At 64.3% G+C, this 55,041-nt stretch carries 55 protein-coding genes and 5 pseudogenes (1 of these 60 only partly in view); 24 read left to right on the top strand and 36 right to left on the bottom strand.

What is annotated here, in order from left to right:
- A protein-coding gene (locus H1B27_RS29410) for a Crp/Fnr family transcriptional regulator (protein WP_194389787.1) crosses the window boundary here: on the bottom strand, positions 1-380 show its 5' portion. 331 nt of this gene lie to the left of the window's left edge; the window shows 380 of its 711 coding nt (coding positions 1-380); it begins with the start codon at positions 378-380; its stop codon lies beyond the left edge, outside the window.
- 130 nt (positions 381-510) lie between these two features.
- On the opposite strand from H1B27_RS29410, the gene H1B27_RS29405 reads away from it, so the two are divergent.
- Positions 511-1,722, top strand: coding sequence for an NnrS family protein (locus tag H1B27_RS29405; protein WP_197968473.1), 1,212 nt, complete (start codon positions 511-513; stop codon positions 1,720-1,722).
- A 2-nt stretch (positions 1,723-1,724) separates the two neighbouring features.
- Here the strand turns inward: H1B27_RS29405 and H1B27_RS29400 are convergent, their stop codons facing one another.
- The gene (locus H1B27_RS29400) at positions 1,725-2,753 is read right to left on the bottom strand and encodes an AraC family transcriptional regulator (protein ID WP_197968472.1); all 1,029 of its coding nucleotides are present in this window, start codon (positions 2,751-2,753) and stop codon (positions 1,725-1,727) included.
- A gap of 203 nt (positions 2,754-2,956) precedes the next feature.
- Here H1B27_RS29400 and H1B27_RS29395 point away from each other — a divergent pair, with 203 nt between their 5' ends.
- Both H1B27_RS29395 and H1B27_RS29390 read left to right on the top strand, forming a co-directional pair.
- Complete coding sequence (locus H1B27_RS29395; RefSeq protein ID WP_197968471.1) at positions 2,957-3,577, top strand: response regulator transcription factor; 621 nt, start codon at positions 2,957-2,959, stop codon at positions 3,575-3,577.
- 173 nt (positions 3,578-3,750) lie between these two features.
- Positions 3,751-5,427, top strand: coding sequence for a mucoidy inhibitor MuiA family protein (locus tag H1B27_RS29390; protein WP_197968470.1), 1,677 nt, complete (start codon positions 3,751-3,753; stop codon positions 5,425-5,427).
- Between the two features lie 237 nt (positions 5,428-5,664).
- Here the strand turns inward: H1B27_RS29390 and H1B27_RS29385 are convergent.
- From H1B27_RS29385 to H1B27_RS40370, 4 genes and pseudogenes are all read right to left on the bottom strand, one after another.
- Positions 5,665-6,367 (bottom strand): annotated as a pseudogene (locus H1B27_RS29385) (ATP-binding cassette domain-containing protein).
- Positions 6,364-7,350 carry a FecCD family ABC transporter permease gene (locus tag H1B27_RS29380; RefSeq protein WP_376709006.1) on the bottom strand — a complete coding sequence of 329 codons (987 nt, stop codon included), beginning with the start codon at positions 7,348-7,350 and terminating at the stop codon, positions 6,364-6,366. The pseudogene H1B27_RS29385 and the gene H1B27_RS29380 overlap by 4 nt, the downstream one beginning before the upstream one ends.
- A gap of 95 nt (positions 7,351-7,445) precedes the next feature.
- On the bottom strand, positions 7,446-8,396 hold the full coding sequence (locus H1B27_RS29375; RefSeq protein ID WP_197968468.1) for a heme/hemin ABC transporter substrate-binding protein: 951 nt from the start codon (positions 8,394-8,396) through the stop codon (positions 7,446-7,448).
- 6 nt (positions 8,397-8,402) lie between these two features.
- The gene (locus tag H1B27_RS40370; protein WP_246515790.1) at positions 8,403-8,609 is read right to left on the bottom strand and encodes a hemin uptake protein HemP; all 207 of its coding nucleotides are present in this window, start codon (positions 8,607-8,609) and stop codon (positions 8,403-8,405) included.
- A 261-nt stretch (positions 8,610-8,870) separates the two neighbouring features.
- On the opposite strand from H1B27_RS40370, the gene H1B27_RS29365 reads away from it, so the two are divergent.
- From H1B27_RS29365 to H1B27_RS29340, 6 genes are all read left to right on the top strand, one after another.
- Complete coding sequence (locus H1B27_RS29365) at positions 8,871-11,219, top strand: TonB-dependent hemoglobin/transferrin/lactoferrin family receptor (protein ID WP_197968467.1); 2,349 nt, start codon at positions 8,871-8,873, stop codon at positions 11,217-11,219.
- Between the two features lie 98 nt (positions 11,220-11,317).
- Complete coding sequence (gene hmuQ / locus H1B27_RS29360; protein WP_028182336.1) at positions 11,318-11,653, top strand: heme-degrading protein HmuQ; 336 nt, start codon at positions 11,318-11,320, stop codon at positions 11,651-11,653.
- Between the two features lie 30 nt (positions 11,654-11,683).
- A complete protein-coding gene (hutX, locus tag H1B27_RS29355) occupies positions 11,684-12,190 on the top strand; it encodes a heme utilization cystosolic carrier protein HutX (RefSeq protein ID WP_197968466.1) in 507 nt (168 codons plus the stop codon).
- Between the two features lie 27 nt (positions 12,191-12,217).
- Positions 12,218-12,994 (top strand): tonB-system energizer ExbB, encoded by a 777-nt coding sequence (gene exbB, locus H1B27_RS29350; RefSeq protein ID WP_197968465.1) that lies wholly within the window; start codon positions 12,218-12,220, stop codon positions 12,992-12,994.
- A gap of 2 nt (positions 12,995-12,996) precedes the next feature.
- Positions 12,997-13,443 carry a TonB system transport protein ExbD gene (gene exbD / locus H1B27_RS29345; RefSeq protein ID WP_197968464.1) on the top strand — a complete coding sequence of 149 codons (447 nt, stop codon included), beginning with the start codon at positions 12,997-12,999 and terminating at the stop codon, positions 13,441-13,443.
- Entirely contained in the window at positions 13,443-14,273 is an 831-nt protein-coding gene (locus H1B27_RS29340) for a TonB family protein (RefSeq protein WP_197968463.1), read from the top strand. Before exbD ends, H1B27_RS29340 begins: the two co-directional genes overlap by 1 nt.
- A 191-nt stretch (positions 14,274-14,464) precedes the next feature.
- Here the strand turns inward: H1B27_RS29340 and H1B27_RS29335 are convergent, their stop codons facing one another.
- Complete coding sequence (locus H1B27_RS29335) at positions 14,465-15,820, bottom strand: esterase-like activity of phytase family protein (RefSeq protein WP_197968462.1); 1,356 nt, start codon at positions 15,818-15,820, stop codon at positions 14,465-14,467.
- A 150-nt stretch (positions 15,821-15,970) separates the two neighbouring features.
- Positions 15,971-16,978, bottom strand: coding sequence for an alpha/beta fold hydrolase (locus H1B27_RS29330; protein ID WP_197968461.1), 1,008 nt, complete (start codon positions 16,976-16,978; stop codon positions 15,971-15,973).
- 133 nt (positions 16,979-17,111) lie between these two features.
- Between H1B27_RS29330 and H1B27_RS29325 the strand changes: the two genes are divergently transcribed.
- Positions 17,112-18,005: a LysR family transcriptional regulator gene (locus H1B27_RS29325; protein WP_061880791.1), complete on the top strand. Its 894-nt coding sequence runs from the start codon at positions 17,112-17,114 to the stop codon at positions 18,003-18,005.
- A 13-nt stretch (positions 18,006-18,018) separates the two neighbouring features.
- Here the strand turns inward: H1B27_RS29325 and H1B27_RS29320 are convergent.
- From H1B27_RS29320 to H1B27_RS29290, 7 genes and pseudogenes are all read right to left on the bottom strand, one after another.
- Positions 18,019-18,144, bottom strand: a pseudogene (locus tag H1B27_RS29320) (carbohydrate ABC transporter permease); the annotation flags it as partial.
- Positions 18,136-18,345, bottom strand: a pseudogene (locus H1B27_RS29315) (esterase-like activity of phytase family protein); the annotation flags it as partial. The pseudogenes H1B27_RS29320 and H1B27_RS29315, both read right to left, overlap by 9 nt.
- Before the next feature lie 79 nt (positions 18,346-18,424).
- Positions 18,425-19,393 (bottom strand): MBL fold metallo-hydrolase, encoded by a 969-nt coding sequence (locus H1B27_RS29310; protein WP_197968460.1) that lies wholly within the window; start codon positions 19,391-19,393, stop codon positions 18,425-18,427.
- 126 nt (positions 19,394-19,519) lie between these two features.
- Positions 19,520-20,416: a carbohydrate ABC transporter permease gene (locus tag H1B27_RS29305; protein ID WP_061880788.1), complete on the bottom strand. Its 897-nt coding sequence runs from the start codon at positions 20,414-20,416 to the stop codon at positions 19,520-19,522.
- Positions 20,409-21,365, bottom strand: a complete 957-nt coding sequence (locus H1B27_RS29300) for a carbohydrate ABC transporter permease (RefSeq protein WP_061880787.1) — start codon at positions 21,363-21,365, stop codon at positions 20,409-20,411. The genes H1B27_RS29305 and H1B27_RS29300 overlap by 8 nt, the downstream gene beginning before the upstream one ends.
- A gap of 173 nt (positions 21,366-21,538) precedes the next feature.
- Positions 21,539-22,885, bottom strand: coding sequence for an ABC transporter substrate-binding protein (locus H1B27_RS29295; RefSeq protein ID WP_061880786.1), 1,347 nt, complete (start codon positions 22,883-22,885; stop codon positions 21,539-21,541).
- Between the two features lie 86 nt (positions 22,886-22,971).
- Positions 22,972-24,015 carry a C-terminal binding protein gene (locus tag H1B27_RS29290; RefSeq protein ID WP_197968459.1) on the bottom strand — a complete coding sequence of 348 codons (1,044 nt, stop codon included), beginning with the start codon at positions 24,013-24,015 and terminating at the stop codon, positions 22,972-22,974.
- 252 nt (positions 24,016-24,267) lie between these two features.
- Between H1B27_RS29290 and H1B27_RS29285 the strand changes: the two genes are divergently transcribed.
- The gene (locus H1B27_RS29285) at positions 24,268-25,953 is read left to right on the top strand and encodes a methyl-accepting chemotaxis protein (RefSeq protein ID WP_061880784.1); all 1,686 of its coding nucleotides are present in this window, start codon (positions 24,268-24,270) and stop codon (positions 25,951-25,953) included.
- A gap of 151 nt (positions 25,954-26,104) precedes the next feature.
- On the opposite strand, the gene H1B27_RS29280 is transcribed toward H1B27_RS29285, so the two are convergent.
- Together H1B27_RS29280 and H1B27_RS29275 are read right to left on the bottom strand one after the other, a co-directional pair.
- Entirely contained in the window at positions 26,105-27,082 is a 978-nt protein-coding gene (locus H1B27_RS29280) for a Bug family tripartite tricarboxylate transporter substrate binding protein (protein ID WP_197968458.1), read from the bottom strand.
- 108 nt (positions 27,083-27,190) lie between these two features.
- The gene (locus tag H1B27_RS29275; protein WP_197968457.1) at positions 27,191-28,108 is read right to left on the bottom strand and encodes a DMT family transporter; all 918 of its coding nucleotides are present in this window, start codon (positions 28,106-28,108) and stop codon (positions 27,191-27,193) included.
- Between the two features lie 105 nt (positions 28,109-28,213).
- Here H1B27_RS29275 and H1B27_RS29270 point away from each other — a divergent pair, with 105 nt between their 5' ends.
- Positions 28,214-28,603: a DUF1330 domain-containing protein gene (locus H1B27_RS29270; protein WP_197968456.1), complete on the top strand. Its 390-nt coding sequence runs from the start codon at positions 28,214-28,216 to the stop codon at positions 28,601-28,603.
- 190 nt (positions 28,604-28,793) lie between these two features.
- Here H1B27_RS29270 and H1B27_RS29265 read toward each other — a convergent pair whose 3' ends face one another.
- On the bottom strand, positions 28,794-29,726 hold the full coding sequence (locus H1B27_RS29265; protein ID WP_194389763.1) for a DMT family transporter: 933 nt from the start codon (positions 29,724-29,726) through the stop codon (positions 28,794-28,796).
- 425 nt (positions 29,727-30,151) lie between these two features.
- On the opposite strand from H1B27_RS29265, the gene H1B27_RS29260 reads away from it, so the two are divergent.
- Positions 30,152-31,444 (top strand): adenylosuccinate synthase, encoded by a 1,293-nt coding sequence (locus H1B27_RS29260; RefSeq protein ID WP_061880780.1) that lies wholly within the window; start codon positions 30,152-30,154, stop codon positions 31,442-31,444.
- A 37-nt stretch (positions 31,445-31,481) separates the two neighbouring features.
- Positions 31,482-33,071 carry a hypothetical protein gene (locus tag H1B27_RS29255; RefSeq protein ID WP_197968455.1) on the top strand — a complete coding sequence of 530 codons (1,590 nt, stop codon included), beginning with the start codon at positions 31,482-31,484 and terminating at the stop codon, positions 33,069-33,071.
- A 125-nt stretch (positions 33,072-33,196) separates the two neighbouring features.
- On the opposite strand, the gene H1B27_RS29250 is transcribed toward H1B27_RS29255, so the two are convergent.
- The 3 genes from H1B27_RS29250 to H1B27_RS29240 form a co-directional block, all read right to left on the bottom strand.
- On the bottom strand, positions 33,197-33,472 hold the full coding sequence (locus H1B27_RS29250; protein WP_210343535.1) for a hypothetical protein: 276 nt from the start codon (positions 33,470-33,472) through the stop codon (positions 33,197-33,199).
- Between the two features lie 248 nt (positions 33,473-33,720).
- On the bottom strand, positions 33,721-33,951 hold the full coding sequence (locus H1B27_RS29245; RefSeq protein WP_197968454.1) for a hypothetical protein: 231 nt from the start codon (positions 33,949-33,951) through the stop codon (positions 33,721-33,723).
- A 37-nt stretch (positions 33,952-33,988) separates the two neighbouring features.
- Complete coding sequence (locus H1B27_RS29240) at positions 33,989-34,231, bottom strand: hypothetical protein (RefSeq protein WP_197968453.1); 243 nt, start codon at positions 34,229-34,231, stop codon at positions 33,989-33,991.
- A gap of 145 nt (positions 34,232-34,376) precedes the next feature.
- Between H1B27_RS29240 and H1B27_RS29235 the strand changes: the two genes are divergently transcribed.
- Complete coding sequence (locus H1B27_RS29235; RefSeq protein ID WP_061880775.1) at positions 34,377-34,802, top strand: DUF5413 family protein; 426 nt, start codon at positions 34,377-34,379, stop codon at positions 34,800-34,802.
- 58 nt (positions 34,803-34,860) lie between these two features.
- On the top strand, positions 34,861-35,403 hold the full coding sequence (locus H1B27_RS29230) for a DUF4112 domain-containing protein (protein ID WP_197968452.1): 543 nt from the start codon (positions 34,861-34,863) through the stop codon (positions 35,401-35,403).
- Between the two features lie 215 nt (positions 35,404-35,618).
- Here H1B27_RS29230 and H1B27_RS29225 read toward each other — a convergent pair whose 3' ends face one another.
- The 11 genes and pseudogenes from H1B27_RS29225 to napE form a co-directional block, all read right to left on the bottom strand.
- Positions 35,619-35,912, bottom strand: coding sequence for a hypothetical protein (locus tag H1B27_RS29225; RefSeq protein WP_027560969.1), 294 nt, complete (start codon positions 35,910-35,912; stop codon positions 35,619-35,621).
- A 209-nt stretch (positions 35,913-36,121) separates the two neighbouring features.
- The gene (locus tag H1B27_RS29220) at positions 36,122-36,286 is read right to left on the bottom strand and encodes a DUF3309 family protein (protein WP_035677634.1); all 165 of its coding nucleotides are present in this window, start codon (positions 36,284-36,286) and stop codon (positions 36,122-36,124) included.
- Positions 36,287-36,392: 106 nt separating this feature from the next.
- Positions 36,393-36,812: a peptide-methionine (R)-S-oxide reductase MsrB gene (gene msrB, locus H1B27_RS29215; RefSeq protein ID WP_197968451.1), complete on the bottom strand. Its 420-nt coding sequence runs from the start codon at positions 36,810-36,812 to the stop codon at positions 36,393-36,395.
- Positions 36,813-36,840: 28 nt separating this feature from the next.
- Positions 36,841-37,545: a peptide-methionine (S)-S-oxide reductase MsrA gene (gene msrA / locus H1B27_RS29210; RefSeq protein WP_197968450.1), complete on the bottom strand. Its 705-nt coding sequence runs from the start codon at positions 37,543-37,545 to the stop codon at positions 36,841-36,843.
- A gap of 195 nt (positions 37,546-37,740) precedes the next feature.
- Entirely contained in the window at positions 37,741-39,099 is a 1,359-nt protein-coding gene (locus H1B27_RS29205; RefSeq protein ID WP_197968449.1) for a lipase family protein, read from the bottom strand.
- Between the two features lie 99 nt (positions 39,100-39,198).
- Positions 39,199-40,314: an ATP-dependent DNA helicase gene (locus tag H1B27_RS29200; protein ID WP_197968448.1), complete on the bottom strand. Its 1,116-nt coding sequence runs from the start codon at positions 40,312-40,314 to the stop codon at positions 39,199-39,201.
- An 87-nt stretch (positions 40,315-40,401) separates the two neighbouring features.
- Entirely contained in the window at positions 40,402-41,055 is a 654-nt protein-coding gene (locus H1B27_RS29195; protein ID WP_061880770.1) for a NapC/NirT family cytochrome c, read from the bottom strand.
- The gene (locus H1B27_RS29190; protein ID WP_376709007.1) at positions 41,052-41,519 is read right to left on the bottom strand and encodes a nitrate reductase cytochrome c-type subunit; all 468 of its coding nucleotides are present in this window, start codon (positions 41,517-41,519) and stop codon (positions 41,052-41,054) included. Before H1B27_RS29190 ends, H1B27_RS29195 begins: the two co-directional genes overlap by 4 nt.
- A gap of 26 nt (positions 41,520-41,545) precedes the next feature.
- Positions 41,546-43,846 (bottom strand): annotated as a pseudogene (gene napA / locus H1B27_RS29185) (nitrate reductase catalytic subunit NapA); the annotation flags it as partial.
- 16 nt (positions 43,847-43,862) lie between these two features.
- The gene (locus H1B27_RS29180) at positions 43,863-44,192 is read right to left on the bottom strand and encodes a chaperone NapD (RefSeq protein ID WP_197968447.1); all 330 of its coding nucleotides are present in this window, start codon (positions 44,190-44,192) and stop codon (positions 43,863-43,865) included.
- A 26-nt stretch (positions 44,193-44,218) separates the two neighbouring features.
- Positions 44,219-44,401, bottom strand: a complete 183-nt coding sequence (napE, locus tag H1B27_RS29175) for a periplasmic nitrate reductase, NapE protein (RefSeq protein WP_061880766.1) — start codon at positions 44,399-44,401, stop codon at positions 44,219-44,221.
- 244 nt (positions 44,402-44,645) lie between these two features.
- Here napE and H1B27_RS41105 point away from each other — a divergent pair.
- Both H1B27_RS41105 and H1B27_RS29165 read left to right on the top strand, forming a co-directional pair.
- A pseudogene (locus tag H1B27_RS41105) lies at positions 44,646-44,815 on the top strand (LLM class flavin-dependent oxidoreductase); the annotation flags it as partial.
- Between the two features lie 317 nt (positions 44,816-45,132).
- On the top strand, positions 45,133-45,624 hold the full coding sequence (locus H1B27_RS29165) for a septal ring lytic transglycosylase RlpA family protein (protein ID WP_082822100.1): 492 nt from the start codon (positions 45,133-45,135) through the stop codon (positions 45,622-45,624).
- Positions 45,625-45,783: 159 nt separating this feature from the next.
- On the opposite strand, the gene H1B27_RS29160 is transcribed toward H1B27_RS29165, so the two are convergent.
- Positions 45,784-46,710: an Lnb N-terminal periplasmic domain-containing protein gene (locus H1B27_RS29160; RefSeq protein WP_245312096.1), complete on the bottom strand. Its 927-nt coding sequence runs from the start codon at positions 46,708-46,710 to the stop codon at positions 45,784-45,786.
- On the opposite strand from H1B27_RS29160, the gene H1B27_RS29155 reads away from it, so the two are divergent.
- The 3 genes from H1B27_RS29155 to H1B27_RS29145 all read left to right on the top strand — a co-directional run bounded on the left by H1B27_RS29155 (position 46,700) and on the right by H1B27_RS29145 (position 48,908).
- The gene (locus H1B27_RS29155) at positions 46,700-47,059 is read left to right on the top strand and encodes a hypothetical protein (RefSeq protein WP_197488745.1); all 360 of its coding nucleotides are present in this window, start codon (positions 46,700-46,702) and stop codon (positions 47,057-47,059) included. The two genes, H1B27_RS29160 and H1B27_RS29155, sit on opposite strands and share 11 nt — an antisense overlap.
- Positions 47,060-47,171: 112 nt before the next feature.
- Complete coding sequence (locus H1B27_RS29150; protein WP_061880762.1) at positions 47,172-47,375, top strand: hypothetical protein; 204 nt, start codon at positions 47,172-47,174, stop codon at positions 47,373-47,375.
- Between the two features lie 171 nt (positions 47,376-47,546).
- The gene (locus H1B27_RS29145; RefSeq protein WP_197968508.1) at positions 47,547-48,908 is read left to right on the top strand and encodes a metal-dependent hydrolase family protein; all 1,362 of its coding nucleotides are present in this window, start codon (positions 47,547-47,549) and stop codon (positions 48,906-48,908) included.
- A gap of 50 nt (positions 48,909-48,958) precedes the next feature.
- Here the strand turns inward: H1B27_RS29145 and H1B27_RS29140 are convergent, their stop codons facing one another.
- Positions 48,959-51,457 (bottom strand): autotransporter outer membrane beta-barrel domain-containing protein, encoded by a 2,499-nt coding sequence (locus H1B27_RS29140; RefSeq protein WP_197968446.1) that lies wholly within the window; start codon positions 51,455-51,457, stop codon positions 48,959-48,961.
- A 232-nt stretch (positions 51,458-51,689) separates the two neighbouring features.
- Between H1B27_RS29140 and H1B27_RS29135 the strand changes: the two genes are divergently transcribed.
- A complete protein-coding gene (locus H1B27_RS29135; RefSeq protein WP_197968445.1) occupies positions 51,690-51,833 on the top strand; it encodes a hypothetical protein in 144 nt (47 codons plus the stop codon).
- 75 nt (positions 51,834-51,908) lie between these two features.
- Here the strand turns inward: H1B27_RS29135 and H1B27_RS29130 are convergent, their stop codons facing one another.
- Positions 51,909-53,441, bottom strand: coding sequence for a winged helix-turn-helix domain-containing protein (locus H1B27_RS29130; protein ID WP_246515793.1), 1,533 nt, complete (start codon positions 53,439-53,441; stop codon positions 51,909-51,911).
- 211 nt (positions 53,442-53,652) lie between these two features.
- Here H1B27_RS29130 and H1B27_RS29125 point away from each other — a divergent pair, with 211 nt between their 5' ends.
- Positions 53,653-53,979 carry an MBL fold metallo-hydrolase gene (locus H1B27_RS29125; protein WP_197968444.1) on the top strand — a complete coding sequence of 109 codons (327 nt, stop codon included), beginning with the start codon at positions 53,653-53,655 and terminating at the stop codon, positions 53,977-53,979.
- Positions 53,980-54,054: 75 nt separating this feature from the next.
- The gene (locus H1B27_RS29120; protein ID WP_197968443.1) at positions 54,055-54,624 is read left to right on the top strand and encodes an MBL fold metallo-hydrolase; all 570 of its coding nucleotides are present in this window, start codon (positions 54,055-54,057) and stop codon (positions 54,622-54,624) included.
- A gap of 232 nt (positions 54,625-54,856) precedes the next feature.
- Here H1B27_RS29120 and H1B27_RS29115 read toward each other — a convergent pair.
- Positions 54,857-55,041, bottom strand: a 185-nt coding sequence (locus tag H1B27_RS29115) for a transposase (protein ID WP_197968442.1), incomplete at its 5' end; no start/stop codon positions are given.

Genomic DNA, 55,041 nt, shown 5'->3' with positions numbered 1-55,041 from the left:
GTGTTGGCGGCGAGCGCCGGAAACCGCTCGATCAACCGCGGCCAGGCCGAGGTCGGCCAGATCAGCACCACGCTGTCGTCGACCGCCATCGCCGTCGCCGGATAGCGCGCGGCTCCGATCGCCATCGCGAGCCCGAATGTTTCGCCGGGCGCGACATAGCGCACCACGATCTGCTCACCGGTCGGCGTGGTCTTGGCCGCGCGGACATGGCCGTGCAACAGCAGGAAGAAGGATTGCGCGTCGGCCCCCTGCTCGAAGATGGCACTGTTCTTGGAAAAGCGGGCCGAGCGGGCCTCACGCAGGATCTCGTCCAGAGCCTCCGGCGTCACGCCCGCAAACAGCGGCAGATGCGCAACCAGCGATGTGTCGACCTTGGCCATTCTGCCTCCTTGGCATCAGGGAGTGTGATGGCACCTGCAATCGTCCTGGTGTTTGCGGTAACGCAAAACGGGCCGGTCGGCTGGCGGTATTTTTCCAGACAACGATCTGGATTTCATTGGAGTTGATGCCATGGCTGGCGCCCGATCCCGTAACTTTGCGGGCTGGCCGCTGTTCGCGAACAGCTTTCGGCCCTTTTTCCTGTTTGCCGCGATCCAGGCGGCGCTGTCGATCCTGGTCTGGGTGCCGATGTTCTATGGCGAATTGTCCGTGAGTTCCGCATTCGGGCCGCGTGACTGGCACATCCACGAGATGCTCTATGGCTTCCTGCCCGCCGTCATCACCGGCTTCCTGTTCACGGCCATCCCGAACTGGACCGGGCGGCTGCCGATCCAGGGCACGCCGCTGGGGGCGCTGCTGATGGTCTGGCTCGCCGCGCGCGTCGCCGTGACGATGTCGGCCGATGTCGGCTGGGCGTTTGCGCTGATCGTCGATGCCGCCTTCCTCGCATTGGTCGTCGCCGCCGCGATGCGCGAGATCATCGCAGGCGGCAACTGGCGCAACCTGCCCGTGGTGGGGCTGGTGCTCGTTCTGCTCGCCGGCAACGTCGCCTTTCATGTCGAAGCGCATGAGCAGGGCGCGGCCGATGTCAGCATCCGCGTCGGCATCAGCGTGGTCATTCTGCTGATTGCGTTGATCGGCGGCCGCATCATCCCAAGCTTCACCCGTAACTGGCTGGTCAAGTTCAATCCCGGCCGATTGCCCGTGCCGTTCGGACGCTTCGACGGCGCCGTGATCGGATGCAGCGCGGTCGCGCTCGTCTCGTGGATCGTGGCGCCGTCGAATGCCGTCACGGGTGTCCTGATGGCACTTGTCGGTGGGCTGCACTTGGTGCGGCTCGCGCGCTGGGCTGGCGATCGCACCTTCCGCGAGCGGCTGCTCGTGATCCTGCATGTCGGCTACGTCTTCGTGCCGTCCGGTTTCATCCTGCATGCCCTCGCGGTTTTCGGTGTACTGCCGCCAAGCGCCGGCATCCACGCCTGGATGGCAGGTGCGGCGGGAACCATGACGCTCGCGGTCATGACCCGCGCGAGTCTCGGCCACACCGGACAGGCGTTGACGGCTTCGCCGGCGATCCAGGGAATCTATGCTGCGATCATCATCGCGGCTCTGGCCCGGATCGCTGCCGTCGTGTTGCCCGCACATGGCGATGTGTTGCTGCACATCGCCGCCTGCGGCTGGATCGTCGCTTTCCTCGGATTTGCCATCGCGTTCGGTCCGCTGCTCGCCGGCAGCCGGTGGCGTGGCCTCGCCACGATGGGCGTGCCCGCTCCCGCGCGCTGAACTCAAGCTGCAGTCGCCGTGGGCGGTGCCGTCTCGGGCCGCACGCCCTTGCGCCACTCGGTGATGGTGCAGCCGAACCGGCTGCGGAACCAGCGCGCCATGGCGCTCTGCGCGGAGAAGCCAAGCTGCATCGCGATGTCAGCCAGCCGCCGGCCGGGAGCGTCGATCAGCTGGATCACGAGATCGGCGCGTTGCGCGTCCAGGATGGCCGAGAAGCTGGTGCCGGATGCTGCGAGGCGGCGGTGGATGGTCCGGCGGGTGCAGGCGAGATGCTCGGCGACGCGCTCGATCGTGCAGTCGCCACTGGCAAGAAGGAAACGTACGACCTCGTCGACCTTCTGCTCCCAGCTCGCGGGCCGCGTTTCGATCGCCTCGATCCGCTTGCGCAGATAGCTCGCGATCAGCGGATGCGCGTTCGGGATCCGACGTTCCATATCGTGCGCGGACAGCACGATCGCGTCATCCCTCGCGTTGAAGATCACGCGGCAGCCGAAGAATTCGCGATAGCGCTTGCGATCGTGCGGCGGCGGATGATGCAGGTGCACCTCCCGCGGCCGCCAGTCCTGCCCGAACAGCGACTGGATGATGCGGTGGACGCTGCCGAGCGCCACGTCGATCGACTGCCGCGGCGCGCTCGGCTTCCGGCCGCGCAGATGCATCGTGATGGTCGCGGTCTGCTTGCCGCGCGCAACGTCGAGCCGCATGCCATCGTGATGGACATGGATGAAGCGCGAGAACGCATCGATCGCCTCACCGACGGTCGCTTGCTCGCGCACGATCAAGCCGACCGTGCCGAAATTGGTCAGGCCGCCGCGCTCGGCGAGGCGCAAGCCGAAATCTTCGGCGCCGGACGCCTCCGCGGACAATTCGAGCAGACGGCGCAGGCCAGCGACGGCAATGGGCGTGTCGGGCTTGTCGAGGCAGGCTGGCGGCAGCCTGGCCTTGCGCATCATCTGCCTGGGGTCCAGCCCGACCGACCGGGCGACCTCCGGATAATAACTCAGGCTCGAGCTGCGAATGAGGTCGGTCATGCGAACCGTTCCTGCCAGCTGCTCCCGCAGATGTCCCGAAATGTAAAATTTCTGTCCCGGTCCGTCAAATCCAGGAACCCGGCGGAACATACATAGGAGAGACCGAAGCGCGGGCGTGAATGCCGTGCTTACGACGGGCGGCAGGGCGATGGAGCCCGCTACCGTCTCAGGCCTTTTGACCAAGACATTGCTGGATCGGGTTCATGCCGGGAAACATGCTTTCCAAGGGTGAGATATTCGTCATCGACACCGACGCTGCCTCCCGCGAACAACTTTCGACCGCGCTCCAGCAGAACGCCTACGAGGTGATCTGTTTCGCCGACGGTGCATCCCTCTTGTCCGCCGCGAGGGCGCGGATGCCGGCCTGCGTGCTGCTGGAGCTGCCACCTGACCGGTCCGGCCTCGACGTGCTCAAGCGGCTGCGGGGGGAGAACTGCATGGCGCCCGTGCTCGTGACGTCGGCGAACGGCAGCATTGCCATGGCGGTCGACGCCATCAAGAGCGGAGCGGCCGATTTCATCGAAAAGCCGTTCCGCACCCACGACATCGTCGGCCGGATCGATGCCGCCATCGACGAATTCGCGCAGCCCGGCGCGAGCCGGCAGCGCTGGCTGACAGGCTGCGAGCCCCTGACCGCGCGCGAGGGCGACGTGCTCGAGCATCTCGCCGCCGGCCTCACCAACAAGGAGATCGCCCGGCGGATGCATCTGAGCGCGCGGACTGTTGAGGGCTACCGCGCCAGCATCTTGAAGAAGGCCGGCGCCCGCAACGTGACCGATCTGCTCCGGCGCATCTTCGGCCAGGATTCGCCCACGCAGGCCTGAGGCTCCGCCGAGGCCGCGCGCCGATGCGTTCCGCGGCCATGCTGCTGCCGCGGTGGCGCCCCAAGGAAACCCCAATCGAACCAGTTCCTTGCCCGCCGCGTCTCATCACGATGGCGAGGCATTCATCGCGCGCGTCCGGCTGGCGGCGCGGCGATACCGGCAGGAGGGACTTTATGCGCATCACCGCAAAACGGTTGGCAACGACGAGCCTGGTCCTTGTGACCACGGCCCTCGCATCGTCGTCCTGGGCGGCCAACGTGGACGTTAATTCGGCGATCGACACGGTCACCGTCTATCCCGATGGCGCCACCGTCACCCGCGTCATCTCGTTGGATCTCGCCTCCGGCGACTCGACGCTGGTCGCCAGGGATTTTCCGCTCTCGCTCGATCCGTCGTCGCTCCGCGTCGAAGGCGAGGCGGGCGCCAAGCTCACCATCGGCACGATCGACGCGCGGCCGCCGAACGCCGCACCGCCGGTCAACCTGCCCGAGCTCGACAAGCGCATCGAAGCACTGAGAGATCAGCGGGCCGATCTGCAAGGTGCGATCGACTCGGCCGGTGCCCGACGCAAATTCGCGCAGCATTTCGCCGAAGCCTCCCCGGCCGGCCTCGGCGAGAAGGGCGAGGCGCGGCCGATCACCGAATGGCGCGCGGCGTTTGCGGCGGTTGCCGAGGAGATCGCGACCGCTGACACCGCAATCCGCGATGCCACGCGAAAGCAGCGCGAGATCGACCGACAGATCGCGCAATTGGAAGCCGAGCGCTCGGCCAAGCCGCCGAGCAAGCTGGAAGTGCGGATCGACGTCGCCTCGGCGGCGGCGACCAAGGCGACATTGCGGGTAACCTACGCCGTGCGCAATGCGCGCTGGGTGCCGCTCTACGACGCCCGGCTCGATACCGGCGCCAAGGATCGCAAGCCGCAGCTCGAACTCGTCCGCCGCGCCGAGGTCACGCAGTCGACCGGCGAAGACTGGTCGAACGTGACGCTCGGCGTCTCCACGGTCCGCATCGGCCGCGGCGGCAGCGCGCCGGAGCTGAACTCGCTGGTCGCGCAATATCCGCAAGTGCCGAAGCCCCTTGCGCTCGGCAGCGCCTCGGACCTGACGCGGCCCGCGCCAACCGCCCGCCAGCGTTCGGCGCAGTTCGAGCCCATGTCCAAGGTCGCAGAGGCGACCGAGCGCGCCGACGAGCAGCAGGCGGTTGCCGAGATCGGCGATTTCCAGGCCACCTTCAGAATTCCCGGCCGCGTCAGCCTCGGCGCTGCCGAGGGCGCCAAGAGCCTGCGCATTACCTCCATGACGGTTCCGGCCGATCTCGCGGTTCGCGCGGCACCGGTGATGGATCCAACCGCCTTCCTCGAAGCCAGCTTCAAGCAGACCGACGACACGACGCTGCTGCCCGGCAAGGTCGCGATCTACCGCGACGGCACCTTCGTCGGCCGCGGCAAGGTCACGGCGTCCGCCAAGGACGACATCGTGCGGCTCGGCTTCGGCGCCGACGACAAGGTCAGAATCGAGCGCGCCGTGCTCAAGCGCAACGAGGGCTCGGCCGGCTTGCTCGTGACGACGTCGAAGACCGACGAGCGTTCGTTCAAGACCACGATCCGCAACGGTCATGATTTCCCGATCAAGGTCGCGATCGAGGATCAGCTGCCGGTCAGCGAGAACGAGGACATCGTCGTCGAGATGCTGCCCTCGAGCACCCAGCCGACCGCGAGCAACATCCGCGACAGGCGCGGCGTGCTGGAATGGTCGTTCGACGCCAAGCCCGGCGAGTCCAAGGACATCAACTTCGCCTGGCGCATCCGCTGGCCCAAGGACAAGAGCATGGTGATCGTCCCGGCGGGGTAGGGGGGTGGTCTGAAGTTGAATCGAGTTCGGCCAACGGCAGTGCTCTCTGCGTTCCCTCCCCCTTGTGGGGGAGGGGCAGGGAGGGGGGTGCCACACGGGGATTCTTTCCGTCGCGCACCGGGCTCGATGCATCGCCGATCACTGTCACCATTTGCTGGGCCACCCCTCTCCCTAGCCTTCCCCACAAGGGGGGAGGGAACGCACCTCCGTCGGGGCGCCAGCGAGGATCATCAGGCCTTAGGGTAGCGCCCGCATCGACTGCGGCAGCACATACGGCACGCCATCGGTCTGATGGACGACAGCGTCGATCTCGAAAATATCGCGGATGATCTCGCGTGTGACAATCTCCGCGCGCGGGCCGTCGGCGACGAGCCGGCCGCCATTCAGCACGATCAGCCGGTCGGCGAAGCGGATCGCGAGATTGAGATCGTGCAGGATCGCGATGACGGCTGTGCCGGCCGCCGCTCGGCGGCGCGCCGCTTCGACGAGGTCGATCTGGTGACGCAGATCGAGGCTCGAGGTCGGCTCGTCCAGCAGCAGAAGCCCGGGGCCGTGCTCGGCCTCGCCGCAGGCGAGCTGCACCAGCACCCGGGCGAAATGTGCGCGCTGCTGCTCGCCGCCCGACAGCGTCGGCAATTGCCGTTCGCGGAAATGCGCGAGGCCCACCTCGTCCAGCACGGCGTCGACGAGCGGGCCAGCCTCGCGCAAGGGCGAGCTCGCGCGGCGCAAAGCTGCCGATGTCGCGCTGCTTGAGCCGCACCTCGCCGGCGCTCGGGCGGAGATCGCCGGAGAGCAGCCGCAGCAGCGTCGACTTGCCGGCGCCGTTCGGGCCGATGATGGCGACCATCTCGCCGGCCGCAACCGTCAGGCCGACGCCGTCGAGCAATGTCGCGCGGCCGGCGCGCTTGCCTAAGTGCCGTGCTTCGAGCACCGCGGTCATAGCGCGGCGAGCCCGCGCTGCCGCAACAGGATGAAGAGAAAGACGGGTGCGCCGACGGCGGCAGTCAGGATGCCGATCGGCATCTCCGCAGGCGCCACGATGGTGCGCGCCAACGTGTCGGCGCCGACCATCAGGATGGCGCCTGATAGCACCGAGGCCGGCAGCAGCAGGCGATGCGCCGGGCCGATCACGAGACGGAGCAGATGCGGCACGACGATGCCGACGAAGCCGATGACGCCGCTGATCGACACCGCGACGCCGGTCATGGCGGAGACCATGACGATCGAGATCCGCTTCAGGCGTTCGACGTCGACCCCGCCGTGGAAAGCGTCGGCCTCGCCGAGCACCAGCAGGTCGAGGCCGCGCGCGATCAAGGCACAGGCGGCCAGCCCGATGACGAGGACCGGCGCGAGCAGGGCGCTCTTGGTCCAGGTCGCGCCGCTCATCGAGCCGAGCATCCAGAACGTGATGTCGCGCAGCTGGCGGTCGTCGGCGATGAACACGAGCAGCCCGATGCCGGCATTGGCGATGGCGGTGATGGCGACGCCGGCGAGCAAAAAGATCGCGATCGAGGTGCGTCCTGAGCGGCTCGAGATGCCGTAGAGAATCGCGGTGGTCGCCAGCGATCCCGCGAAGGCGGCGAGCGGCAACAGCTCGGTCTGGAGAAAGCGCAGCGCCTCGCCGAAGCGCGAATCCGTGAAGACGATCGCGCCTGCGGCTGCGAGCGCGCCGCCGCTGGAGACGCCGACCAGGGCGGGATCGGCGAGCGGGTTGCGAAACAGCCCCTGCATGATCGCGCCGGACGCAGCGAGCAGGCCGCCGACCATCGCGGCCGCTGCGATGCGGGGAATGCGGATTGACCACAGCACGAGCTGGTCGCGGGCCGTCATGGCAGTGCTTTCGCTGGCAAAGCCCAGCGCCGCAGGCAGCCGGGAGAGAGGGATGCCGGCGGCGCCGACGGTCAGCGCGACGATCGCCGTCACCGCGAGCACCGCGATCAGGACAGGAAACGCGAATGATGCGGACCGCCGTCTCGCGCTTCGTCGCGGGCTCCGTGCTTCGGTCCCGACCGCCACGCTCATTGCCGGCAGTTCGCCGCCGACAGCGCCGACGTGAACGCGCCGCCCTCGGCCAACGCCGGATAGAGCTTGACGGACAGATCACGCGCGGCCGCCGCCGTCCGCGGCCCGAAGCCGAGCAGATAGAGCCCGTCCATGGTGATGAAGCTCTTGTTGGCCGCAACCGGCGTCAGCGCAAAACCGGGATGAGCATAGATCGCGTCGGCTTGCAGCGACTCCTTGCCGCGCTCGATCGACAGCACGACATCGGGCTTTGCCGCCACGATCGCCTCGTCGCTGATGACCTTGTAGCCGTCGTAATCGTCGACCGCGTTGGCCGCGCCCGCGAGCTGGATGATCTCATCCGCCGCGGTCTTGTGGCCCGCCACCATCGCTCGCCCGTTCTGGAGCGACATCACGAACATCACCCGCACCGGCTTCGTCACCTTGGCGCGCAGGGCACGGAGCTGCGCAAGATCGGCGCCGACCGCAGCGCTGAGACATTCGGCACGCGCATCGACGCCCATGGCGTGGCCGACCAGCTTGATCTTGTCGATCAGGCCTTCCTCGGAAAAGGTCTCGGGCACCAGCACCAGCGGCACCTTCGCCGTCTCCAGGATGTCCATGGTCTCGCGCGGGCCCGAGCCCTGGATCGCCAGGATCAGGGTGGGGTTGAGGCCCAGCACGCCCTCGGCGGAGATCTGGCGCATGTAGCCGACATTGGGTTTGTCGCGCAGCGCCGCCGGCGGATAGAGGCTCGTCGTATCGACGCCGACCAGGCGGCTCTCGAGCCCGAGAGCATAGAGGATCTCGGTGATGGCGCCGCCGATCGAGACGGTGCGCGCGAAGTCGTTCACTGCGACCTCGCGATTTCGCGCGTCATGCACGGTGATGCCGGCCGCGTGCGCAGCAGACACGAGCGCGATCGTGCCGGAGAGCAGGAGATTGGTGAGGGTGCGACAAAATGCCATTGTGTTTCACTTCGTCAGGATCAGCTTGTTCTGCGAGGTCAGGCGCAGGCGATAACTGTCCTCGCCATGCGCAATGATGATCTCGCGCTCGGCGGCAAACAGCTCGCGGCTGTCGATCCGGCTGCCGCGCATGGTGAGAGTTCGCGTTGCTGCAGAAGGGCTTTGTGCCGGCCCTGCCGCGCTGCCGGTGCTGTCTCCTGATGTTGCTGACATTGTCGGTGTGATGCGCTTTCGAAACCTGGAGTACCGTCCGTTTGTATAGGCGGCGCCAAGCGCATTCCAACCGTCGCAGTTTACAATCGATATAAACTGCAACGCGATGTCATTGACCGTCAGAGTGTCGCCACGTAACCATTTCTGACAGCGGGGAACTCGCCCGCCTCTTGAGACAATCAGCCAGCCAGTCGTTCGCGTTGCGAACGCGCGCCAGCCAAGTAACTCCGAAATTGAAGCGAAGTGCAGGCTGGGGCTGATATGGCTGACGGGGCTAGGTATTCGCGCGCCCTGATTTTGGGCGCGTCGGTGGTTTCAATTGCAGCATTGGTGACGGAGGGCAGTCTCGCGCACACCGCATCGCCGCAAGCCGAAAGTGCGGCGTCGGAGCGGCCGAAGCAGGCAAAGCGCAAGCCGGCCAAGCCGCAGGTCGCGCAGCAGGCAACGCCCGACGTCATGAATGCGCACGCGCAAGCGGGCGGCACCGCACCCGTGCAGACGCTCGATACCATCACGGTCGCCGCGACCAAGACTCCGGAACGGGCGATCGATGCGCTCGCGCCCGTCAGCTCGATTTCGCTGGACAAGATCCAGGGGCTCCAGCCGAACCGCCTGTCGGACATCTTCTACGCCATTCCCGGCGTATCGTTTCAGGAGCGGGGCGACGATCCCGCGACAGTCATCAACATTCGCGGCTTGCAGGATTTCGGGCGCGTCGCGGTCGTTATCGATGGCGCGCGGCAGAACTACCAGCGCACCGGCCACAACGCCAACGGCTCTTTCTTCCTCGATCCTGAATTGATCGGCGGGGTCGACGTCGTGCGCGGACCGACCGCCAACATCTACGGCTCCGGTGCGATCGGCGGCCTGGTCTCGTTCCGCACCAAGGACATCAACGACGTGCTGCGCCCCGGCGAGCGTTGGGGCGTCGATCTCTCGGGCTCCTACGGCTCCAACAACAATCGCGGCCTGGGCTCGGTGTTCGGCGGCGTGCGCGCCACGCCCGACGTTGATATCTTCGGCGGCGCGGTCTACCGCACCCAAGGCAATTACAAGGACGGCAACGGCACCGAGATCGGCAACACCGGCAACCAGGTCGAGGCCGGGTTGATGAAGCTCACGGTGCGGCCGGCCCTCGGTCACGAGGTCAAGTTCGGCGCCGTCTTCCAGGACTATCAATACGATATCGGCCAGTTCAACCGCGGTCCGGTGGTAACGGCGGCACAGCGAGCGCTCTATCAGGGCTCGTCGGTCTACGCTTCCGATGCGAAGAACTACACCGGGACCATCACCTGGAACTATTCGCTGCCGAGCGACAATCTGTTCGACTGGCACATGTCGATCTACGGCAATCGCGTCGACAACGACCAGACCAAGACCTATCACTATTCCACGTCCGGCGGCGCCTATTGCGGGACGGGCAATTTCGGCAACAACATTTCGGGCTGTGTCGGCGACAAGCGCGGCTATGTCCTCGATACCTACGGCATCGACGTCAACAACACCACGCGATTCAACGTGGGCGACTGGCGCAACGCCGTCACCTGGGGCATCGACGCCTTCCAGGACGACGTGATCACGACCGACAGCCGCGGCAATTCCAACATCACGACGCCGAGCGGCATTCGCACCGTGTCGGGCGGTTTCCTTCAGCTGAAGCAGAACTACGGCACCTGGTTCGAGGCGGTCAGCGCGATCCGCTATGACCGCTACGACCTTGATTCCGGCAGGACCAGCGCCGGCGGCGACCGCTTCTCGCCGAAGATCACTCTTGGCGTCACGCCGGTTCCGGGCTTCCAGCCCTATGTCAGCTACGCCGAAGGCTATCGCGCGCCGTCGATCACCGAGACCGTGATCTCCGGCGCACATGCGACGGGTGGCGGACCGGCCTTCTTCGTCTGCCCGAACGGCACGGTGGGGCTGTTCTGCTTCCTGCCGAACCCGAGCCTTCGTCCAGAGGTCGGCAAGAACAAGGAAGTCGGCTTCAACCTGAAATACGACAACATCTTCAGCGCCAACGACTCCTTCCGCGGCAAGATCAATCTCTTCCGCAACGACGTCAGCGACTACATCGACCTCGTTGCGTCCACGCCGGTGCCGACCGGGTTCGGCTCGTTCAGCCAGTACTACCAGTATCAGAACATCGCCAATGCTCGCATCCAGGGCTTCGAGGCTGAGACAATGTACGATGCCGGCGACTGGTTCATCGGCGTCGCCGGGCACTACATCCGGGGCAAGAACGTCCAGACCAATATCGGGCTTGCGACCATCACCCCGACCAAGGTCGTCACCACCGGCGGCGTCCGCCTGCTCGATCGCACGCTGATCCTGTCGGCGCAGTGGGCGTCGTACGGTCCCAACAACGACGTGCCGGCCAACTATATCCGCTCGACCGGCTACGATCTCGTCAATCTGTACCTGACCTACAATGCGACCAGGGACATCGTGATCTCGGCCTCGATCGACAATCTCTTGAACCAGTACTACCGGCCTTACGCCATTCCAGGCAGCTCGACCGACGGCACGTCGCAGAACGACGTGCTGTGGTCGAGCCCGGGTCCGGGCAGGGTCTACAAGGCCGGAATGAAGATCCACTTTGGAGGTGCGTAAGCCGATCGGCCCCGCAGCTCCACAACCTCCGCCGGGCCGCGCTGATGCTCCAGCGCGGCTTCGGCGCGTTTTCGTCTTGATAGCAAGGAGAGATTGTTATGTTCATCGCTATGAATCGCTTTCAGGTGAAACCCGGCTCGGAAGCCGCGTTCGAAACCGTCTGGCGGACGCGGGAGTCCTATCTCGGCAGCATGGCGGGTTTCGTCGAATTCCATCTGCTCAAGGGGCCGGTCGCCGAGGACCACACGCTGTATTCCTCGCACACGGTGTGGATCGACAAGGCGGCCTTCGAGGCCTGGACGCGCTCGGAGGAATTCCGCCGCGCCCATGCGCGTGCCGACAACAAGACCGGGGAGAGCCTCTATCTCGGTCATCCCAAGTTCGAGGGGTTCGAGGTCATCATGACCGAGCGCAAGGCGAGCGCGGCTGCCTAGATCGCGGCCGATCACGAAAGGGAGCCGGACATGCCGAGCACCGATCTCAAGGCGTATATGGCCGACAATCCTGGCGCGGTGATCGAAGACGTTGCGCGCGAGCGCAAGGTCGCCCCGCGCGCGGTGATCGAGGCGCTGCCGCCTGCCATGATGCGCATCGGGGGCGGCGAGCACTTTGCCGCCGCCATGCAGGACATCGCGGAATGGGGCGAGGTCACGCTGATCGTCCACACCGATGATGCGATCTTCGAGTTCACGGGCCCAATTCCCGCGGGCGAGATCGGCCGGGGCTATTTCAACCTGATGCAGCCGAAGGGCCTGCATGGCCATCTCCGCCACGAGCACTGCGCAGGCATCGCCTTCGTCGAGCGGCCCTTCATGGGCAAGTCCTCGGCCTTCGTCGCGTTCGTCAACGCCGACGGCGGCATCATGTTCAAGGTCTTCGTCGGCCGCGACGAGGCGCGGGCGCTGCGCGCGGATCAACTGGCGCGGTTCCGCCAGCTTGCGGACCGTATCGCGGCGCAGCCCGCTGCGTAGCTTCCTTCCATCTGTCTGGAGATCAGGATGCAGGGCATTTTCAGACTTCGGCACGTGATCGCAACGATCGCGCTGGCCTTGGCACCGACACCGGCCTTCGCGATCGACCAAGCCCTGTTGCCGCGCAACCTGTCGCCCTGGGGCATGTTCGTCAGCGCCGACATCATCGTGAAGACGGTGATGGTCGGGCTCGCCATCGCCTCGCTGGCGACCTGGACGGTGTGGCTCGCCAAGACCATCGAGCTGCGCCGCAAGGGCTCGCTCGCCCTGCGGCGGACGCGCGCCCTCGAGGGCAACATGACGCTGGCCGAGGCATCCGCAAGGGCTGGCGACGCGCGCGACGCGGTCGCCCAGCTCATCCAGTCATGCGCCAGAGAAGCGGAGCTCTCCGGCGGCATTCTCGACGACGGCCTGCAGGAGCGGGTGGCGCTACGGCTGGAGCGGGTCGAGGCGGCGATGTCGCGGCAGATTGCACGCGGCACCGGCGCGCTTGCGACCATCGGCGCCATCGCGCCCTTCGTCGGCCTGTTCGGCACCGTCTGGGGCATCATGAATTCCTTCATCGGCATCTCCGAGAGCCACACCACCAGTCTTGCGGTCGTCGCGCCCGGTATTGCGGAAGCGCTGCTCGCGACGGCGCTCGGTCTCGTCGCCGCGATTCCGGCGGTCGTGATCTACAATCATCTCGTCCGCGGCATTGCCAATTACCGCGCGCTGCTCGGTGACGCCTCGGCGCAGCTCATGCTGCTGGTGAGCCGCCAGCGCGACCACGGCCATCTCCGCCTGGCGCGGGCTGCGGAGTAGCCATGGCCACCAAGCTCGGCGCACGTTCGCCATCGGCGCTCAAGCGCGGCGACCCCGGCGATCTCGACGTCACCCACGAGATCAATGTCACGCCGTTCATTGACGTGATGCTGGTGCTCCTGATCATCTTCATGGTGGCAGCTCCCCTTGCCACCGTCGACATCGGCGTCGATCTGCCGGCAACCGCGGCCGAACCGGCGCCGCGGCCCGACAAGCCGGTCTTCGTCACCGTCAAGCCGGATCTTTCGATCGCGGTGGGTGAGGATATCGTGGGCCGCAACGCGCTCAGCGGCTCGCTCGATGCTGCCACCAAAGGCCGCAAGGACGAGCGCATCTATCTGCGCGCCGACAAGGCCGTTTCCTATGGCGACCTGATGGAGGTGATGAACACCTTGCGCAATGCCGGCTATCTCAAGGTCGCGCTCGTCGGCCTCGACGGACGCAGCTGATGGGCGCGAACGCCTTCGTCCTGCACGAGCCGCTCGGCGAGCACGAGGGCGCGCGCTGGGGTGTCTCGGCGGCCGTGATCGTGGCGCTGCATGTGGCTGCCGCGCTGCTTGCAATGAGCTGGCTCAAGTCGCAGCCCGAGCAGGGCGTCAGCCTGCCGGCGATCATGATCGACATGGCCCCGGTGACCTCGGCGCCGCAGCCGACGCAGGACGACGTCGCCCCGGGGCCAGTCATGCAAGAGGCCGACGCCTCGCCGCCGGAACCCGTCCAGCAGCAGGCCGTCGAGGACACCATCGCGCCGACGCCGCCGCAGGAGCAGCCGGACGTGGTCGCGCCACCGGAGCAGAAGCTTGAGCCGACGCCGGCCAGGCCCGAGCCGGCGAAGATCGTGCCGGTCGAAAAGCCCGCTCCAGTGAAGCCGAAGGTGGTTCGCCGCGAGGCGAAGAAACTGTCGGAAGCAACGCCCGCGCCGCGCACCAGTGCGCCCCCGCGCGCCGAGCACGAGGCGCCGATGTCATCCGCCATGAGTGCGGGTGCGACGGCCTCCGCGATTGCATCCTACAATCAACGCGTCCGCGCACATCTGATGCGCTTCCATTCATATCCGTCGGCCGGAGGCGGCCAGCGCGGCGTCGCCAGGCTCAACTTCACGGTCAGCCGCAGCGGGCAGGTGACGTCGAGCCGTCTCGGCGGCTCGTCCGGCGTCGCCGCCTTCGACGCTCAGGCGATGTCCATGGTCCGCCAAGCCTCGCCGTTCCCGCCCATCCCGGACGAGATCAGGAACGGCTCGATGAGTTTTACGATCCCGGTGGAGTTTACGGTGAGGTGACGTGCCATCCCCGCAAACTCAGCCGTCGTCCCGGACAAGCGCAGCGAAGCGGAGCGCTGATCCGGGACCCATACTCACAGGATCAGGCTTGACGAAGATTCGCAGCACCATCTCGCGCCACGATTTCCGTTCGGGGTTATGGGTCCCGGCCTTCGCCGGGACGACGGCGGAGTGTGTCGCGACTGAAGAGGCTACTTCGCCTTCAGGAAATCCGCGACCTCGAGCAGCACGAACTCGTTGTCGTCGGCCTTGTTGGGATCGCGGCTGGAGGAGAACGGCAGATTGTTGTCGTTGCCGACGATGATATGGGTGTCGTCGACGCGATCGACGTTCTCGATGGTGAAGAACGGGAAGGTGTAGACGCCGTCATTGAGCGGCTTCCTCGCCTTCGTGTCGGGATCCCTGATCTTCATCAGGTCGATATAGCCGATCTTGCGCACGGGCTTGCCGACATTTGCGTCGGAGAGCTCGATCTTGTAGACGCGCTTGAACTTGGCGAGGTCAGGGAAGCAGCTCTCGCCGCGGATGCCTTGCGGGCAGGCCTTGTCGGCGGTGCCTTCGCCGTTGTCGCGCTCGATGATGAGGCCGGAGGCCTGATCGATCATGTTGAAGTCGCCGATGGCGTTGCCGTTCTGCTCGAACACATACTGCCAGTAGCGGCCGGTGAACTTCTCCGCGGTGACGTCGAATTCGAGAATGCGGGCGGCTTCCTTGCCGTCGACCTTCTCCCAGTCCTTCTTCTCGGCATCCCACAGCGGTCCTTCGAGCAGGCCATAGAGGAACTTGCCGTCCTTCGACGCGGCGAAGCCCTCATAGCCCTTGGAGCGGCGGAGATTGACGTTGGTGTAGGTCGCGCCCGGCGCACCCGGCGTCGCGACCGCCCAATTGTCCGGCGAGCGCACTGGCTTGCCGTCGGCAACCGTGTCGAACACGCCGAGGATCTTGCCCGACTTGTCGGCCTTCAGGATGTAGGGGCCGAACTCGTCGCCGATCCAGAAGGTGTCGCCGACGATCTGGAATCCTTCGGTGTCGAAGTCGGAGCCGGTGAGATAGCGCTTCTGGGTATCCTCATGCACGATGCGGAACGGCACCTTCTTGTCGGGATCGTGCAGGAAGATGGTTTCCTGTCGCTCGATCTTGCCGCTCGCCCAATCCATCTTGTAGCGGTTCAGGTACAGCATCGAATCCGGCGAGTTGGCGCGCGCACCCATGCCGTTGTCGGTGATGACCCAGAAGCTGCCGTCGGGCATGGTCTTGATGCCCGAATGACCCTGGAGCGGCTGGCCCTTGAACGGCAGCGACACGCCGGTCGGTCGCTCGTAAGACTTGCCCATGACGGTGCCAACCGCGTCGACCCGCTTGCCGGTGGTATATTTGCCTGCGGTCTTGAGATCGGCGGGTGCGTCAGCCGGCGCGTCGATGAACGAGCTGGCCGGCATCACCACGTGGCCGGCGAGCTTGGCCGGGAATTCGCCTTCGCTCTGCGCCAGCGCAGAACTGGTGGTGAGAATGATCGTTGCGACGGTGCTGAGAAGGGTCGCGCGCATGTGCGTCTCCTGTTGGTGGACGCATGCCTTATGCGGACGGCACGTTGCAGTTTTGTGAAGCCGGGTCCAAAGGCCGCAGGCCCGGCTGCTGTTTGGCGGCGAGGAGATCGGAATCGGGTTCTGTGACGCTTGATCCGATCTCGTTGCGCCTCAGGCAATCTTGCGAGCGAGGAAATCGCGGATCAGGGGCGTTACCTCGTCGAACCTGTCCTCGAGCAGGAAGTGGCCGGAGTTGATCAGATGAAACTCCACCTGGGGAAGGTCGCGCTTGTAAGGGTGGGCACCGTCGGCAGGAAAGATGAAATCATTCTTGCCCCACACGATCAGCGTCGGCGGCTTGTGCTTGCGGAAGTAGGCCTGCACTGCCGGGTATAGCGGCAGATTGGTCCGGTAGTCGTAGAACATGTCCAGTTGGATCTCGTTGTTGCCGGGCCGGTCCAGCAGCGCCTGGTCATGGACCCAGTTGTCGGGCGAGATGCGGCTCACGTCGGACATGCCGTCGGTGTACTGGAATTTGGTCGTCTCCAGGGTCAGCAGCTTCATCAGCGCCTGACGGCTGCTGTCTGACCCGTCGGTCCAGTATTTCTTGATCGGATTCCAGAACTCCTTCAGTCCTTCGTCGTAGGCGTTGCCGTTCTGAACGATGAGGCCGCTGATGCGCTCGGGATGTTTGAGCGCCAGCCGCCAGCCGACCGGCGCGCCGTAGTCCATGACGTACATCGCGTAGCGCTTGACGCCAAGCTGGTCGAGCAGACCATCGACGAGCTCGCCGAAACGATCGAACGTGTACTTGAATGACGCGCGGGGCGGCATGTCGCTCTGGCCATAGCCGGGATAATCGGGAGCGATCACATGATACCGATCCGCCAGGGCCGGGATCAGGTTGCGAAACATGTGGGAGGAGGTCGGAAAGCCGTGTAGCAGCAATACCACGGGCGCATCCTTCGGCCCGGCTTCGCGGTAGAAGATGTTGATCCCGTCGATCGTCTTGGTCCGATGGTACGTGACCGGATAGCCGCTCCCCGTCTTGGAGCGATCGTGTTGCGGTTTCGCCGCGGCAGCCGGCGTAGTAGCGGCAATGGCAACCCCGGACAGACCGAGGACGAGGTGCCGGCGATCGAGGCCGGCTGATGGGCGCGTGATGTTCTCGGTAGTCATGATCTTTTTCCAGGCAAGCTTCCAGCCGTCGCATTCCAAAGTCCGCGGCAAGCTTCGGGTAACCGATTGCGACCGGCGGGATCAGTCCATATGATCGAGAAGCTACTTCTCAGGTTACGGAAAGACGCGTCTGATGGACCGGCTGGAGGCGATGTCGGTGATCATCGCCGTCAATGAAACAGGAAGCTTCTCGGCAGCCTCCCGGCGCCTCAGGATGCCGGTCGCGACGGTCAGCCGGACGGTTGCCGAGCTGGAGGCGCGGCTGAACGCCCAGCTGTTTCAGAGGTCGTCGCGCCAGATGACGCTGACCGATGCGGGACGATCCTATATCGAGGCCTGCAAGCGGATCATCGAGCAGGTGGACGATGCCGAGAGGGAGGTCTCCGGCGAGTACAGACGTCCGAGGGGCGATCTCGCGGTCACGGCGCCGTGGGGACTGGGCCACATGCACCTTCTGCCGATCGCGCTCGAGTTCATGGAGGCTTATCCCGAGATCGCGCTGCGGCTCGTCCTTACCGATCGCATCGTCAACACCGTCCACGAGAATATCGATGTGTCGGTTCGTATCGGCAGTCTGCCGGACAGCAACCTGATCGCGACGCGGGTCGGCTCGGTCCGGTTCGTGCTCTGCGCCAGTCCCGGATACCTCGTGAAGCGGGGGCACCCGAGCGAGCCCGCCGATCTCGCGTCGCACGATTGTATCGGCGTCGACAGCCATGCGGCGCAGAAGAGCTGGAAGTTCGTCAAGGACGGCAGCGAAGTCACGGTGCCGATACGGTCGAGATTGACGGTGAGCGACTCGGAAGCGGCGGTCGAAGCTGCCGTTGCAGGTGCCGGCGTCACGCGCGTGATGTCCTACAAGATGGAGGCGGCGCGACGTTCCGGCAAGCTCGTCCTCATGCTGGAGGAATTCGAGCAGGCGCCCTGGCCTGTGCATATCGTCTACGCGGAGCGAAAGCCTGCACCGCTCAAGCTCCGCGCCTTTCTGGATTGGGCCACGCCGCGCCTCAAGGCGCGGCTGGCCTAGTTTTGCTACTCCTTCACCGCCCAGTCAGCGAGGACACGTAGTAATCCACGAACAGCGAGTAGAAGATCGCAACCGGCAGCGAGCCGAGCAGCGATCCCGCCATCAGCGCGCCCCACTGGTAGACGTCGCCGGTGACGAGCGCGTCGACGCGCTTGCCGGTGGTGTATTTGCCTGAGGCGTTGAGATCGGCGGGCGCGTCGGCAGGTGCGTCGATGAGCGACTCGGCAGGCATCGTCACGTGGCCGGCGAGCTTGGCCGGGAATTCGCCTTCGCTCTGCGCCAGCACAGAACTGGCGGTGAGGATGATCGTTGCGACGGTGCTGAGAGAAGTCGCGCGCATGTGCTTCTCTCGTTGGCGGACGCACGCCTTATGATGGCACGTTGCAGTTTTGTGAATCCGGCCCAAATACCACAGCGCTTCACACGCCTTCGTAGACCAGTTTGGTGAAATAGCCGGGATCGACGACGAACTGCCCCCATTTCGCGTCGAACGCTGCGGTCGGCTTGGCGGCAACAGCCTCGTCCCTCGTCTTTCCCCGCTTCTTGAGGTTGCGGACATTGTCGCGGATGGCGACCAGCATGTCGCGGAATTCCTGGAGCTCGGCCTTGTTGCTGACCGGCTTGCCGTGACCGGGGATGATGATGGTATCGCTTTTGGTCGCGGCGAGATTGGCGTCGGATGCCGAGATCATGCCGTCGATGCTGCCGCCGGTGGAATAGTCGATGAAGGGGTAGATGCCGTTCCAATAGGTATCGCCTGCATGCAGGATGTTGGCCTCGGCGAACGAGACGGAGATATCGCTATCGGTGTGCGCGGGTCCGTAGTGCTTTAGCAAAATCGACGCGCCGTTGAGCTTCAGCCTGTGCTCCCTGGCGAAGACCTCGGCCGGTAAGGCGCCGGCGGGAGAGGGGAGGAAATTGTAGTCCCAGTCCTCGACTCGCTGGATGCCAGAGAGATGCTTGCGGGTGTTCTCGTGGGCTACGATCTTCGCACCCGCCGCATGCAGCCACTCATTGCCGTCGGCATGGTCGAAGTGCCAATGCGTGTTGATCAGATGCGCAACCGGCTCGCCGCCAAGCTCGGCGAGGGCCTTGCTGAGCTGAGGGCGCGAGACGCCGATGCCGGCGTCGACCAGCAGCTTTCCGTCCGGGCCCGTCAGCACCGCGATATTGCCGCCGGACCCTTCGAGCACGCTGATGTTGTTGCGCAGCTTGTAGGTCGTGATCGGAGATGTCGCAGCACTGTCCTTGATCAGGCTGACGATACCGCGGGCCTCGGCATATGCCTGCCTCGGTGTAAGCCAGCCTGTCGTGGCGGCGAAAGCACCGCCGACGCAGCACAGGCAAAAGCCTCGTCTGGACATTGAGGGGAGTTTTGACGATCCCATGAAATCCTCGCTTTCTGGAGCGAGTACCGATAACGCCAACGCTCCCCCGCCGCCGGTCCAGCGGGTAGCATCGGAGCAGGCATGCCATCTATCACGATAGCACGATCGTTCGTGCGAGGCGGCCAGCTATTCCTTCACCGCGCCGGTCAGCGAGGAGACGTAGTAATCCACGAACAGCGAGTAGAAGATCGCGACCGGCAGCGAGCCGAGCAGCGATCCCGCCATCAGTGCGCCCCACTGATAGACGTCGCCGGTGACGAGCTCGGTCAGGATCGCGACCGGCACGGTCTTGTTGGCGCCGCTCTGGATGAAGGCGAGAGCGTAGATGAACTCGTTCCAGGACAGCGTGAAGGAGAAGATGCCGGCCGAGATCAGGCCGGGCACCGCGAGCGGCAGCGTGATCCGGCGCAGGATCTGCAGCCGTGTCGCACCGTCCACCAGCGCGCACTCCTCGAGCTCGTAGGGGATCGACTTGAAATAGCCGATCAGCAGCCAGGTGCAGAACGGAACCAGGAACGTCGGATAGACCAGGATCAGGGCAAGCGGCGAGTCGAACAGGCCGAACTGCACGACGACGGTGGCGAGCGGAATGAACAGGATCGACGGCGGCACCAGATAGGCGAGATAGATGCCGAGGCCGACATAGGGGCTGCCACGGAAGCGCAGCCGTTCGATGGCGTAGGCGGCCAGCGTGCTCGCGATCAGTGACAGCGTGGTCGAGCCGACCGCGACCAGCATCGTCGTCGTCAGCCAGCGCGGATAGGCGGTGTTGAACAGCAGGTGCTTGATGTGGGCGAGCGTCGGCGAGGAGATCCAGAACGGGTTGTTGTCCTTGTAGTTCATCAGCTCCGCGTTCGGCTTGAACGAGGTGATCGCCATCCAGTAGAACGGGAACAAGAGGATCAGCACGAAGCAGCCGAGCGGCAGGTAGATCATCATCAGCCGCCGCAGCCCGGAATCCCAGGCCATGGTGTCGGGCGCGGCTTTGGCGTCCGCGGTCGGTTGCGCGACGGTGTCAGTCATTGGCCTCTCCCTGCTGCCACTTGCGTCGCGCCAGGCCGAAATAGGAGAACAGCGTCGCGAACACCAGGAACGGGATCATCGAAACCGCGATCGCCGCGCCTTCGCCGAGCTCGCCGCCGGCGATGCCGCGCTGGAAGGCCAGCGTCGCCAGCAGATGCGTCGAGTTCACGGGACCGCCGCGGGTGATGGCGTAGACCAGCTGGAAATCGGTGAAGGTGAAGATGATCGAGAAGGTCATGACGATGGCGAGGATCGGCATCATCATCGGGAAGGTGATGTAGCGGAAGCGCTGCCAGGCGCTGGCGCCGTCGAGCATCGCGGCCTCGTAGAGCGAGGGCGAAATGGTCTGCAGGCCCGCCAGCAGCGAGATCGCGACGAAGGGAATGCCGCGCCAGATGTTGGCGGCGATCAGCGAGAAGCGCGCCGGCCAGGGCGAGCCGAGGAAGTCGATATTGCTCGACCGCCAGTGCAGCACGTCGACCAAAAGATAGGAAATGATCGAGAACTGTGGATCGTAGATCCACCAGAATGCCAGCGCCGAGAGCACGGTCGGCACGATCCACGGCAGCAGGATGATCGCACGCAAGAGGCTCTTGAACGGAAAATGATTGTTGAGCAGGAGCGCCAGCCAGAAGCCGAGCGCGAACTTCCCGAAGGTCGCGACTCCCGTATAGACCACGCTGTAGAACACTGCGTTCCACCACAAGGGATCGGTGAGCAGATATTGGAAGTTTTCCAGGCCGACATAGGTGCCGCGCCGGCCGATCGTGGTGTCGGTGAAGGCGAGCCAGATGCCGAGTCCAAGCGGATAGGTCAGGAACACGGTGAGCAGCCCGATCGCGGGCGCGAGGCACATCACGATCAGGAACGGTTTGTAGTCGAACAGGCGGACCAGCCAGGAGGGCTGCCGGGCCATCGCGCCGTGGGTTGAAAGTGCGGTTACGGACATCGGACCTTTGTCTTTTCAGGGCTCCAAGGTCATTCCGGGGCGATGCGCAGCATCGAACCCGGAATCTCGAGATTCCCGGTGCGCATTTGCGCACCTGAGGTCTGGTGCTTGCGCACCATCCCGGAATGACGGCTTGTCATTGCTCCTCGCAATGACGGCCGCGTTATCGGGCGTTACTTCGCGGCTTGCCGCCGGAAGTACCGCTTGCAGCGCTGCTCGGCCTCTGCTGCGGCGGCCTCCGGAGTGGCAGCGCCGGTTGCGACGGACGCGAACATCTGGATCAGCACGTAGTCGGCGCTGACGGCACCCGTGGCCGTCGAGATCGGGCCCTTGTAGCCATCGTAATAGGTGCTGTTCATGGTGTCCTTGAACAGCTTCACCTTGGGATCCTGCGACCACACGGCGGCCTCGGCATAGGCGGCCAGCGGCTGGGACCAGTAGCCGGAGTTGGCATTGAGCCACGGCTCGTACTGGTCCTTTTCCAGCATGTATTGCAGGAAGGCCTTGGCGGCGTTGGGGTACTGGCTGTGCTTGAACACCATGGCGTTCAGGGTCAGGCCCGCCATGGGCGAGATCTTCGCAACACCCTTGGGCAGCAGCTGATGCTCGCTGTCCTCGGCAATCGCCTTGGTCGCCGGGTCGTTCTTCAGCGAGAAGTACAGCGAGACGCCGTTGGCGGTCAGCGAGATCTCCTGCGAGGAGTAGGCGCGGTTGTTGCTGACGTCGTTCCATGACGGCGTGCCGGCGATGAAGGTCGGGTACAGCTGCTTGACCCAGTTCAGCGCGGCAATCGTCTCCTTGCTGTTGATGACGACGTTGCCTTCCTCGTCGAGCAGGGAGCCGTTGTGCGACCATAGCGCCCAGTTTGCGAAGCCGTTACCGTCGCCCTTGGCGTTGCCGAGCGCGAAGCCGGCCGGTTTGCCGGCCTTGTGCAGCTTCTGGCACAGGTCGATGATTCCGGCATGGTCTTCCGGCACCTTGTCGAAGCCGACCGATTGCAGGATCGACTTGCGGTAGATCAGGGGGCCCGCGGTGGCACCGAACGGTAGTCCGATCCAGGCGTCGCTCTTGTTCTTCTTGCCGTAGCGTTGCGCCAGCGGCAGCCAGCCGCCATACCGCTTGCCGACATAGTCGGCGACGTCGGTCAGCTCGATCAGCTTGTCGATGTAGATGTGCGGCGCATCCGAGAAGCCGATGATGATGTCGGGACCGGCGCCGGAATTGGCGGTCACGGCGGTCTGCTGGTTGATGTCCTCCCATCCGACGAAGTCGACCTTGACCTCGACCCCGGTCTCCTTGGTGAATTTTGCAGCATTGGCGCGGAACACGTCCTCGTCGGCCTGGACGAAGCGCACCGGGCGCAGCATGCGCAGGGACGCGCCCTTCTCGATCTCGCGCTTGGGTGCCGCCACGTCGGCGGCCTTGATATTGGATGTTTGCGCTGCAGCACCGGTGGCTGCGAGCGTTGCAGCGGACAGGCCCAGCGCCAAGGCGTCACGACGTGTGATGTCGTTCCTCATCGGTTCCTCCCTATGATGTCTCCCTTCCCGGCGTTGATCGCCGGTGAAGGGCCGTTTCGGTCGTCGGCGCGTTCTGCGCCGCCCGCCTAGCTGTTCGGTCCCCGGTCCATGCTGACGGGCTGCCAGCGGCGGAGCGCGGTGTTCTGCAGCACCGACGGATTGACGCAGCTTACCGGCCACATGCCCTGGAGCACCAGTGACAATTCGTAGCCCACGCGGCGCTTGCGTGCCTCGTCAAACCGTGCCGAGGCCGACGCCACATGGGCGGTCAGGGTCACGTTCTCCATGCCGAGCAGCGGATTGTTGTGCGAGGGCGGTTCCTTCTCCAGAACGTCGAGGGCGGCGTGCGCGATCCAGCCCTCTTGCAATGCCTTGATCAGGCTCTCCTCGTCCACGGTGGCGCCGCGCCCGGTGTTGATGAAGATCGAGCCCTTCTTCATCTGCCGAAAATGCTTCTCGGTCAGCATGTGATGTACCTCCGGCCTCGCCGGGGCGTGCATCGACACGAAGTCGGATTGCGACAGCACCTCGTTCAGCGTCGCCGGGATCACGCCGTGGTCGTACATCAGCGTTTCCTGGATGAAGGGATCGTAGGCCATCATGCGCAGGCCGAACGGCGCCGCGCGCTTCGCGACTGCACGCGCCACGCGGCCGAACGAGATGAAGCCGAGCGTCTGACCCATCAGCCTCGGGATCTTGAGCAGCGCCGGCCGGCCCTCGGCCCAGCGGCCGCTGCGCACCATCCTGTCCTGCTCGACCAGGCGACGGAAGCCCGCGAGCAGCAGCATCATGGCGTGGTCGGCGACCTCCTCGATGAAGGTGTCGGGGATGTTGGTGACGGGAATGCCGCGCGCGGTGGCGGCCTTGACGTCGACACTGTCGACGCCGACCGAGCCGAGCGTGATGACCTTGCAGCTCTCGAGCGCGTCGATGATCGACCTGGTGATCGGGATGCCCTTGGCGTAGATCGCGTCGGCATTCTTCGCGGCGGCGATGAACCCGGCCTCGTCGGCGGGCGCCTCGACGATCTCGGCATCGATCGGATCGAGCGCCTCGCGCTCGTAGGAATAATCGCTGCCCGCGACGGTGAAGCTCGCACCCTTCGGCGTCACCACCTTGTATTTCGGCATGTCATGCTCCCGATTTGGTTTCTTGTTGTGACCCGCCTTCGTGGCGGGCCTTTGCGTCTTTTACGCGAAATCGGGGCGAGTGCGTACAATTCCCGGTTGTCGTGAGCCAGGTATATTTCCGTTTTTCCGTGCGCGGTCCGGGCTTCTACGGAGGCACGTAAGTAACTTGCTAAGGGCTCCCCCACTAAAACTTGATTCGATTTTGATCGATCTCGTCGCGTGCCCGTATCCCTTTATTGCCGGAGCTAACCTGTGAAGTTGAGCAATCTGAAGATCGCGCCCAAGCTGGGCATTCTTGTCGGCGTCACCTTGTTCGGCTTGTGCGTCTCCGGTGTCCTTGCCGGTTACCTGATGAAGCAGGAGATGGTGGAGGCGCGCATCGACCAGGCCAAGGCGATCGTCGAGCTGGCGCGCAATTATGCCGCCGCGTTGAAGAAGCGCGTCGATGCCGGCGAGATGACGAAGGACGCCGCGATGGCCGAGATTCGCCGCTACGGCAACGCGATGACCTATGACAACGGGGCGGGCTATCTGTTCGGCACCTCCTACGACGGCATCACGCAGCTCGCACCCGATCCGAAGGTGATCGGCGCCAACCGAATGGACGTCGTGACCAACGGCCGCAAGCTGTCCCTCGAACTGATGGAGGGTGTGAAGGCGAAGGGATCGATCCTGCTGCACTATGAGTATATGAAGCCGGGGCAAGAGAAGCCGATCCGCAAGATCGGCTACGCGGTGGCGGTGCCCGGCTTCGACATGTATCTCGGTACCGGCGCCTATCTCGACGACATCGACGCCAAGATGGGTCCGGTCTACTGGATGCTCAGCCTTGCCATGCTCGGCATCGTGATCGTGGCCGGCAGTGTCGCCTGGCTGCTTGGTCGCAGCATCAGCCGTCCGTTGGCGCTGCTCGGCGCCCGCATGAAGGATCTTGCCGAGGGCAAGCTCGAGGGCGACATCCCCGGCGTCGGTCGCGGTGACGAGGTCGGCGCGATGGCTTCGACCGTGCAGATCTTCAAGGACAATGCGGTCCGCATCCGCGATCTCGAGAAGACCGAGGCGGAGGCGAAGGAGCGCGCCGCGGCGGAACGTCGCAGCGCGATGGAAGAGATCGCCAACGACTTCGAACGCAGCGTCAACGGCATCGTCCGTTCGGTCTCCTCGGCCGCCGCCGGCATGCAGACGACGGCGCAGTCGATGACGGCAACCGCCAGCGACGCCTCCTCGCGTGCCGCGACGGTCGGCGCTGCCTCGCAAAAGGCCTCCGGCAACGTCGGCACGGTCGCGGCGGCCGCCGAAGAGCTGTCGAGCTCGGTTGCGGAAATCTCCCGTCAGGTCACCCGCTCGACCGAGGTCGCGAGCCGCGCCGTCAGTGACGCCGAGCGCACCAACGCCACCGTGCAGGTGCTCTCGACCGGCGCCGAGAAGATCGGCGAAGTCGTCAAGCTGATCCATTCGATCGCTGCGCAGACCAATCTGCTCGCGCTCAATGCCACCATCGAGGCGGCACGTGCCGGTGAATCCGGCCGCGGCTTCGCGGTCGTCGCCTCCGAAGTCAAGGCGCTCGCCAACCAGACGGCGAAGGCGACCGAGGAGATCTCCGCACAGGTCGCGGCGATGCAGACTTCGACCAGCGACGCGGTCACGGCCATCTCCGGCATCACCCAGACCATCGCCGAGATGAGCGAGATCACCGCGGGCATTTCCGCGTCGATCGAGCAGCAGGGCGAGGCGACGCGCGAGATCGCGCGCAACATCCAGTCGGTCGCGGCCGGTTCGAGCGAGATCAACGCCAATATCGGCAGCGTCACCTCGGCCGCGGAAGCGACCGGCACAGCGGCCGGCGACGTGCTCACCAACGCACGCGAACTGGACAGCCAATCCGGCGCGCTGCGCAACGCGGTGGATGGCTTCCTCGCCAAGGTGCGGGCGGCGTAACTCGTCGCGCAAGAACTCTACGCGGTCGTCATGCCCGGGCTTTGTCCCGGGCATCCACGTTCTCGGGCACCGCGCGCACGGATATCCGTGGACGGCCGGGACAAGCCCGGCCATGACGGAAGATGTGGAGTACGTGGCATTTGCGCGTGCGCTACTGCTTCTCGATCTTCGCGTTCGTGATCAGCTTCTCCCACAGCACGAGCTGCTCGTTCACGAATGTGCCGAGCTGCTCCGGCGTCCCCGAGAACGCATCCATGCCGAGCGTGGCGAGCTTGGCCTTGATCTCCGGATTCTCGACGATCTTCCTGATCTCGGTATTGAGCCGCGTCACGATCTCCTTCGGCATGCCGGCCGGGCCGAAATAGCCCTGCCAGGACGAGATGTCGAAGTCGGGCACGCCGGCCTCCTGCATCGAAGGCAGATGCGGCACCAGCGGCGAGCGCTGCTTCGTGGTGACCGCGAGCGCGCGTAGCGCGTTGCCGTTGACGTGGGGCAGGCCGGTCAGGATGTCGACGAACATCATCGAGACGCGGCCGCCCATGACGTCGTTGAGCGCCGGGGGCGAGCTCTTGTAGGGCACGTGCAGGAGGTCGAGCCCGGCATTGTGCGCGAAGGTCGCGCCCGAGACGATCGCCGACGACGAGCCCGATGCGTAGCTCAGCTTGCCCGGATTGGCCTTGCCGTACGCGACCAGCTCGGCGACGGACTTGGCCGGCACTTCCGGATTGATGACCAGCATGAACGGCAGGTCGCCGGTGCGCGCGATCGGGGTGAAATCCTTGACCGGATCGTAGGTGAGGCTCTTGAGCAGATAGGGATTGGCCGAATGCGTGGTGTTGGTGGTCACCAGCAGCGTGTAGCCGTCGGGAGCGGCCTTCGCGACATAGGTCGCCGCGAGCATGCCGTTGGCGCCGGCCTTGTTCTCGATCACGATGCCGACGCCGAGAGCCTGCGACAGGTGCTGCGAGATCAGCCGCGTCGTGGTGTCGGTTCCGCTGCCGGCCGCGAACGGCAGCACCAGCGTGATGTTGCGGCTCGGATAGTTGTCGGCCTGAGCGGTGGATGCGGCGGCAAGACACAGCGCGGCCGCGCCGATGGTGCGCAAGTTTCGAATCAGCCTTGAAATCATCTTGAGTCGTTCCCTCTTTTTCGTTGGCGGGGAACCTAGCGTCTCTTCAATGAAATCGAAAGGCGTGAGTTTGCCGCCCGTCACGTGGAATTACTTCACCGCCGAGCCCTAGCGCGATGCGATCACGACGCCGGCGAGCACCAGCACGTAGCCGATCAGGTGGAACGCTTGCAGCTTTTCGCCCAGCAGCAGGATCGCCATCGCCGAGCCGAACACCGGCACCAGATGGAAGAACGGCGCCGCCCGGTTCGGCCCGATCAGCGCCACGCCGCGGTTGAAGAAGAGGTAGGCGAGGGTGGAGGGAAAGATCAGGATGTAGCCCAGCGTCGCCAGCGTGATCCCGTCGAATTGCAGCACGCGGCCGCTTGCCGCCTCCCAGATCGCCGTCGGCAGCAGCATCGTCGCGCCGCAGCAGGTGGTGAAGGACAGGAAGGAGAACTGATGGATCTTCGGCCGCCGCGGGATGAAGGCGGAGTAGATGCCGAACGCCACCAGCGAGGAGGCGAACATGATGTCGCCCCTGTTGAAGCTGATGCTCGCGAGCGCGGCGAAATCGCCGCGCAGGATGATGATCAGCACGCCGAGCAGCGAGATTGCGATGCCGCCGAGTTGCGCGCCGGTCAGCCGCACGCCGAACAGCACCAGCGACCACAGCGCCACGAACAGGGGACCTGCCGACTGGATCAGAAGCGCATTCAGCGCCTCGGTGTATTGCATTGCCCAGTACGAGATCGCGTTATTGAAGGCAAAGCCGACCAGCGACAGGAACAGCATCAAGGGCAGGCTCCTGCGCAGGGCGGGCCAGTCGCGCTTCAGATGCGGCCAGGCGAACGGCAACAGGATGAGGAACACGCCGTACCAGCGGATCGTGGTCACCGTCAGCGGCGGCACATGCGCGCCGACATGGCGTGCGAGCACGATGTTTCCGGCCCAGAACAGCGAGGTCAGGCTGAGCAGCAGATAAGGCTGGTTGTTGAGCCAACTGGCCGGATTCGAGGCCGGTGGCGCGGGCGAGGCGGTCGTCATTGGCGTTGCATGAAAGCTTGCGCCGGATTGTCGTTGTGACACAAGTCACAGGGCCGCAATGCTACAATGCAGGCATGACCCGAGGAGGTGCCATTGGCGGTCAATATGTTGAACATTGTGGGCCTGGAGCAACTCGATCCGCAGGCGCCGGTGGTGATGCTGAACCTGATGCGATTCCATGCGCGTTCGCGCGACGGCGACGGATCCGGCTGGGACGCTTATCTTCGCTACAGCGCGATCACGGTGCCGATGATCAGGGCACGCGGCGGCACGCTGCTCTGGACCGGCGAGGCCAAGGCGGTTGCGCTCGGTCCGCACGACGGCAACGAATGGGACTTTGTGGCGCTGGTCTATTATCCGACGGTCGCGGCCTTCCTCGACATGATGACGTCCGAGGCTTACGAGCGCGAGGCCGATCCGCATCGCGTCAACGGCTGCGCCGAGCACGTGATCATCGCGACGAGCGAGGCCTACAGCAAGTTCAAGACGAAGTAGGCTGTCCGTCGCGCGGCGCGCTCTTCCCCTCTCCCCTTGTGGGACCTTGTGGGAGAGGGTGGCTCGCCGCGAAGCGGCGAGACGGGTGAGGGGTTTCTCTCCGCGAGTCCAACTCTCATTGGAATGTGCGTATGGATACCCCTCATCCGGCGCTTCGCGTCACCTTCTCCCACAAGGGGAGAAGGAAGAGCTACGTCGCCTGCTTCCTTGACGCTGCGAACACGCCCGCCAGCACCAGGGCGAAGCCGATGAAGTGGAACGCCTGCGGGTGTTCGCCCAGAAACACCATCGCCATGATCGAGCCGAACACCGGCACGACGTGGAAGAACGGCGCGGTTCGGTTGGCGCCGATCAGGCGCACGCCGCGATTGAAGCAGAGATAGGCGAGCGCCGAGGGGAAGACGGCGACGTAGAACAGGGTCAGCAGGTTCGGCCCGTCGAGCTTCATGACCGGGCGTGCGGACAGTTCCCAGATCTCCAGCGGAATGAGACAGGCGGCGCCGCAGCCGAAGGTGAAGGCGAGGAACGACAGGCCGTGCATCGGCGGCCGCTTCAGGGACAGCACCGAATAGAGCGCGAAGATCAGGAGCGCGAGGAGGAAGATCAGGTCGCCCTTGTTGAAGTCGATGTTCGACAGCGTGGTGAAATCGCCGTGCAGCAGGATGGTCAGCACGCCGCACATCGACAGCAGCACACCGAAGGCCTGCGCCGCGGTGAGCCGGATACCGAGAATGACCAGCGACCACAGCGCCACCAGCAGCGGCGCGGCCGACTGCAGCAGCAGCGTGTTGAGGGCCTGGGTATGCTCCAGCGCCCAATATTGCAGCGTGTTGAAGGCGCCGATGCCGGTGACCGAGAGCGTGACCATCAGGCCGAGCTTGCCGCGGATCGCCGGCCAGTCCTGTACGAGGTGCTTGAAGGCAAACGGCAGCACCAGCAGGAAGGCGAAGAACCAGCGCAGGAACGACAGCGTGACCGGCGGGATGTGTCCGGCGGCGAGCCGTCCGACGATGGCGTTGCCGGCCCAGCACAGCGCGGTAATGCTGAGCAGCAGATAAGGCTGGTTGGCGATCCAGCTGTGTCCGGATGTTTCCGCGCTCGTGGTGTGGCCGGTGGCGGACATGTGGCTGTTGGGGCCCCGCGTGGAGTACGCCGAAGCCTCCGGCCCGGCGAGACCCGGGCCGGCTGATCACCCGGCGCTGTCCAAAGACACGGAAATCGAGGTTGCATCAATGGGGGGCGGACGCATCGCGACCATGCAGCGGCGAAGGCGGCCTCTCACGCTTTGGTCGAAGCCATTGCGCCGGCCCGGAAGGTTTCTGGATTTTCGGGGGATATCAAAGGCTTGGAGCGTGCGTTGAGCCCGAAAAAAGCCCCGTTCTTGCTTGCCTAGAGGGGCTGCTTCCTTTATCCGGTTGGGCTGCCTCGCGTGCGAACGGCCTCGGCCGGGAATTGGGCTGGGCGCAGGCATGATCCCGGAAGAGTGGATCCCGGTTTTCCGTTCGGATCATGCCACTTACAGAGAAATCTTCGAAGGATTACCCGCGCATGGCCAATGTTGTCGTCGTCGGCGCCCAGTGGGGCGACGAAGGGAAGGGCAAGATCGTCGACTGGTTGTCGGAGCAGGCGGACATCGTCGTCCGCTTCCAGGGCGGTCATAACGCCGGCCACACGCTGGTGATCAACGGCAAGACCTACAAGCTCGCGCTGCTGCCCTCCGGCGTGCTGCGCGAGGGCAAGCTGTCGGTGATCGGCAACGGCGTGGTGTTCGATCCCTCCGCCTTCCTCGACGAGGTCGCCAAGCTCAGGGCGCAGGGCGTTGCGGTCTCTCCGGACAATCTGCGCGTCGCCGAGAACGTCACGCTGATCCTGCCGCTGCACCGCGAGCTCGATGCGCACCGCGAATCCGCCAGCGCCGCAACTGCGATCGGCACCACCCGCCGCGGCATCGGCCCGGCCTATGAGGACAAGGTCGGCCGCCGCGCCATCCGCCTGATGGACCTCGCCGACCATCAGACCCTGCCGCACAAGATCGACCGCCTGCTGGCGCACCACAACGCGCTGCGCCGCGGCCTCAACCTGCCGGAATTCGACAGTGCGGTGATCCTGAAAGAGCTGATGGCGATGGCGCCGCAGCTGCTGCCCTATGCCGAGACGGTGTGGCGGCTGCTCGACATCGAGCGGCGCGCCGGCAAGCGCATGCTGTTCGAGGGCGCGCAGGGCGCGCTGCTCGACGTCGACCACGGCACCTATCCCTACGTCACCTCGTCCAACACGGTGGCGGCGCAGGCCGCGACCGGCGCCGGCCTCGGGCCTGGCGCGGTCGGCTACGTGCTCGGCCTGTGCAAGGCCTACACGACCCGCGTCGGGCAGGGCCCGTTCCCGACCGAGCAGGACAACGAGATCGGCCGCAAGATCGGCGAGCGCGGCCGCGAGTTCGGCACCAATACCGGCCGTCCCCGCCGCTGCGGCTGGTTCGACGCCGTGCTGGTCCGCCAGGCGGTCCGGACCTGCGGCATCAATGGCCTCGCGCTGACCAAGCTCGACATCCTCGACGGCTTCGATTCGATCGAGGTCTGTACCGGCTACAGGCTCGACGGCAAGGAGATCGACCATTTCCCGGCCGGCGAGGGCGCCCAGGCCCGGGTCGAGCCGATCTACGAGACCATCGAGGGCTGGAAGGAGCCGACCGCGAGCGCGCGGTCCTGGGCCGACCTGCCCGCCCAGGCCATCAAATATGTCCGGCGGATCGAGGAATTGGTGGGGTGCCCGGTCGCGCTGCTTTCCACCAGCCCCGAACGCGAAGATACTATCCTCGTGCAAAATCCGTTTGAGGCTTAACGATATCTTACCGGGACGCGCGTATAGTTGAGTAGAAATGGCTGATTACTATCCGCTGATCGCCCGCGCTATTGCCGCCTTGGACCCCAACGCTCCCGGCGAAAGCCGTCGCGCGCTCTATGAGAGGGCGCGCACGGCGCTGATCGCGCAGCTGCGGAGCGTGCAGCCGCCGCTGTCCGAATCCGAGATCACGCGCGAACGGCTGTCGCTGGAAGAGGCCGTTCGCAAGGTCGAATCGGAGGCCGCCCAGCGCGCCCGCGAGGCCTCGCGCCCCGGTGGCGGCGCCCGCTCCAGCAGCAGCGGCGATGCTTTTCGCCGGGCCAGCACCCGCGCCGCCGAAGCCAACGCTCCCGCATCTCAGCCAACTCCGCCGCGCACGCGACCGGCCCCGACGCCGCCGCGGGCCGACCGTCCGTCAATCAGCGTCGATGAGCAGGGCGAGGCCCCGCGCCCGCCCCGCGCTCCCCGTTTCGACGCCCCGCGCCCGCCGGGACCGTCCGTCCCGCCGCCGCCGGAGCCGCCGCCCGCCGGGCGCGATCGCGCCGGTGCGCGCCGTCCGTCCGACGTCGGACCCCCGCCGCCGGCACCCGGCGTGCGCGGCTTCCGCGACATCACGGCCGACGCCAACGATCTCGGCGGCGCTGCCGCGCAGGCCAGCCGCGCCGCGCGCCGCACCTATGCCAACGTGCCCTCGCCCTCGCCGGAATTCGACCGGCTGGAGCCGAGCCTGGAGAACCGCGCCGGCGAGTCCGAGGCGCCCTATTCCTACGACGAAGCGATCGAGGAGGCCGAGCGCTACGCGCCGCCGTCGCCGCGTCCGCGCGCCGCGACCGAGGGCGAGGCCAAGAAGCGCGTCCGCACCGGCTCGGCATTTCCGTTCAAGAGCGCGATCGCCGTCGGCATCGTGCTGATCCTGGTCGGCGCCGGAATCCTCTGGGGCAAGCAGGCCGTTCAGATCGTCAACGGCTTTCTCAAACCGTCCGCGACTCAGGTCGTGGAGACGCCGAGCCCGGCACAGCCGCAAAGCAAGCCGAAGATCCCGGATCGCGTTGGCCAGCCCTCGGCCAGCGACCAGCCTGTCGCGCCGGTGGCGCAGAAGGTCGTGCTCTATGACGAGGATCCGTCCGATCCGAAGGGCAAGCAATATGTCGGCTCGGTGGTGTGGCGGCTCGAGCCGATCAAGGCCTCGGGCAACCAGAAAGCCGACGTCGCCGTGCGCGCCGACATCGAGATCCCCGACCGCAAGTTCAAGATGACGATGTCGTTCCGCCGCAACACCGACTCCTCGCTGCCGGCGAGCCACACCGCGGAATTGACCTTCATCCTGCCGCCGGATTTTCCGGGCGGCAGCGTCTCCAACGTGCCCGGCATCCTGATGAAGTCGAACGAGCAGGCGCGCGGCACGCCGCTCGCAGGCCTCGCGGTCAAGGTCACCGACGGCTTCTTCCTGGTCGGCCTCTCCAACGTCGATGCCGACCGCGCCCGCAACGTCCAGCTCTTGAAGGAGCGCTCCTGGTTCGACGTGCCCCTGGTCTACGCCAACCAGCGCCGCGCCATCATCGCAATCGAGAAGGGCGCCCCCGGCGAGCGCGCCTTCAACGACGCCTTCGCGCAGTGGGGCGATTAGACACTTCTCTAGACAGAGAGATCGTCGTGCCCGGGCGTGTCCCGGGCATCCACGTTCCTTGTGCGTCGGGACGAGACGTGGATGGCCGGGACGAGGTCCGGCCATGACGCTGCGGATAGCTTGAACTACCGCGCCGCCGCTTCGCGCTTGCGCGATGCCGCCGCAGCGGCGTGCTCGCGGTCCATTACGGCGCGGCAGCCGGGGCTGACCTGCGACTTGTTCCTCACCATGCAGGCAGTGATCCGTGGAATGTCCGGAATCTCACTGGAGCACAGCCGCATCGCATCGCCCGAGCACATCTGCTGTGCTTCGGATGAGAAGGCGAGGCCGGGCGAGGTCTGGAGTGCGAGGCTGGTGACGGCGAAAGCGAAGAGCGAAGCGATCGTCTGATGGCGTGTCATGCGGATGGGTCCCCGATTTCCCTAGGGCTTGAGCCACTTGGTTTTTGGGGCGCCGCACGCGGCTTGATCTGCCGTACGTCACAGCCTTCACGCCGGGAACTCTGGTCCCGCATGTGGTCGCTCGATCTCTTGATGCTCGAATCGAAAGTGCTGCGCCGCCCGAGCGAAGTATGCGCCATTGTCACGAGCCTGCAATGGCCGGCGCAAAGGAATTCGCAATTGTTGCGCGCGAGTCACGTCGCGCGCGATCAGATCAGCCGATCGGAGGATGCGCCCGCTTGTTCCGCATCGCTTACGCCGAGAGCGGCAGCGTGTTCCTCGACGGCGGTGACACCCTTCGCCGTGAGCTCGAACAGATCGCCGTCCTTCATCACGTAGCCGTCGGCGATCAGTTGCCCGACCTTGCCCTGCCGCTCGTCGGCAAAGGCAACGGATTGGCTGATGTCCCGCAGGATCGAGAGTTGTTCGTCGCGCAACATGGCATCACTCTCCGTTCGCGGGGATGGGTTCCGATCCTCACATGCCGTGGCTCTGAAAGACCTTGCTGCAAGCGCGCGACAGCTTGGCGCGGTTGGCCTGCAGGCAGCTCTGCACGGCCATGTCGTTGCCGAGCTCCTTGCGGCAGAAGCGCGATGCATCCCGCGAGCAGGCCTTCTGCTCCTGCGGCGTGCCCATATGGCCTTGGGCGAAAGCGGGGACACTCGAGAGGCTGCCCAGGGCTGCCACCATGATTGTCGCCAGAACGAGGTGAGGGGACATCGGCGGCTCCAATCTGCCAGGGTCAAGTTCAGGTCCAGCATGAACTCGTCGCCTTGCCACTTGTTCCCCTCGGGCGGAGCCCGGCGCCCCGCTGTTCAAGGTTCCCGCTGCGCTGCTATAATATTGGCGAAGGTGAGGGTATCTGATGAAACGCTATCTGGTGTTTGCGCTGGTCGGCCCGTTCGTGGGCGGGTTCCTGCTGCTGCTGACGACGACCTACCAGTCCGGCTATTGGGCCCAGACCAGCCTCGGCGAAGTCGGCAAGCTGTTCGCGGTGTTCTTCAAGACCCTACAATACAGCTATCTGTTCGGCTTCCTGCCCGCGCTGATGATCGGCGCGGTCGACGACATCCTAATCCATATCCGCCGGATCGGTCCGGGCTTGCGGATGCTTCTGGTCGGCCTGTTCGCTTTCGTCCTGGCATCGCTCACCTACAGCTCGCGCGGGCCGGATTCGGGCGCGGTGCAGTTCATCCTGTATGGCCTCGTCGGATTCGTGCCGGCGGCGATTTCATCCTGGCTCGTGCATCGCTATGTCGAGGAGCCGCAGGCAGCGGCGGCGCCGACCTGACGCGCGGCATTCGATCGCGGCGGCAACCTCCGCCGCCGCGGCGCGTTGTCCAGAGACCATGACCATGTCCGACGACGACATCCTTGCTCCTCGCAGATCCCGTACGGGGAGCAGCTCGCGTGCGCCCTTTTCCGGCAAGGAGGCGCGCGGGCCGATCATCGACCAGGAAGGCCACGAGATCAGGCCCGAGAGCCTGGAGCAGGGATTTCGCGAGTTTGGCTTCGAGTTCGGGCAGGCGAGTCCGTTCGGCAATCTGACGCGCGAGCAGCGGATCGCGCGTATCGAGGCGATCGCGAAGCTGCTCGACGTCGCCTTCATCCTGCCCGGCACCAACATCCGCTACGGCATCGACGGGCTGATCGGCCTGATCCCCGTCGTCGGCGACATCATCACGACCGCGATCTCGCTGTGGCTGGTGCGCGAGGCCCGCGCGCTGGGCGCGCCCTGGCACATCACGGCGCGCATGCTCGGCAATGTCGCGCTCGACGGCGTGGTCGGCCTGGTCCCGTTCGCGGGCGACGCCTTCGACGTGATGTTCCGCGCCAACATGCGCAACGTGCGCCTGCTCCGCCGCTGGCTGGAGAAGCAACCGCGGATGTAGGACCGTTCCTCTCCGCAAATGGATGAAAATAATCGAGGTCGTCATGCCCGGGCTTGTCCGGGCATCCACGTTCTTCGTCCCGCAAGGCAAGTCGTGGATGGCCGGGACAAGCCCGGCCATGACGCTGTGGAAGCATGAAAGCCCAAAACGCAAAAAGCGCAACGACCTTTCGGCCATCGCGCTTTCTGCGCACATCGTAAGGCTCAGCGAAAAGCTTACGCCGCGTCGGCGTCGGTCTCCGCGGCCGGCGCGGGCTTGGGCCGACGGGGCAGCGGGAAGGCTTCGCTCTCGTACAGCGAGCGGATGCCGTTCTGGTCGAAGCGGGCTTCCTCGACCTGGAGATAGGCGCCGTTCAGCGAATCCGTCGGCAACTGCTCCATCGCGAACTGCACGGCCTCAGCCGCGGTGCCGAACCGGCGATAGGTGAAACCTGCGCGCTTCTTCTTGCGGATCGCGGCGGGAAAGAGTTCGGCGGAGGTGTTGAAGTTGAACGGACGCAGTGGACGCATGGTCAAAGACCTCGTGATCTTCTCTGGGGCTTTAAGCGCGTGGGGTTGGGGAGGGCAGGAGCCGCCAGGCGGGCCCGCCGCATGTCATTCTCGCCCCCTAATATAGGCCGATTTGACAGAAATGCGACCCCTGCGACGCGAGATGATGAATCCACGCATGGCAGCTCCGCGGGCGAAATAAATAGAATTATTTCAACAACTTAAGTGGTTCACATCTTGCCAAGAAGCAGCAGCACGATCAGCACCACCAGCACGACCCCGCCGATGCCCATGCCGGAATGGCCCAGACCATAGCCGTAGCCGCCGAACCGGCCGGACAGGCCGCCGAGCAGATAGATGATCACCAGGATGATCAGGATGGTCCCAAGCGTCATGGCATCCTCCCTGGCGGCCGCCGAATGCGCTGATGGGCCGCACCGCCAAGGAAGAAAAGCACATCACACCGCCGGGTTCCACTGGGGAACCCGGCAGCGCGCAAGGTTATTTGGGCTCGAGCTTCAGCGCCGCGGAATTGATGCAATAGCGCAAGCCGGTCGGCCCGGGACCGTCGGGGAAGACATGGCCGAGATGGCCGCTGCATTTGGAGCAGAGCACCTCGGTGCGGATCATGCCGTGACTCGTATCCCGCTCCTCGTCGATATGGCTCTCGACCGCGGGCTGGGTGAAGCTCGGCCAGCCGCAGCCGGAATCGAACTTGGCGTCGGACGCGAACAGCACATTGCCGCAGCCGGCGCAGACATAAGTGCCGACGCGCTCGTCGTGCTCATATTCGCCCGAGAAGGGACGCTCGGTCGCCTTCTCGCGCAGCACCGCGTACTGCATCGGCGTCAATTCGCGCCGCCACTGCTCTTCGCTCTTGATGACCTTGTCGTCCGTGATCTTCGTTTTGGTGTCGGGCATGGGTCTCCCGTTTCTTTCGTGATCTCGATCAGTTGGTGGCCTTGCTGGCGTTCACCAGCGTCGGCTTCTCAATGTAGTTATCCGCGAACAGCTTTTTCAGGTTCTCGACCTTCGGGATGTCGTTATAGGCGATGTAGGGCTGGTTCGGGTGCAGCGTCAGATAGTCCTGGTGATAGGCCTCCGCCGGATAGAACGCCTCCAGCGCGCCGATCTTGGTCACGATCGGCTTGTTGAAGACCTTCGCACTGTTGAGCTGGGCGATATAGGCCTCCGCCACCTTCTTCTGCTCGTCGGAGGTGGTGAAGATCGCCGAGCGATATTGCGGGCCGACGTCCGGGCCCTGGCGGTTGAGCTGGGTCGGGTCGTGCACCACCGAGAAGTAGATCTGAAGGATCTTGCCGTAGGAGATCTTCTTCGGGTCGTACTTGATCTCGACCGCCTCGGCGTGGTCGGTGCGCCCGCTCGAGACGGTCCGGTAGTCGGCGGTCGCCTTGGTGCCCCCGGCATAGCCGGAGACCGCGTTGACGACGCCCGCGGTGTGCTGGAAGACGCCCTGTACGCCCCAGAAGCAGCCGCCGGCGATCACGGCGGTCTGGATGCCGCTCGCGGGCGCCGCGTCCAGCGCGGGGGCGGGGATCACGACCGCATCCTCCGCGGCGCGGGAGGGCATCGTGAATGCCAGCGTCAGGGCGGTGGTTGCGGCGAGCAGGGAGGCGATGGCGGTTCGGCGCATGGCAATCCTCTTTCGGAAGGGCTGACAGTCTAGGGCGGCCGGGACCAGGCGAACAGCCTGCCCGGCCGCGTTTTCGTACCATCCGAGATACGGACGCAGCCGCCGATTGTTACGTCGGGGCGGACACGAGATCGTGACGGCGCGATCGCCCGGCGGCGCGGGCGACGTCAGCACGCCGCGCTCGCCCGCGCCCGCTCACGCCAGCGAATTGAACCAGTCGAACGCCGTCGACTGTCCGTTCAGCACGTCCGCCTCACCATAGAGGCTCGTCAGGAACGTGGCGCGATGGCTTGCGCCCTTGACCGGAACCCCCTCCGCGAAATGTCCGCCGGCGGCGATTGCGGGCCGCACGAGGCGTGGATGCAGAGCCTCGTCGGCCAGCCCGTAATAGAACCTGATCGGGGAATCATAATCCCAGAAGGTCGCACTGTTGGCGCCGAGGCGGCGCTGGAGGGCGCTGTTCGTATCGCTGGTGAAGCGATCGAAGAAGCCATCGACGAGGAAATCGCCGGCGGGAGGAATGCTCTTCGCGATCTCGCCCTCGAGGCTGTAATCGGACCAGTACTTCTCCGCGAACGCCTGATATTGCGGCTTGATCGCGGTCTTGAACAGATCATTGAGCCCGTAATAGCGCCGATAGCTGCCGAGTAGGACGATCATGCAAGGCGTGATCCAGGCCGGCGGCATCGGATACGAGCTGTCCGAGGCCGGAATAAAAGCCGCCGGGTTCGCCCAGTAGTGAAAGCTCTCGGCGAGATTGTTGAACGGACTTTCTGCCGCAGCCGCCCGCACCTTGATGCCGCGGCGCTGCATCTCCTGCTTCAGCCACTGCGTGTTCAGGGCGCCCTGCGACCAACCGTTCAGGAACAGGGACGACTGGCGCAGGCCCAGTGTCCGCAGCTCGAGCAGCCCCGCCTTCAGGATGTCGAGGCAGCATTGCACGGTCGCTCTCTTCACGGCATAGGCTTCGCTCCGGCCATTGCGATAGGGGCCCTTGCCGACATAATCGGCCGCGACGACGGCATAGCCGTTGCCGGCGAAGCGCTGCACATTGAACAAGGTCTCGATCGAATCGACATTGTCGCGCAGTTCATATGTCTGGTCGGCCAGCCGCAGCAGGTTCGAGGGGACCTGGTCGAACGACAGGATCGTGCCGTGCTGCCATGACAGGACCGGAAGAGCGCCGCGCGCGCCCGCCGGGACGGCAAGCAGGCCGCTGACCTTGACACGTTCGCCCGTCTCCGGAATCCGGGTGAAGGTGACGATCTGCCTCAGCTCGACGTCATGGCGCGCAGCATGCTTGTCGGCAAAGCTCGCCGGCAGAATATTGCCTTCGTTGAAGACGGCATAGAATTTTGCCGCCAGCGTATCGAGCCGTTCCTTCGAGATTCGCACCGACCCGCCCGGCGCCGCGAGGGCAATCCCTGGAGCCGTGATCGACAGCGCGAGCGAACCGGCTGCCGCGCTCGCCGATTTCAGGAAGTCCCGACGGCTCGCCGTAAGACCATCGAGATCGGTATGGGGATGCTCAGACTTTGTTGCGCGCGCCGTCATTCGCTCCACTCCAGTGCGGTTTTCGTACGGATACATCGCAAAGCCTAGCGGGCAATGAATGCATCTCGGTGAAGCCGCTTACCCGGAGATTGGCGAGCTCTACACCACCACGCTCAGCCGCTTCGCCGCCCGCGTGATGCCGGTATAGAGCCACCGCGCCCTGGAATCCTGAAACGCAAAGCTCTCGTCGAACAGCACGACATCGTCCCATTGCGAGCCCTGCGACTTGTGCACGGTCAGCACGTAGCCGTAGTCGAACTCGTCATAGGGTTTGCGTTGCTCCCAGCCGATCTGCTCGATGCCGCCCTCGAAGCAATCGGCGCGCACCGAGACCTTCGTCACCTTGTGGCCGAAATCCTCGTCCGGCGACAGCCGCATGGACAGGATGCGCGATTTCGAGCGCGAGGTGTTGCGCGACTTCACGCGCCACAGGCCGCCGTTGAACAGGCCCTTCTTGCGGTTGTTGCGCAGGCACACCAGCTTGTCGCCGGCGACCGGAAACTGGTCCTCGATGTTCTGGCGTTGGCGCACCCGCATGTTGTAGGCGCGCCGGGTGTTGTTGCGCCCGACCAGCACCTGGTCGGCGCCCATCACGCGGTCAGGGTCGAGCTCCTTCCGCGACACCACCTCGCTCTCGCCGTAGCGGCCGATGTCGAGCTCGCGTCCCTCGCGGACGTCCATCGACATCCGCACGATCGGATCGTCCTGGGCCTGGCGGTGCACCTCGGTCAGCATCGCGTCCGGTTCGGAATTGGTGAAGAAGCCACCGCCCTGGATCGGCGGCAGCTGCGCGGGATCGCCCAGCACCAGTAACGGGCAGTCGAACGACATCAGGTCGCGCCCCAGTTCGGCGTCGACCATCGAGCATTCGTCGATCACGATCAGCTTCGCCTTCGAAGCCGGCGCATCGTCCCATAACTCGAAGCTCGGCTGCTCCTCGCCGGACTCGCGGGCGCGGTAGATCAGGGAGTGGATGGTCGAGGCGTCGTCGCAGCCCTTGTTGCGCATGACGAGGGCCGCCTTGCCGGTGAAGGCAGCGAACTTCACCTCGCCATCGACGCCCTCGGCGATGTGCCGCGCCAGCGTGGTCTTGCCGGTGCCGGCAAAGCCGAACAGGCGGAACACGGGCGGCGTGCCGTTGCGGCCCGGCTTGGCCTTGAGCCAGTCGCCGACGGCCTTGAGCGCGGCATCCTGATGCGGAGTGAAAGTGGCCATGTCTGTCTTGAGGAGGGGCGAAAGAGGCGATTCGCCATCCCCCAAAACTAACGATTCGCTCCGCCGGTTCAAGCGGCGTAGACTGCCCTACTGCCAGCCGGGAACGCCGCGCATGTCGGGCAGCTGGTGGGCGATGCCCTTGTGGCAGTCGATGCAGGTCTTTTCCTTGGTGAACAGGAAGCGCTGGTGCGCGACCGCGGCCCGCGGCGACTGCTTGGTGATGTCCATGGAATCTGCGCTGTGGCAGTTGCGGCATTCCAGGGAATCATTGGCCTTGAAGCGCGCCCATTCGTGCGCCGCCAGCTCGAGGCGGTGATCCTGGAATTTTTCGCGGGTGTCGATGGTGCCGAAGATCTTGCCCCAGACCTCCTTGGAGGCCTGCATCTTGCGCGCGATCTTGTCGGTCCAGTTGTGCGGCACGTGGCAGTCCGGACAGGTCGCGCGCACGCCGGAGCGGTTGGTGAAGTGGACGGTCGACTTCAGCTCGGCGTAGACGTTGTCCTTCATCTCGTGGCAGCCGGTGCAGAACTTCTCGGTGTTGGTGATTTCCAGCGCGGTGTTGAAGCCGCCCCAGAAGATCACGCCGGCAACGAAGCCGGCCAGCACCAGGGTGCCGAGCGCGAACACCGAGCTCGGCCGGGTCAGCACCTGCCATAGCTCGAGCATGAAGGCCCAGCTCCGCGCGATGAAGCCGCGCTTGGCCTTCAGGTCTGCGTTGGGCTCGTCAGCAGCCGTCGTCATCTGCGGCCACCAGGGCTTGCGCGCGACAGCAGCGTGTCGATGTCGACGAAATCGTTGCTGACCGGCGGATTGGCGGTGTTCTGCGGCACGTGGCATTCGGTGCAGAAGAAGCGGCGCGGCGAGACCGAGCCCAGGAACTGGCCGTCGCGGTCCATGAAATGCGTGATCGAGACCATCGGCGCCTGCGACTCCGCGGTGCGCGCCCGTGCATGGCAGGACAGGCACTTGTTGCCGTTGAGGTCGACCTGGTAGCCGTCGATACTGTGCGGGATCACCGGCGGCTGCTCCGGATAGTTGCGCACCTCCTTCTCGGAGGTGTTGCGGTTCGGCAGCATCGGCGGCGCCGGGCCCTCGTCATTGAGCGGGGTCGGGCCGCGCAGGCCTGAGCTGACGGTCTGCGCCGTCAGGGAGCTCGTGCCCGCCGAGATCGCGAAGGCGAGCAGGATGATTGCGGATCGGTTCATCATGACATGTTCACCCGCTCGATGCCGCCGCGGCGGAGCTTGGCCTCCTGCGCGTCGTCCGGATGCATGAAGCAGACCGCCTCGGGGAAGGCCTTGTAGAGCTCGGGCACGCGGCGCGTCATGGTGCCGGAATGCCAGTGCTCCAGCACGCGGCCGGTGGAGAGCCAGTAGGGATATTCGTTGTCGGGCGATTCCGCCGGCGGCTCGTAGGGCAGCGCGAAGATGCGCGCCTTGCCGTCGGCATGGCCGTAGAACTGCACCTCGGTGCCCTGCTTGACGTAGGGGTCGCTGCCTTCGCGGAAACGCCACTTGGTTTCCTGCCCGTTGACGACGGGCCAACGCAGGCCGCGCTCCCGGTGATAGGTGTCGAACGGCGCAAGGTCGTGGCCATGGCCGCGGCCGAACTGGGCATATTCCTCGAACAGGCCCTTGTGCACGTAGAAGCCGAACGCCTTGGACTCGTCGTTGAGATAGCCCGACCCGATGTCGGAGACCGGAAACTTGTCGACCTGGCCGTTCCGGTAGAGCACGTGGAACAGCGTCTTGCCGCGGACATCGGGCTTCTTGGCGATCAGCTCCTCGGGCCAGACCTCCTCGATCTTGAAGCGCTTGGAGAACTCCATGAGCTGCCAGAGGTCGGATTTCGATTCGCCGGGCGCGGAGACGAGCTGGTGCCAGAACTGTGTGCGCCGCTCGGCATTGCCATAGGCGCCTTCCTTCTCTACCCACATCGCGGTGGGCAGGATCAGGTCGGCGGCGAGCGCGGTCACCGAGGGATAGGCGTCCGAGACCACGATGAAATTGTCGGGGTTGCGGAAGCCCGGATAGATTTCCTCGTTGATGTTGGGGCCGGCCTGAAGGTTGTTGTTGACCTGCACCCAATAGGCGTTGATCAGCCCGTCCTTCAGCATCCTGCTCTGCAGCACCGCGTGCGCGCCGTTCTTGTCGGGAATGGTGCCTTCGGGCAGCCGCCAGATGTGCTCGGCGTGGTCGCGATGCGCCTTGTTGGTCACGACCATGTCGGCAGGCAGACGATGCGCGAAGGTGCCGACCTCGCGCGCGGTGCCGCAGGCCGAGGGCTGGCCGGTCAGCGAGAACGGGCTGTTGCCGGGCGCGGAGATCTTCCCGGTCAGAAGATGGATGTTGTAGACGAGGTTGTTGCACCAGACGCCGCGGGTGTGCTGGTTGAAGCCCATGGTCCAGAACGAGACCACTTTCGTCTTCGGATCGGCGTAGAGCTCGGCGAGCGCTTCGAGACGGTTGAGCGGCACGCCCGACATTTCGGCGGCTTTCTCCAGCGTGTACTCGGACACGAACTTGACGAATTCGTCATAGCTCATGTCGGTGGCGTCGTTGGGCTTGGCCGCGCCGGTCGCCTTCTTCTGCAGCGGATGCTCGGGCCGCAGGCCATACCCGATGTCGGTCTGGCCGCGCTTGAACACGGTATGCCTGGCGACGAAGTCCTTGTTGACCCGGCCGGTCTTGATGATGTGATTGGCGATGGCGTTGAGGATGTAGAGGTCCGTCTGCGGCTTGAACACCATGCCGATGTCGGCGAGGTCGAAGGAGCGGTGCTCGAAGGTCGAGAGCACGGCAACGCGAACATGCGGCGCGGAGAGACGGCGGTCGGCCAGGCGCGTCCACAGAATCGGGTGCATCTCCGCCATGTTGGAGCCCCACAGCACGAAGGCATCGGTCGCCTCGATGTCATCGTAGCAGCCCGGCGGCTCGTCGATGCCGAAGGTGCGCATCATGCCGGCGACCGCCGAGGCCATGCAGTGCCGGGCATTGGGGTCGATGTTGTTGGTGCGGAAGCCGGCCTTGAACAGTTTCGAGGCGGCATAGCCTTCCCAGATCGTCCACTGGCCGGAGCCGAACATGGCGACGCCGTTCGGTCCGCGCTTCCTGATCGCCTCCTTCCACTTCAGCTCCATGATGTCGAAGGCTTCGGTCCAGGTGACGGGCGTGAACTCGCCGTTCTTGTCGTACCTGCCGTTCGTCTTGCGCAGCAGCGGCTGCGTCAGGCGGTCGTGGCCGTACATGATCTTGGAGAGGAAGTAGCCCTTGACGCAGTTCAGGCCGCGATTGACCTCGGACTTGATGTCGCCATGGGTGGCGACCACGCGGTTGTCCTTGGTCGCGACCATCACCGAGCAGCCGGTGCCGCAGAAGCGGCAGGCGGCCTTGTCCCATTTCAGTTCGGTGGCCTGGCGTTCGGCGACGAGATTGGCGGCAAGCGCCGGCACCGGCATGCCTGCGGCGGCCGCTGCGATCGCGGCTGCCTCGAGCTTCAGCATCTGGCGGCGGTCGAGCTTGGGCGATGTCATGATGGCTCTTCCTGACTCAGGCGGTTTCGATGGCGTGGAAGACGAGCGCTGCGGAATAGACGTTGGGCAGCGATTGAATGGTGTTGAGCAGGGTGCCGAGGCTGCCGGCATCGGGCGCTTCGGTCACGACGACGAGCTTGCCTCGGGGATCGCGGCCGTGGATCTCGCAGCCGGGCAGCGCAGTGATCTCGGCTTCGAGCTCGGCGAGACGTTCGGGCCGCGCCTGCACCAGGATGCTGGCGATCTCGGCGCCCGGCGGTGCAACGATGCGCTCGGCGGTGAGCACCCGGCCGGTGATCAAGACGCGGCGGTCGAGCTTGGCATTGCTGAATGTGGTTTGAGCCATGATGCCTGTCTTTCGCTTTGAGCCAATCAATGCGGGGGTGGCGGGCCTGGAGGGCCGGCGAACATCTGGTAGATCCAGACGCCGAGGCCGTAAGTGCCGACGGTCCCGACCGCGAGCACCGGCATCACGATCGCCGTCAGGAACAGGAACGCAAAAATCTCCATGCGCTTACGGCGCACGCGCGATGTCGTGTCGTCAGGGGCCGACATGTTCGGTCTCTACAGGATGAGATGGGGAATCGGGACGGCATCCGGGCCGTTGCCTTGCTGCACATTTGAGGCATTCGGGCCGTCGCGGCGTTGATCTGGATCAACACATCTGCGAGTCGCACCAAAGCGCGATGAAATGAGGATTGATCGTGCAACGACGGAGGTGCGCCCCCTCTCTCGCAAGCAAGCGGGGAAGGTGACCGACCCGCGGCAGTCGATTCAACCTAAAGCCATTCCGCTTTAGCTGTTCGGCCGCGAGGTGATGCCGGAGTTCCAGAACGATCCGGCGCAGACGGCATGGAAGAGGAGCGTGATGAGCGGCGAGATCAACTGGAAGAGATCGACACCCGTGCTTTTACGGATCGCTACGGCAAGCTTGCCATCAATGTTGCGCCGGTGAAGGCGGCGGCGGGCTGGAGCATGATCCGGAAAAGTGCGAAGCGGTTTTCCGGAAAGATCACGCGCAAACAACAACGTAAAGCGCGATGACGATTCATCCCGATGTCATCGCGCTTTAGGCTGTCCGTTAAGTCATGTTGCTGACGCAATCTCTGTCTTAGTCGGCGGCAACTTAAAACACTGCGTGGGAGCCACCCGGTTCGCACAACGGTTCCATAGCCGAGGGGTTGGCTCGAACCCCAAAACAACGGCGCAAGCTCCATGAACGCTTCCGCGTTCGCTTGCCTGTTTGCGGTTCCCGGAACCGACGATCGAAAATCACAGGAGATATAATGCTGTTCCGCTCGAGCGCCGCAATTTGCGGCGCCCTGGTCGCGTTTGCCGTTTCCGTTGCTGTTGCTCGATGTGAGACGCGTGGGGTTCACTCAAATGCCGTCGTCGATGCCGCTTCCGGGGATGCGGTCGTTGGCGCTGCATCCATGTATAATCCGTTCAAGCCCGGCAAGGAGGAAGGCGGTCCGAGCACAGCCTCCGGCGAACGTTATGATCCCTCTGTCTGGGCGGCCGCCATCAAGACGAGCTTGCGCCGGAAATTTGGCGGGGTCCAATTTGGTGCGAGGCCGAAATATGCCCTCGTCGAGGCCATCGGCAAGAAGGTCATCGTCAAGATCAATGACGTCGGACCACTCAGGCCCGGCCGCATCATCGACTTCAACGAGCGCACGATGCGCCATTTCGATCCGAGCCTCGAGCTCGGAGTCATCGATGACGTGCGCGTTAGCCCGCTTTCTGGAGACTATTGGACACCGGGGCCGGTGGGCTGAACGTCCCGCGCGATTGAATTACGCCTGCGTTGGCGACTTCCGTTGCTGGACCCGAAGCAGACCTGCCAGGCGCTTGTCGTCAGAGATCGTTTGTGACCCGAAGCAAGACGTGAAGGGATAAATTGGTTGCCTTGCATCTGCCCGATGAGCCGACTGCAGCTAGGGTCGCATCATTGTCGGCAAGGACAAGCGAATCCGCTGTGAGAAATCGGTTGCGCCATCGGCCGCCTGTGCGGCTTCGTTGATCAAGGACCCCCGCCTCAGTTCATCAAACGGCAGCGTCGTATCTATCCGGCCGGAGTGGTAGAGGTAGCTATCGATCAGGCCGTTGAATAGATGTCGAATGTCGAAGCGCCCCCGCCGGCCCGCCGCATTCGCATAGCGCACGATGTTGATCGTGCAGCTGTTGGTCAACAGATGGTAGAACTCCGGTTGATCGGCGAGTTCGTTGATGCGCGTCAAATAGATCATCAGCAGCCGGCGCGCGTCGTCAGCCGATGTATTGAGGCGATACAGGTACACCGGCTCGTGGCGATGGTTGGTGCGCACGCCCACAACATCGCGCTCTTCCCCCACCACGTAGATCAGCTCGAATTGCTTGAACAAGGAGGCGACGGGCGCAAAGCCTTCGCCAACCTCGGGACGGGTCTCGATGGAGATGGCCAGTGGTGGCGCATTGTCGAAGACAAAACTCACGAACGTGTGTCCGACTGGCCCCTCGGTGAAATAGGCAACGTAGAAATCGAGGGCCATCAGGTGCGACAACGACACCTCGCGCTCCTCGTAGCGCACCGTGAAGTCGCTTCGACTCCGGTAGTCGAAATTACGGACCCCGGTCAGGCGCACGCGGTCGCCGTCGATGACCGCCCGCGGCATCACCGCGACTTCCGGTCGCCAATGGCGATCGTGCGATGGAGGGATCGAGATCCACCATGCGACGACACCGAGAAACATGACGAGGAAGAGAACGGACATGCGCCGTTGGCGCGAACGCCAGAGCGCCCAGATTGCAAAGCCCGCAAACGCTCCGGCCGAAATCGTGCGCAGCCCGGCCCAAGGCAAGTTCGAATAATAGATGGCCAGCACGGCCCATGTGACGAGCATGATCCGAATGAGAAAGCCGATTGGCTTTCTCGGCCAGCTGACCAACATTGATACGAATTTACGGACCGAAATCACCTGGCTGTTCCTGCCGCAAGCTTTGGCGATGCCTTTCGACAGCTCCGTTGTGTCAGTTTACCTGTCGTTTCAATGCGAATGTCTACACGCTACAGTAGCTTTCCGCGAGCTGGAAGCGATGGCCGCGTTCTTTACCGCGCGTTGGAAGGGCTGCGCGACCTGCGCAGCCGCTCGGATGATGCTGCCGTCCGGCGCATTCGGAATTCCTCGTTATCCTCGGTGGATTCCGGATGACAGGCCTTTGGGTGTGCTCTGATGTGTGCTCGGCGTCGACCTGATCTCTCACGACATGGCCTGGCTGACCTATGCATGGCCGCCGGCGGCGAGAACGGCATAGCGGAAACGAGTCGATAAAAGGGAGTGCGCTGATGGCGATCGCGGTTGAAAGACCAATCCTCCTGATCAAGAAACTCGCGGGCATCCTTCTCCTGCTCTTCGGTTTGCTGATGACGGCGCTCGGCCTGAGCGGCGAGTCCAGCGGAGTCACCGCGATCGGTGTTGCCTTCCTTGTTGCCGGCGCGATCTTCCTGGTTCTCAAGATCATGAGGCGCAACCAGGGCGATCCGCTCTGACCGAGCCCGCGAGATCGGTCTGTCGCTGCGAGAGCCATGCACGGCATCGCAATCGCGAAGGTCTGGCCGCTTCAACCGAACGCAGCCGATACGCAACGAGAGGGGCCGCGCGCGATGATGTCAGGAACTCTCTTGAATAAATTGTACGGCGCGCGGCGGATCCGACCGTCGATGAGCGGAACATGCCGTTCTTTGTCGATCGCGGTGGTGTTCTCGACCTGGCTCGGTGGAGCGAGCCTGGCGCAGCAGGCGCTTCAGGCAGGTGGCGCGGCCACGCTCTTTCAGAATGTCCGCATCTTCGATGGCAAGAGCGCCACGCTGTCTGCCTCCTCCAACGTCCTGGTGCGCGGCAACAAGATAGAATCAATCTCGCTACAGCCGATAGCGGTGGACAGCCCGGCGGACATTCGCATTGTCGAAGGCGGCGGACGCACGCTGATGCCCGGCCTCATCGACAACCATTGGCATGCGATGTTGATCCGCGTCACACCGGCACAGTCGCTCGGCGACGTCGGCTATGTCAATCTTGTCGCTGGCGACGAGGCCACGCACACTCTCATGCGCGGCTTTACCAGCGTTCGCGATGTGGGCGGGCCGGTGTTTGGGCTCAAAAGCGCCATCGACGAAGGTATCATCAAGGGTCCGCGCATTTATCCGTCCGGCGCGGTCATCACCGTCACGAGCGGGCATGGGGACTTCCGCCAGCTTACCGACCTGCCGCGCACGATCGGCGGCATGCTCACCCGCATGGAACAGACCGGTGGGGCAATGATTGCGGACAGCCCCGACGAGGTCCGCGTCCGCGTCCGCGAGCAGCTCATGCAAGGCGCTTCCCAGGTCAAGTTGACGGCTGGCGGCGGAGTGTCGTCGCCTTTCAGTCCGATCGACGTGACCACGTTCACCGAACCCGAAATACGCGCCGCCGTTGAAGCGGCCGAGAATTGGGGCACGTATGTCACTGTGCATGCCTTTACGGCTGCCGCGATTCGGGGAGCCATTGCCGCTGGGGTGAAGTGTATCGAACACGGTTTCCTGATGGACGACGCAACGGCGAAACTGATGGCGGAGAAGGGTGTTTGGCTGAGCACGCAGCCTCTCCCCGAGGATCTGAGGCTGGGCTTTCCCGTAGGCTCCGTCCAGCGAGCCAAGGCGGATGAGGTCTGGCCCGGCATAGCCAGAACCTACGAGCTGGCGAGGAAGTACAAGATCAAGACCGCGTGGGGCACCGACGTCCTGTTCTCTGCAGCGCTGGCGCGCCAACAGGGGGCCATCCTGGCCTCACTCGCTCGCTGGTACACGCCCGCCGAGGCGCTGACCATGGCGACATCGACGAACGCCGAACTGCTGGCGCTGTCGGGCAAGCGGAATCCCTATCCCGGCAAGCTCGGCGTCGTGGAACAGGGCGCACTCGCGGATCTGCTGCTCGTCGACGGAAATCCCCTGGACAATATCGGCCTTCTTGCCGACCCCGCCAAAAATTTCAAGATCATCATGAAAGATGGAATTATCTACAAGGATGCGCTTGCCCGTTAGCAGCAACGCATCGCCCTGTTCGATGGACGAGATCGCGCGCGATCCCAAGGTTACCGGCTTCTCGCACGAGCGTTCGCGCGCCATCGCTCGGGGAGGCTCTGCGGCGAGGCGGCCGGTTTCCACTGCAGGGACACGACCCAGTTGTCGAAGACCGTGTTGAAGCTCCCGGACTGGTACGAGAAGTTCTCGTACGCCGGCCAAAAGCGGCCGGCATCGGCTGCGTAGGTAAAGAGCGTCCAGGTATGGGGCTTCTGCCAGAACGCGTTGCCGCCGTCCGGGTCCCCGTCGAGGGCGCTGAAGTCGAGGAAGAGCCAGAGAGGTGCATTCTTGGTGCCGAGGTTCGTATCCGGCGAGTTGAACTGCAGCGCGTTCCAGTAGATCCCAGGTCCGGCTCCGGGATCAGCATCGTCCACGAGCTTCTGCAGCCGCCAATAGAAGCTCGCGTCGCCGGCCATAGTGGTCTCGCCGGTGAACGTGATCAGGCCAGCCTGCGGGCCTGACTGGATGATGCCGCTGATGGAGGTGGTCCCGCTGATTGTTCCGCTCCCTTGCAATATGCCGCCGGGAGCAGGCGTATCGGTGCCGGTCGCTGCAATGGTGACCGGGCCCGAGACCGTTCCACCGTTCATGAACAGTGTGCCCGCCTCGCCGACAACAACCGCGCCGGTCACCGTGCCGGGGACCTCCAGCGTCGCCGCGTAGGATACCAGCACCTCGCCGGCACCCGTTGCTGATCCACCGGTTCCGCCGGCAATCAGCGTACCCCCATTGACCCTGATCGGACCGGAAAGCGTGCCGCTGCTGTCTGCACTCAGGGTCAGCGTGCCGGGACCGAAGATCGTCAGGCCCGCCGATCCCTCGATGGCGGCTGCGATCTGCGAACTATCGCCGCTGGCATTGGTGTAGATCAGGCCTTCTGCCGCGCCGAACGAAAGGCTCGCAGTAGCGATGCTGCCGCCGTTCATGATGAGGCCCGCGGCGTCGCCGCTCGCCTGGCTTCCGACCAGAATGCTCGCATCGTCGCCCGTAATCGCCCCGCCGTTCACTTCGAGCGCCGCCACCTGCGGCACACCGCCGCTCTCGACCGCCTGGCTGTCGACGACCTCGTAGACGGCGTCGGCCGGAACGTCGTTGATGCCGACATCCGTCGAGGACACGGTCGCCGCGCTCGCGAAGCCCTCGGAGGGCGAATAGGTCAGGAACTTGCCCGAGCTGGCCGCGTCGTCGTCCTCTCCGAGAATGTAGGGAGCGACGATCCCGTTCGTGACGACGGGCAGGTTTGCTCCCGTTCCTGCCACGAACACCTGTTGCGTCAGCCCAAGCTGGGCCATGCCGCCGCCCGGCACGATAACGAGAGTCCCGCCGGAGTTGCGGACAATGTTCGTCAGGGTACCGTCGTCATTGCCCCCGATGACGACGCGATAGTTGCCGCTTCCGGAAAGCTGCAAGGCGCCTCCCGTAGAGCCGATGACGAACGTCGCCAGAGATCCCGAGGCGATCTGCACATCGACCGTCGCGCCGTCCGAACGAAGCTCGAGTATTCCGCCGTTCGTCACCGTCATCCTGAAGCTGCCAAATGGTGTGCCGGATGTCCGGGTACTTGCCAGCGTCCCGGCGCCTACGGTGTTGTGTCCCATCAGCTGGTTCGTGTTGGTGAGCAGGAGCGTGCCTTCGCCGTATTTTTGGAGGCCGCCCAGCCCGGAGATCGGCGCGACGACGGTCAGCGTGCCGCCGTTCGTGTTGATGACCTTAGGCTGGTTGATCGTCCACGTGCTGGGTTCATATCCGGATGTCGAGGGCAGCGCCGACGGCGAGATCGCCCAGGCTTGCCCCTGCCAGAGCACGGCGTAGACGCCCCTCCCGGTGAGCGCGTCGGTGACGACCTGGCTGTAGTCTTCGGAGGGGAGCGGCTGGTTTTCCAGCGTCCATCCGCTGGGCATCTGCGCGATCTGGACGGTCTGCGGATTGCTGGACGGGAGGTTGGGTACGTTCTCGAACGAGGCGGGGAAAGCGTTGTTGATGGTGATCGTGCCGCCCGTCAGGTTCACCGTGAGCGGCGCGAGGACATGGCCGCCGCTATTTTCCATGTATCCCTTCGTCGTCTGGGAAACGGAAAACCAGCCAACCGCGAAATTGGCCAAGACGATCGTCTGCGGACTCTCGGACACGTTCGGGGCCAACTGATCGGCGAGCCACGCGAGGTCCGGATTGGAAGTGCTCGTCAAATGATAGAGATCAGGCCCGATTCCGCAGGCCGACAGATAGTCGGCCATCCCGCTCGTCATGCCGTCCACGAAGCTGCCGCCCTCGCTCGACGTCTGCATCAAGCCCGCGACCACCCTTTCCAGGTTGATCGCCACGGGGTCGTCCTCGCCGTTGTAGACCGCAGGAGCAACCTGCGTGAAGCCGTTTGCCGACAGCCAGTAAAGGCCCATGACCATCGACGTCGGGCCGCAATAGGCTTCACCGTCCCCCGGCAGGCTCTGCCCGAAGGGCCCGAAATCGGTCTGGATGATCGAAGGCGTGCTCTCGATGGGGTCTTTCCACATGGGGCTGGTCCACTCCTGTCCGACGAGGCCACGGTACGCGCTTGAGCCGCGGGTTAATGTCCCGTTAATCGCGGAACACAACTTATGGATACTTTAGTGTGTCGATGCTGTCTAAGAGTGTAGAGCGGAATCTTGCAAGTACGCAAGCTGGGCCTCCAGCTTGGCAGGCAGGGACGGTTCAGGAGTTCAAGCGCGGGCCGCCGAGCGGCAGCATGTTCATCGTGAGTGGCGCATGTCTGCCGCCAGAGGCGATGTCCTGCGGCAGGGCCTGATAACAGGTGGTGTCGCGGCAGGTCCGCGTAACGCGAACGTCTACTTCTGCGGCGTGCTGCGAATCCTGGAAGTGGCACCTTTGGGATATGGCGACCGGCTCTGAAGATGTCCGTTCATTGGGATAGACCGGAAGTACCCGACTGACTGCTCAAACGGCGCCTTTGACCCTAAGCGGTCATTACCCCTCGGGTATCCCGGCCGTGCGCATGCCCTCATACAATCGCTCAAGACTGGCCACCCATTCTGGATTGTCGAACCGGAAGACGTTGATGCGGTATCGACGGATGGTGAAGCTGCGATCAAGCGCCAATCCGATCTCGGCCCTAGATCGTGCCTCCTTCGAGTCTCCCATCATCGCCAGGGCACCAGCGAAGTGAAAGTGAGAAAGCGCGTGATTGGGGTTGGCTTCAATGCTCCGGCGAAGCCAGTCGAGTGCCTCAAGGTCGGTTTTGGACATCAACTTTGCCATCCCGACAAACATGAACCAAAGAAAGGAGCGCGTATCGCGCGGGGACAGTCGCAGCGCATCTTGAATGTGCCCCTCTACGTCCTCGCCACGCTCCAATGCATACTTTCCAAGCCCGATGAACCCATGTGCATCGGCTAGATTGCGATCCAGCGCCAGTGCCTGATGACAGTCGGCGATACCGTTGGCAGCGCGGCCTGTCCGAATTTGAACTGCGCCGAGGAGCATGCGGGCTCTGGGATGGTTCGGGGCGCGTAACAACACGCTGTTCAGCGCGCTCTCCGCGGTCCTGAAATGCACTGATCCGTCATCAGTCATAAAGGATGAACCCACCGACACATCGACCTGAGCCGCGGCAACTGCCGCTTCAATGTTGTCGGGATCAAGCGCCAAGGCACGCACGAAGAAGTCCTTTGCTCGCGCCAAAAACGCAGGTGTCACTCCCTTGTTCAGAAACGCCCTGCCCTGAAAGTATAAATCCATGGCGTTCGGGCGGAGCGATCGTTCTGCGCGCCTCGCTTCGGATTTGATGAGTTCGGCGTTCAACGTATTGGCCAGTCGCGATACGATCTCATCCTGCATACTTAACAAATCGGCAGCCGGTTTGTCGAAGCGCTCGGCCCACACATGGGTTCTGGTTTGAGCATCGGTTAACTGGACGTTTAGGCGAAAGCGATTGTCGCCGCGTTGCACCGACCCCTCGAGCACGTAACGTACATTCAGCTGACGGCCGATCTCCCTTACGTCCACCGATTGTCCTTTGAAGGTGAACGCGGTGTTGCGGCCGATGACGAACGCGCCGCCGATGCGTGACAAGTCCGTTGTGAGACTGTCCGTCACACCATCAGCGAAATACTCTTGCTCAGAATCACCGCCGAGGTTTGCGAACGGCAGAACAACGATGGATAGGCGAGGCATCGCAGACGGAGTCGGCGGATCTCCAAGGTCAGAGCCATCTAGTGTAGCGGCGATCGAAAGATCGGGGCGAGCGATCGAGTTTCCGCTGATTGCCAGCATGTAGCCGCGGCGCGGCAGGGTCCTCAAAGCTAATCGATCACGTCCCAACGCACGCCTGACGTCGCCAATCGCATGGACGAGAGAGTCTTCCGTGACCTCACAGCCCGGCCAGACTTCATCCATAATTTCTTCTTTGCTCACCAAATGTCCGGCTCGTGTCGCAAGAAGCCGAAGCAACAACCAAGCCCGAGGGCGCAAGGGCACTATGTCGCCGCGTCCATCGATCAACAGCTCGCGGCCAAGGTCAATGGTCCGGTCGCCGAGAACGATTGAATGCTGCGATGACTTAAGCAAGGGCCGCCTCTTGCAGGTCTCTTTCCGAAAATTTCGTCAAACTTTCGGGACGCAAGATCCGTTGTACAGCATCATGGTGCGGCTTGGGATAGCGACCGCTTCCGGCAGCCGATTCAAGAATTCAACGACCAAGAGGCACGCGTCCATGATCCGCCCAGTCTTCTTCGCGGCGCTAAGCCGTTCAGTTTTCAGCCTTTTGGGAATCGCACTGTTTGCCTTCGCCATTTTTCCGGTGACCGCCCAAGGGCAAGAAATCAAAGTTACCCTGTTGGGTACAGGATGCCCTCCTGCCGTTATGAACCGGTTCGGGCCGAGCACCCTCGTCGAGGCGGGTGGGCAAAAGTTCATTTTCGACGCAGGCCGGGGCGCCCTCCAGCGGCTCAATCAGGTCAAGGTGCCCTGGCAGGGAATTGACGCCGTCTTTCTCACGCACCTGCACTCAGACCACGTGATCGGCTTTCCAGATCTGTAGCTGACCGGATGGCTTGTGGGGCGGCCAGGCCGGGATCGACCACTGCATGTGCGGGGGCCAACAGGGACCCAGCGCATGATGTCGTTCCTCGCGCAGGCATTCGAGTACGATATCCGGATTCGATTAGACGACGACCGAGCACCACCAAACGGCGTGGTCATCCTCGCCGAGGACATTACCGAGGGTGTCGTATATGAGAACAGCGGCGTGAAGATCACCGCGTTCGAGGTGAACCACACGCCGGTGAAGCCTGCGTTCGGCTTTCGGATCGATTATTCCGGCCGGTCGGTTGTGCTTTCCGGAGACACGCGCGTCTCTGAAAATCTCATTCGGCACGCCCAGAACGTTGATCTGTTGGTTCACAACGTTGTCTCGCCAGAGACATTTCAGCGCATTGGGGTGCCGCCGGCGCAGACGGCGAACATTATCGCCCACCACACCACGCCAGAGCAGGCGGGCGAAGTATTCGAGCAGACGAAGCCTAGGCTGGCGGTGTATTCACACATCGTGTTGCCAAACGCGACCGAGGAGGATCTGATTCCACCAACGCGGAAGATTTACTCCGGTCCGCTGGAACTCGGTGAAGATCTGATGGTCATCGTGGTTGGCGAGAAGGTCGAGGTCCGAAGACCCGCCAAACCTTGATCCCAGGGTGCATCCAGCGACGATGTGATCGAGTAGGCTCGGGCCAATTTGCTGCGCCGCATGAGTCCGGATTTGGCCCATCGCGGACCTTGGCCCGCTGCCCGCCGACCGTCAGCTTTTGGACCGATATTGTTGCAAAAGTCATTGTAACCGACGAATGCCCCTTCGGCCATTGGGCAAAGTGGACCGGCTTTGATCCGCCGACCCTGACGCTCTCTACGCAACTCCTACGCTACGCGATGCAGAGAGCATGAGCGGGCGGAGGTCGTGCAACGAGCGACGCGAGGCGCCTCAGATTTTGCGCGATGGCAGCAAGAACAAACTCATCCTGTGCGCCTCGTGGTCCACGCAGTCGAAGCCGACCGAGCCTGAGAATGCGCTTCAGGTGTGCAAACCGCATCTCAATCTTCTTCCGCT

Origin of the sequence: Bradyrhizobium diversitatis, from assembly GCF_016031635.1 — a bacterium.
Taxonomy (GTDB): domain Bacteria; phylum Pseudomonadota; class Alphaproteobacteria; order Rhizobiales; family Xanthobacteraceae; genus Bradyrhizobium; species Bradyrhizobium diversitatis.
The sequence above is the reverse complement of the archived record's forward strand: the minus strand, read 5'-3'. Positions and strand labels throughout refer to the sequence as shown.

Excerpts from the sequence above, each read along its gene's own strand:
- H1B27_RS29405 (WP_197968473.1), top strand. The coding sequence starts at position 511 with ATGGCTGGCGCCCGATCCCGTAACTTTGCGGGCTGGCCGCTGTTCGCG.
- H1B27_RS29400 (WP_197968472.1), bottom strand. The coding sequence starts at position 2,753 with ATGACCGACCTCATTCGCAGCTCGAGCCTGAGTTATTATCCGGAGGTC.
- H1B27_RS29395 (WP_197968471.1), top strand. The coding sequence starts at position 2,957 with ATGCCGGGAAACATGCTTTCCAAGGGTGAGATATTCGTCATCGACACC.
- H1B27_RS29390 (WP_197968470.1), top strand. The coding sequence starts at position 3,751 with ATGCGCATCACCGCAAAACGGTTGGCAACGACGAGCCTGGTCCTTGTG.
- H1B27_RS29375 (WP_197968468.1), bottom strand. The coding sequence starts at position 8,396 with ATGGCATTTTGTCGCACCCTCACCAATCTCCTGCTCTCCGGCACGATC.
- H1B27_RS40370 (WP_246515790.1), bottom strand. The coding sequence starts at position 8,609 with ATGTCAGCAACATCAGGAGACAGCACCGGCAGCGCGGCAGGGCCGGCA.
- H1B27_RS29365 (WP_197968467.1), top strand. The coding sequence starts at position 8,871 with ATGGCTGACGGGGCTAGGTATTCGCGCGCCCTGATTTTGGGCGCGTCG.
- hmuQ (WP_028182336.1), top strand. The coding sequence starts at position 11,318 with ATGTTCATCGCTATGAATCGCTTTCAGGTGAAACCCGGCTCGGAAGCC.
- hutX (WP_197968466.1), top strand. The coding sequence starts at position 11,684 with ATGCCGAGCACCGATCTCAAGGCGTATATGGCCGACAATCCTGGCGCG.
- exbB (WP_197968465.1), top strand. The coding sequence starts at position 12,218 with ATGCAGGGCATTTTCAGACTTCGGCACGTGATCGCAACGATCGCGCTG.
- exbD (WP_197968464.1), top strand. The coding sequence starts at position 12,997 with ATGGCCACCAAGCTCGGCGCACGTTCGCCATCGGCGCTCAAGCGCGGC.
- H1B27_RS29340 (WP_197968463.1), top strand. The coding sequence starts at position 13,443 with ATGGGCGCGAACGCCTTCGTCCTGCACGAGCCGCTCGGCGAGCACGAG.
- H1B27_RS29335 (WP_197968462.1), bottom strand. The coding sequence starts at position 15,820 with ATGCGCGCGACCCTTCTCAGCACCGTCGCAACGATCATTCTCACCACC.
- H1B27_RS29330 (WP_197968461.1), bottom strand. The coding sequence starts at position 16,978 with ATGACTACCGAGAACATCACGCGCCCATCAGCCGGCCTCGATCGCCGG.
- H1B27_RS29325 (WP_061880791.1), top strand. The coding sequence starts at position 17,112 with ATGGACCGGCTGGAGGCGATGTCGGTGATCATCGCCGTCAATGAAACA.
- H1B27_RS29310 (WP_197968460.1), bottom strand. The coding sequence starts at position 19,393 with ATGGGATCGTCAAAACTCCCCTCAATGTCCAGACGAGGCTTTTGCCTG.
- H1B27_RS29305 (WP_061880788.1), bottom strand. The coding sequence starts at position 20,416 with ATGACTGACACCGTCGCGCAACCGACCGCGGACGCCAAAGCCGCGCCC.
- H1B27_RS29300 (WP_061880787.1), bottom strand. The coding sequence starts at position 21,365 with ATGTCCGTAACCGCACTTTCAACCCACGGCGCGATGGCCCGGCAGCCC.
- H1B27_RS29295 (WP_061880786.1), bottom strand. The coding sequence starts at position 22,885 with ATGAGGAACGACATCACACGTCGTGACGCCTTGGCGCTGGGCCTGTCC.
- H1B27_RS29290 (WP_197968459.1), bottom strand. The coding sequence starts at position 24,015 with ATGCCGAAATACAAGGTGGTGACGCCGAAGGGTGCGAGCTTCACCGTC.
- H1B27_RS29280 (WP_197968458.1), bottom strand. The coding sequence starts at position 27,082 with ATGATTTCAAGGCTGATTCGAAACTTGCGCACCATCGGCGCGGCCGCG.
- H1B27_RS29275 (WP_197968457.1), bottom strand. The coding sequence starts at position 28,108 with ATGACGACCGCCTCGCCCGCGCCACCGGCCTCGAATCCGGCCAGTTGG.
- H1B27_RS29270 (WP_197968456.1), top strand. The coding sequence starts at position 28,214 with ATGTTGAACATTGTGGGCCTGGAGCAACTCGATCCGCAGGCGCCGGTG.
- H1B27_RS29265 (WP_194389763.1), bottom strand. The coding sequence starts at position 29,726 with ATGTCCGCCACCGGCCACACCACGAGCGCGGAAACATCCGGACACAGC.
- H1B27_RS29260 (WP_061880780.1), top strand. The coding sequence starts at position 30,152 with ATGGCCAATGTTGTCGTCGTCGGCGCCCAGTGGGGCGACGAAGGGAAG.
- H1B27_RS29255 (WP_197968455.1), top strand. The coding sequence starts at position 31,482 with ATGGCTGATTACTATCCGCTGATCGCCCGCGCTATTGCCGCCTTGGAC.
- H1B27_RS29250 (WP_210343535.1), bottom strand. The coding sequence starts at position 33,472 with ATGACACGCCATCAGACGATCGCTTCGCTCTTCGCTTTCGCCGTCACC.
- H1B27_RS29245 (WP_197968454.1), bottom strand. The coding sequence starts at position 33,951 with ATGTTGCGCGACGAACAACTCTCGATCCTGCGGGACATCAGCCAATCC.
- H1B27_RS29240 (WP_197968453.1), bottom strand. The coding sequence starts at position 34,231 with ATGTCCCCTCACCTCGTTCTGGCGACAATCATGGTGGCAGCCCTGGGC.
- H1B27_RS29235 (WP_061880775.1), top strand. The coding sequence starts at position 34,377 with ATGAAACGCTATCTGGTGTTTGCGCTGGTCGGCCCGTTCGTGGGCGGG.
- H1B27_RS29230 (WP_197968452.1), top strand. The coding sequence starts at position 34,861 with ATGACCATGTCCGACGACGACATCCTTGCTCCTCGCAGATCCCGTACG.
- H1B27_RS29225 (WP_027560969.1), bottom strand. The coding sequence starts at position 35,912 with ATGCGTCCACTGCGTCCGTTCAACTTCAACACCTCCGCCGAACTCTTT.
- H1B27_RS29220 (WP_035677634.1), bottom strand. The coding sequence starts at position 36,286 with ATGACGCTTGGGACCATCCTGATCATCCTGGTGATCATCTATCTGCTC.
- msrB (WP_197968451.1), bottom strand. The coding sequence starts at position 36,812 with ATGCCCGACACCAAAACGAAGATCACGGACGACAAGGTCATCAAGAGC.
- msrA (WP_197968450.1), bottom strand. The coding sequence starts at position 37,545 with ATGCGCCGAACCGCCATCGCCTCCCTGCTCGCCGCAACCACCGCCCTG.
- H1B27_RS29205 (WP_197968449.1), bottom strand. The coding sequence starts at position 39,099 with ATGACGGCGCGCGCAACAAAGTCTGAGCATCCCCATACCGATCTCGAT.
- H1B27_RS29200 (WP_197968448.1), bottom strand. The coding sequence starts at position 40,314 with ATGGCCACTTTCACTCCGCATCAGGATGCCGCGCTCAAGGCCGTCGGC.
- H1B27_RS29195 (WP_061880770.1), bottom strand. The coding sequence starts at position 41,055 with ATGACGACGGCTGCTGACGAGCCCAACGCAGACCTGAAGGCCAAGCGC.
- H1B27_RS29190 (WP_376709007.1), bottom strand. The coding sequence starts at position 41,519 with ATGAACCGATCCGCAATCATCCTGCTCGCCTTCGCGATCTCGGCGGGC.
- H1B27_RS29180 (WP_197968447.1), bottom strand. The coding sequence starts at position 44,192 with ATGGCTCAAACCACATTCAGCAATGCCAAGCTCGACCGCCGCGTCTTG.
- napE (WP_061880766.1), bottom strand. The coding sequence starts at position 44,401 with ATGTCGGCCCCTGACGACACGACATCGCGCGTGCGCCGTAAGCGCATG.
- H1B27_RS29165 (WP_082822100.1), top strand. The coding sequence starts at position 45,133 with ATGCTGTTCCGCTCGAGCGCCGCAATTTGCGGCGCCCTGGTCGCGTTT.
- H1B27_RS29155 (WP_197488745.1), top strand. The coding sequence starts at position 46,700 with ATGGCCAGCACGGCCCATGTGACGAGCATGATCCGAATGAGAAAGCCG.
- H1B27_RS29150 (WP_061880762.1), top strand. The coding sequence starts at position 47,172 with ATGGCGATCGCGGTTGAAAGACCAATCCTCCTGATCAAGAAACTCGCG.
- H1B27_RS29145 (WP_197968508.1), top strand. The coding sequence starts at position 47,547 with ATGAGCGGAACATGCCGTTCTTTGTCGATCGCGGTGGTGTTCTCGACC.
- H1B27_RS29140 (WP_197968446.1), bottom strand. The coding sequence starts at position 51,457 with ATGTGGAAAGACCCCATCGAGAGCACGCCTTCGATCATCCAGACCGAT.
- H1B27_RS29135 (WP_197968445.1), top strand. The coding sequence starts at position 51,690 with ATGTCTGCCGCCAGAGGCGATGTCCTGCGGCAGGGCCTGATAACAGGT.
- H1B27_RS29125 (WP_197968444.1), top strand. The coding sequence starts at position 53,653 with ATGATCCGCCCAGTCTTCTTCGCGGCGCTAAGCCGTTCAGTTTTCAGC.
- H1B27_RS29120 (WP_197968443.1), top strand. The coding sequence starts at position 54,055 with ATGATGTCGTTCCTCGCGCAGGCATTCGAGTACGATATCCGGATTCGA.